The organism is Actinomycetota bacterium (assembly GCA_030682655.1).
Taxonomy (GTDB): Bacteria; Actinomycetota; Coriobacteriia; order Anaerosomatales; family JAUXNU01; genus JAUXNU01.
Genome location: JAUXNU010000126.1, coordinates 1 through 53,808, shown reverse-complemented (window position 1 = coordinate 53,808; position 53,808 = coordinate 1). Strand labels below are relative to the sequence as shown.

32 protein-coding genes and 1 rRNA gene are annotated in these 53,808 nt (G+C 64.8%); 6 read left to right on the top strand and 27 right to left on the bottom strand.

Going from position 1 to position 53,808, the window contains the following annotated elements:
- Both Q8K99_07605 and tyrS read right to left on the bottom strand, forming a co-directional pair.
- Positions 1 to 939 (bottom strand): 16S ribosomal RNA (locus Q8K99_07605); the annotation flags it as partial.
- Between the two features lie 674 nt (positions 940 to 1,613).
- Positions 1,614 to 2,819, bottom strand: a complete 1,206-nt coding sequence (gene tyrS / locus Q8K99_07600; protein MDP2182419.1) for a tyrosine--tRNA ligase — start codon at positions 2,817 to 2,819, stop codon at positions 1,614 to 1,616.
- 404 nt (positions 2,820 to 3,223) lie between these two features.
- On the opposite strand from tyrS, the gene Q8K99_07595 reads away from it, so the two are divergent.
- Positions 3,224 to 5,647, top strand: coding sequence for a PBP1A family penicillin-binding protein (locus Q8K99_07595; GenBank protein MDP2182418.1), 2,424 nt, complete (start codon positions 3,224 to 3,226; stop codon positions 5,645 to 5,647).
- 26 nt (positions 5,648 to 5,673) lie between these two features.
- Here the strand turns inward: Q8K99_07595 and Q8K99_07590 are convergent, their stop codons facing one another.
- Positions 5,674 to 8,082 (bottom strand): DUF3656 domain-containing protein, encoded by a 2,409-nt coding sequence (locus Q8K99_07590; protein MDP2182417.1) that lies wholly within the window; start codon positions 8,080 to 8,082, stop codon positions 5,674 to 5,676.
- A 94-nt stretch (positions 8,083 to 8,176) separates the two neighbouring features.
- Here Q8K99_07590 and Q8K99_07585 point away from each other — a divergent pair, with 94 nt between their 5' ends.
- Positions 8,177 to 10,390 (top strand): PBP1A family penicillin-binding protein, encoded by a 2,214-nt coding sequence (locus Q8K99_07585; GenBank protein MDP2182416.1) that lies wholly within the window; start codon positions 8,177 to 8,179, stop codon positions 10,388 to 10,390.
- 22 nt (positions 10,391 to 10,412) lie between these two features.
- On the opposite strand, the gene Q8K99_07580 is transcribed toward Q8K99_07585, so the two are convergent.
- Entirely contained in the window at positions 10,413 to 11,372 is a 960-nt protein-coding gene (locus tag Q8K99_07580; protein ID MDP2182415.1) for an NGG1p interacting factor NIF3, read from the bottom strand.
- Positions 11,373 to 11,385: 13 nt separating this feature from the next.
- The gene (locus Q8K99_07575) at positions 11,386 to 12,075 is read right to left on the bottom strand and encodes a DNA-3-methyladenine glycosylase (protein ID MDP2182414.1); all 690 of its coding nucleotides are present in this window, start codon (positions 12,073 to 12,075) and stop codon (positions 11,386 to 11,388) included.
- A 134-nt stretch (positions 12,076 to 12,209) separates the two neighbouring features.
- Here Q8K99_07575 and Q8K99_07570 point away from each other — a divergent pair, with 134 nt between their 5' ends.
- On the top strand, positions 12,210 to 13,124 hold the full coding sequence (locus tag Q8K99_07570; GenBank protein MDP2182413.1) for an endo alpha-1,4 polygalactosaminidase: 915 nt from the start codon (positions 12,210 to 12,212) through the stop codon (positions 13,122 to 13,124).
- A 4-nt stretch (positions 13,125 to 13,128) separates the two neighbouring features.
- On the opposite strand, the gene argH is transcribed toward Q8K99_07570, so the two are convergent.
- From argH to Q8K99_07515, 11 genes are all read right to left on the bottom strand, one after another.
- Positions 13,129 to 14,544 (bottom strand): argininosuccinate lyase, encoded by a 1,416-nt coding sequence (gene argH, locus Q8K99_07565; GenBank protein MDP2182412.1) that lies wholly within the window; start codon positions 14,542 to 14,544, stop codon positions 13,129 to 13,131.
- Between the two features lie 36 nt (positions 14,545 to 14,580).
- On the bottom strand, positions 14,581 to 15,807 hold the full coding sequence (locus tag Q8K99_07560; protein ID MDP2182411.1) for an argininosuccinate synthase: 1,227 nt from the start codon (positions 15,805 to 15,807) through the stop codon (positions 14,581 to 14,583).
- Between the two features lie 29 nt (positions 15,808 to 15,836).
- Positions 15,837 to 16,268, bottom strand: coding sequence for an ArgR family transcriptional regulator (locus Q8K99_07555; protein ID MDP2182410.1), 432 nt, complete (start codon positions 16,266 to 16,268; stop codon positions 15,837 to 15,839).
- Positions 16,269 to 16,317: 49 nt separating this feature from the next.
- On the bottom strand, positions 16,318 to 17,256 hold the full coding sequence (gene argF, locus Q8K99_07550) for an ornithine carbamoyltransferase (protein ID MDP2182409.1): 939 nt from the start codon (positions 17,254 to 17,256) through the stop codon (positions 16,318 to 16,320).
- Entirely contained in the window at positions 17,253 to 18,467 is a 1,215-nt protein-coding gene (locus Q8K99_07545) for an aspartate aminotransferase family protein (GenBank protein ID MDP2182408.1), read from the bottom strand. Before Q8K99_07545 ends, argF begins: the two co-directional genes overlap by 4 nt.
- A 2-nt stretch (positions 18,468 to 18,469) precedes the next feature.
- Entirely contained in the window at positions 18,470 to 19,366 is an 897-nt protein-coding gene (gene argB, locus Q8K99_07540; protein MDP2182407.1) for an acetylglutamate kinase, read from the bottom strand.
- Positions 19,367 to 19,438: 72 nt separating this feature from the next.
- Positions 19,439 to 20,659, bottom strand: a complete 1,221-nt coding sequence (gene argJ, locus Q8K99_07535; protein MDP2182406.1) for a bifunctional glutamate N-acetyltransferase/amino-acid acetyltransferase ArgJ — start codon at positions 20,657 to 20,659, stop codon at positions 19,439 to 19,441.
- A gap of 10 nt (positions 20,660 to 20,669) precedes the next feature.
- Entirely contained in the window at positions 20,670 to 21,710 is a 1,041-nt protein-coding gene (gene argC, locus Q8K99_07530) for an N-acetyl-gamma-glutamyl-phosphate reductase (protein ID MDP2182405.1), read from the bottom strand.
- A gap of 222 nt (positions 21,711 to 21,932) precedes the next feature.
- Positions 21,933 to 23,741: a DNA helicase RecQ gene (recQ, locus tag Q8K99_07525; protein ID MDP2182404.1), complete on the bottom strand. Its 1,809-nt coding sequence runs from the start codon at positions 23,739 to 23,741 to the stop codon at positions 21,933 to 21,935.
- Positions 23,741 to 29,680: a DEAD/DEAH box helicase gene (locus tag Q8K99_07520; GenBank protein MDP2182403.1), complete on the bottom strand. Its 5,940-nt coding sequence runs from the start codon at positions 29,678 to 29,680 to the stop codon at positions 23,741 to 23,743. Before Q8K99_07520 ends, recQ begins: the two co-directional genes overlap by 1 nt.
- Before the next feature lie 133 nt (positions 29,681 to 29,813).
- The gene (locus Q8K99_07515) at positions 29,814 to 30,623 is read right to left on the bottom strand and encodes a type IV toxin-antitoxin system AbiEi family antitoxin (GenBank protein ID MDP2182402.1); all 810 of its coding nucleotides are present in this window, start codon (positions 30,621 to 30,623) and stop codon (positions 29,814 to 29,816) included.
- Positions 30,624 to 30,793: 170 nt separating this feature from the next.
- Here Q8K99_07515 and Q8K99_07510 point away from each other — a divergent pair, with 170 nt between their 5' ends.
- The 3 genes from Q8K99_07510 to Q8K99_07500 all read left to right on the top strand — a co-directional run bounded on the left by Q8K99_07510 (position 30,794) and on the right by Q8K99_07500 (position 33,076).
- Positions 30,794 to 31,096, top strand: a complete 303-nt coding sequence (locus Q8K99_07510) for a hypothetical protein (GenBank protein MDP2182401.1) — start codon at positions 30,794 to 30,796, stop codon at positions 31,094 to 31,096.
- Entirely contained in the window at positions 31,068 to 31,589 is a 522-nt protein-coding gene (locus tag Q8K99_07505) for a GNAT family N-acetyltransferase (protein MDP2182400.1), read from the top strand. The genes Q8K99_07510 and Q8K99_07505 overlap by 29 nt, the downstream gene beginning before the upstream one ends.
- A gap of 95 nt (positions 31,590 to 31,684) precedes the next feature.
- A complete protein-coding gene (locus tag Q8K99_07500; protein ID MDP2182399.1) occupies positions 31,685 to 33,076 on the top strand; it encodes a plasmid pRiA4b ORF-3 family protein in 1,392 nt (463 codons plus the stop codon).
- 201 nt (positions 33,077 to 33,277) lie between these two features.
- On the opposite strand, the gene Q8K99_07495 is transcribed toward Q8K99_07500, so the two are convergent.
- From Q8K99_07495 to infC, 11 genes are all read right to left on the bottom strand, one after another.
- A complete protein-coding gene (locus tag Q8K99_07495; GenBank protein MDP2182398.1) occupies positions 33,278 to 34,048 on the bottom strand; it encodes a DUF3800 domain-containing protein in 771 nt (256 codons plus the stop codon).
- A gap of 3 nt (positions 34,049 to 34,051) precedes the next feature.
- Positions 34,052 to 38,158, bottom strand: a complete 4,107-nt coding sequence (locus Q8K99_07490) for a helix-turn-helix domain-containing protein (protein ID MDP2182397.1) — start codon at positions 38,156 to 38,158, stop codon at positions 34,052 to 34,054.
- 55 nt (positions 38,159 to 38,213) lie between these two features.
- A complete protein-coding gene (locus Q8K99_07485; GenBank protein MDP2182396.1) occupies positions 38,214 to 43,535 on the bottom strand; it encodes a hypothetical protein in 5,322 nt (1,773 codons plus the stop codon).
- Entirely contained in the window at positions 43,532 to 46,792 is a 3,261-nt protein-coding gene (gene drmD / locus Q8K99_07480) for a DISARM system SNF2-like helicase DrmD (GenBank protein ID MDP2182395.1), read from the bottom strand. Before drmD ends, Q8K99_07485 begins: the two co-directional genes overlap by 4 nt.
- A 257-nt stretch (positions 46,793 to 47,049) precedes the next feature.
- Positions 47,050 to 49,500, bottom strand: coding sequence for a phenylalanine--tRNA ligase subunit beta (gene pheT / locus Q8K99_07475; GenBank protein ID MDP2182394.1), 2,451 nt, complete (start codon positions 49,498 to 49,500; stop codon positions 47,050 to 47,052).
- 66 nt (positions 49,501 to 49,566) lie between these two features.
- Positions 49,567 to 50,628: a phenylalanine--tRNA ligase subunit alpha gene (gene pheS / locus Q8K99_07470; protein ID MDP2182393.1), complete on the bottom strand. Its 1,062-nt coding sequence runs from the start codon at positions 50,626 to 50,628 to the stop codon at positions 49,567 to 49,569.
- A gap of 401 nt (positions 50,629 to 51,029) precedes the next feature.
- Positions 51,030 to 51,416, bottom strand: a complete 387-nt coding sequence (locus Q8K99_07465; protein MDP2182392.1) for a signal peptidase I — start codon at positions 51,414 to 51,416, stop codon at positions 51,030 to 51,032.
- Positions 51,391 to 51,873 carry a TasA family protein gene (locus Q8K99_07460; GenBank protein MDP2182391.1) on the bottom strand — a complete coding sequence of 161 codons (483 nt, stop codon included), beginning with the start codon at positions 51,871 to 51,873 and terminating at the stop codon, positions 51,391 to 51,393. Before Q8K99_07460 ends, Q8K99_07465 begins: the two co-directional genes overlap by 26 nt.
- 246 nt (positions 51,874 to 52,119) lie before the next feature.
- Positions 52,120 to 52,479 (bottom strand): 50S ribosomal protein L20, encoded by a 360-nt coding sequence (gene rplT, locus Q8K99_07455; protein ID MDP2182390.1) that lies wholly within the window; start codon positions 52,477 to 52,479, stop codon positions 52,120 to 52,122.
- Positions 52,480 to 52,516: 37 nt separating this feature from the next.
- A complete protein-coding gene (gene rpmI / locus Q8K99_07450) occupies positions 52,517 to 52,714 on the bottom strand; it encodes a 50S ribosomal protein L35 (GenBank protein ID MDP2182389.1) in 198 nt (65 codons plus the stop codon).
- Between the two features lie 5 nt (positions 52,715 to 52,719).
- On the bottom strand, positions 52,720 to 53,337 hold the full coding sequence (infC, locus tag Q8K99_07445) for a translation initiation factor IF-3 (protein MDP2182388.1): 618 nt from the start codon (positions 53,335 to 53,337) through the stop codon (positions 52,720 to 52,722).
- Positions 53,338 to 53,808 lie beyond the last annotated feature (471 nt).

Here is a 53,808-nt window from a genome sequence, read left to right as displayed (position 1 = left end):
TCGAATTAAACCACATGCTCCACCGCTTGTGCGGGCCCCCGTCAATTCCTTTGAGTTTTAGTCTTGCGACCGTACTCCCCAGGCGGTTCACTTAATGCGTTAGCTGCGGCACTGAGGGGGTCAATACCCCCAACACCTAGTGAACATCGTTTACGGCGTGGACTACCAGGGTATCTAATCCTGTTTGCTACCCACGCTCTCGCGTCTCAGCGTCAGTATAGGGCCAGAAAGTCGCCTTCGCCACCGGTGTTCCTCCTGATATCTACGAATTTCACCTCTACACCAGGAATTCCACTTTCCTCTCCCCTACTCTAGCCAAACAGTTTCAAATGCACTTCCCAGGTTGAGCCCAGGGCTTTCACATCTGACTTGATAAACCGCCTACGCGCTCTTTACGCCCAATAAATCCGGATAACGCTTGCCCCCTACGTATTACCGCGGCTGCTGGCACGTAGTTAGCCGGGGCTTCTTCTGCAGGTACAGTCAGTTTCGTCCCTGCTGAAAGCGGTTTACAACCCGAAGGCCTTCATCCCGCACGCGGCGTTGCTGCGTCAGGCTTTCGCCCATTGCGCAAGATTCCCCACTGCTGCCTCCCGTAGGAGTCTGGGCCGTGTCTCAGTCCCAGTGTGGCCGATCAGCCTCTCAGCTCGGCTACCCATCGAAGCCTTGGTGAGCCGTTACCTCACCAACAAGCTAATGGGCCGCGGGCCCATCCCTCACCGCCGGAGCTTTCCCCACTAGGCCATGCGACCCAATGGAAGTATCCGGTATTAGCTCAAGTTTCCCTGAGTTATCCCAGTGTGAGGGGCAGGTTACCCACGTGTTACTCACCCGTTCGCCACTCTATACACTCTCCGAAGAGAGCTTTAATCGTTCGACTTGCATGTGTTAAGCACGCCGCCAGCGTTCATCCTGAGCCAGGATCAAACTCTCCGTTGAATTGTTCACAGGGCAAGCCCTGCGATTCACGAAAGTTTGGATCTGCTCGATCCGGGTGGATCCACCTGTATCGGTAAGGAGGCCGATACGGTTTGAATCCGGAGTTGTCATACCGGTTTGGTCTTTTGATGGACCCTCTCGGTTTGACGGGTTTGTGTGGTTCGCTATGCGAACCTAACTGGCTTGTCACAGTATCCGGTTTTCAAGGTTCAGGCGCGGCAGGCACCCCACTTGAGCGGGTCTTTTGCCCACCGTCACGCGCCGGGCTGTCGCTCGGCGGCAAGGGGATACTTTACGCATTCCCCACTGACGTGTCAACAACTACTTCTTGCGTCTTGTTCTCGGCGTTTCCAGGTCATTTGTCCCGCCAGGGGCAATGAAAACGCCCCCTGCTTCCAGGAGGCGCCCCGCCCGACGGTGAACCGCCGACTATATCGGCCTGCTCATCGCAGAATCATGAACCCCTCGGGCTGGACTGTTATCAACCTGCGCTCCGAATCACTACGGTCCGAAGAAGCGGCTCGATAAGACTACCACCGGCCAGGTCACCACGCAACACTCGCACGCACCTCAAGCTGGCTTTTCTATATACCCGCTCTGGATGGTGGAGTAACTGCCCGGACTACCGTTCCGCTGTTCAAGATCACGCAGAACGATCAGTCACTCAAGCGACCTCACAGGGGAAGCACTCGTGCGAAGCGTCGCTTTCCAACCTGCACGACCTTGCCGGAGAGGGTCTCCTCGGCCACGTCATAGGTTCCTGACACCACCGGCACACCGTCGATCTTCACGCCACCCTGATCGATCATGCGCCGGCCTTCGCCATTGGAGGCGACCAGTCCAAGTTCGTTCAGCAGCGCGGGAAGGTGCATCTCCTTGGCCAGTGAGACGCGGATCTCCGGCACATCGGCGGGTAGCTCCCGCTGCTTGAATACGCGATCGAAAGCCCCTTCGGCGGCCTCGGCGGCCTCGGCGGATCGGTAGAGAGATACTACTTCGCGCGCAAGACGCCGTTTTGTGGCATTCGGATGCAGGGCCCCGCTCTCGAGCCCGACTTCTATGGCGTCGACCTCATCGACCGCCACAGCAGTGCAGAGGCGATAGTACTTGAGCATCAGCTCGTCGGGAATCGACATGATCTTGCCAAACATCTCCTCTGCGGAGTCCGTGAGGGCGATGTAGTTGCCGTAGGACTTGCTCATCTTCTGCACGCCGTCGGTGCCCTCAAGAAGCGGCAGCGTGAGGCAGACCTGCGGCTCCATCCCGCTCTTCTCCATGAGCTCGCGTCCCGCGAGGAGATTGAAGAGCTGATCGGTGCCCCCGATCTCGACATCCGCCTGGATCGCCACTGAGTCATATGCCTGTGCCATCGGGTAGAGGAACTCATGGAGCGATATCGCCTGTTGGGAGGCATACCGCTTCGCGAAGTCATCACGCTCAAGAATCCTGGCGATGGTGAACTTGCTTGTCAGTCGCAGGAGTGCCTCGAAGTCCAGTTGACCGAGCCACTCGGAGTTGCGCCTCATGACGGTTCGCTCGGAATCGAGTATGTGGAACGCCTGCTCTATGTATGTCTGGGCATTGGCATCGATCTGCTCTCGGGTGAGAGGCGGGCGAGTCGAGTTGCGTCCCGATGGGTCGCCGATGAGCGCCGTGAAGTCGCCGATGATGAGCACGACGGTGTGTCCGAGATCCTGGAACTGCCGCAGCTTACGGAGGGGAACCGCGTGCCCCAGGTGGAGGTCCGGTGCGGTCGGATCAACGCCGAGCTTGATGGTCAGCGCCCGGCCCCGCGCGAGCTTCGAAACCAGGTCGCTCTCGGGCACAAGATCAGCGATGCCGCTCTTCATGACATGCAGTTGCTCGGTCTGGCTCACCATCAGGGCTTCGCCCTCCTACGGACACATCGGACGCCGCAGACCAGACTGTCGGTTCGGACGAGTTTGCCGAACCGAAACCTTGCGGTACCTGGTTGCCTAGCGGTTTGCACGTCATACTAGCACGATGAAACGCGGCGCCTACTGCCCGAAAGGGCGGACCCGTGCAGCGCCAACACGACCTCCGGGGACGCATGGACGAGTCTGGGTACAACAGGGATGACCGAACCGGAAGCCGCAATGACAAGCCGCGGCCTCGACCCCGGCCGCGCGCGCGGTCCGTATCGTCGTCAGACCCGGGCCGCTCCGCATCCTCGGCAGACCCAAGACGCCGGACCGGCGGGCAGCCTCCACGCGCCGCGGGCCGCAAGCCCCGCAAAGGACAGCCATCCGCGAACCGCAAGCCGATGTCGCGCCGCCGTACGATACTCAAGTACGTCGGCCTGGGTGCGCTGTTCGCCTTCATCGCGCTCCTCATAGTCGGCGCGGTCGCGTACGCGGCCGTTCTCAAGCAGATTCCCGACCCCGGCGTCAAGCCAAAGGGGCGCGACCAGACCTCGACGATCACCGACCGCAACGGCGAAGTCATCGCCAAGCTCTTCGCCGAACAGAACCGCACCGATCGACCCCTTGAGGAGATTCCGACCGCCCTGCGCCAGGCAGTCATCGCAACCGAGGATCAACGCTTCTACGAGCACAAGGGTGTCGATCCGCTCGGTATCCTGAGAGCCCTCTGGGTCGACATACGCAACCCCAAGGCCATGCACGGCGGATCCACCATCACCCAGCAGTACGTGAAGATCGCTTTCGTGACGCCGGAACGCTCCCTCAAGCGCAAGATCATGGAAGCAATACTCGCCTACCGTCTCGAGAAGCGCTACTCAAAGGACCAGATTCTGGAGCTGTACCTCAACACCATCTACTTCGGACATGGGGCCTACGGCGTGGAGTCTGCGGCGAAGACCTACTTTGGACAACCGGTCGACAAGCTCAAGACATCGCAGTGTGCCATGCTCGCGGGCGTCATCAAATCCCCCGGTCGGCACAGCCCCTACATCGATCCGGATGCCGCCCGTGATCGCCGCTCCACCGTCTTGGACCAGATGCTCGAACTCGGGTTCGCTGACCAGGAGACACACGACAAGGCGGATGTGGCCAAGTTCCACCTGACAGGCCTTGGCGACGACTCGACACTGGCTCCGTACTTCGTCGAGCACGTGAAGATGCAGCTGACGGAGGAGTACGGGTCCGAGACAGTGTACCGTGGCGGCATCACCATCAAGACGACTCTCGACCTGCGCATGCAGAAAGCGGCGGAGAAGGCGATCTCGGAGTCCTTGGACCGCGAAGACGACCCGTCTGCGGCCCTCGTAGCCGTGGATCCGAAGACCGGGGCGATTCTCGCCATGGTGGGCGGCCGCGATTTCAAGACCCAGCAGTTCAACGTGGCCACCCAGGGTCGACGTCAACCAGGCTCCTCGTTCAAGCCATTCGTTCTCGCAACCGGACTCGCTGAGGGCATCTCCCCTGAGAAGACCTTCCCGTCCGGACCGGCCTCCTTCAAGCTCCCGAACGGCCAGACATGGAAGGTAACGGGCGCCGGTGGCGGCCAGACGGGCCTCATGCGCCTTCGTCAGGCAACCGAGAAGTCGGTGAACTCCGTCTTTGCGAGACTCATCCTGGATGTAGGCGCGTCGGACGTTGTCGCAACGGCAGAGAAGATGGGGTTGCACGAGGGCATCTTCCCGGTTCCCGCGATCGCCCTTGGTGGTCTTGAGGAAGGTGTCTCCCCGCTGGAAATGGCGTCTGCATTCGGCACGCTGGCCAATGGCGGTATCCACGCGGAGCCCTTCGCGGTTTCTGAGGTGGCGAACGCGAAGGGCGATGTCATGTTCGAGGCCGAACCGTCTTCGACGGAGGCGATAGAGCCCGCGGTTGCATATCTTACGACCGATATCCTCACAGGAGTCATCAAGCGCGGAACCGGCACCAAAGCAGGCATCGGGCGTCCGGCCGCGGGCAAGACGGGTACCACACAGGAGTACCGCGATGCGTGGTTCGTCGGCTACACGCCGGACCTCGCGTGCGCAGTGTGGGTGGGCTACGCAGAATCCCAGAAGGAGATGAAGGACGTCCACGGGCGAGCCGTCACGGGCGGATCCTTCCCCGCGGAGATCTGGAAGGCCTTCATGGTGGACGCGCTTGTGGACACTGCTGAGAGCCAGTTCAAGAAGCCCTCGGGTATCTCCTCGGTCAAGATATGTACGGAGACTGGGCTCAAGGCCACGGAGTACTGTCCCAACACGCTCAACGGTCTCTTCCTGGCGAACCACCTGCCGGAGCCGTGTGAGGCTCACGCCGGACCCACCAAGATTGACATTCCCAACCTGATTGGCATGGCGAAAGCCGACGCGCTTGCCTTGCTCAAGAAGCTGAGCCTGCTGTTCAAGGTTGTTGAGAAGGATGTGAAGGGGGTTCCCGCTGGAATCGTGGCGCGCCAGTCGCCCAAGGCGGGTAGCGAGGGGACGACCCGGACGGTGGTGACGATCGTGGTCTCCAACGGCGGGGGTTCCGACATGCCACCGACCGCGAGATTCGAGTACGGTCCGGTGAACCCCTTTGTCGATCAGCCCGTGTCGTTCGATGCGAGTGCGTCGACCGACGACCGCAAGATTGTGAAGTACCTCTGGGAGTTCGGCGATGGCAACGAGGCCGAGGGGAAGCAGGTCACGTACCATTTTGGCAGCCCTGGAGCCGTCGAAGTCACGCTTTGGGTCACCGACGACACCGGGCAGACCGCCGCCACCACCAAGCTGGTCACGGTCAGGTAGGGCCGCCGGGGAACCTGACCCGCGCGCTATCGCACTCCTCGGAAGAAATGGCCCGTGGTCCCATGCCCGATGACGCGCACGTTCGGCGCAACGCCCGCCGACGCAGCGCGCACACCGCTTCGAACATGCTGGAGAATCCGCACGGCTTCCTCGGGGCTCTCCATCGTCATGTCCAGCCGCACGGCAGCGACTCCAGTTGCCACGACTTCGTCCAGGGCGTGCGAAAGATCGAGCGGCACCGAGTTGAAGATGTGTGATCTGCCAAGGCGGTCGGTGGTCACCGGAAAGGCGTATCCCTTCGCGTCGCGCAGCATGTGCCATTCGCGACGTCGAGGGCAAGAAGTGCAATCTAGCTCGCATGGTCCCTCGGCCATTAGCACGCAATGCTCGGTGACCATCATCTCTTGACGGCCGTAGACGGCCATTCCCACGGGAACCGCACAGTGGCGCGCTATCTCGGCGATCTGGCGTCCCGCAAGTTCCGGGGAGAGCCATAGGAAGTCGGCGCCGCGGTCAGCGAGCAACTGCGCGGCCCAGGGGTTGAACACATTCAGCCCCCAGTGCCCGGATGCGCTGACCCCGCGGGACGCAACCTCACGCACAAGCCCTAGATTGCCAACGACCACGACCTCCTGCTTCGCAGCGGCGTTCAGGAGCGTGGGAACCTGAGCATCGTGGGCGATCCGCGGCAGCTCGATAACCAGCCGCTCCCTCGATCGGACGCGCGAGAGTATCTCCACCGGCACGATAACGGTGTCGGCACCCTCGCCGACACATGCACGTGCGACTGCGGGGTCCGCTGTCCACACTACGACCGCCGGCTCGCCGGACAGCGGCTTTCGCGTCACGGCGAACGCGGGGACAGAAGGACCATGGGTCCGGCGCCTGTTCCAGGGCTCAAGGAATCGGGCTTCAAGCGCCTCGACAGCTTCACGCCGAACGGCGTGAAGCGTCGAGTAGCCGATGCCCACTCCCGGCTGCAGCTCAACATCCCACGAGCGAGCACTGAAGGGCGTGCCGCCGAAACGGCCGACATGCTCGATGATCTCCTCGGCAAGTATCGGCTTCGTGCGGGCTCGCTCGACGACCGGGCCCATCGCCGAGGCACTGCGGTCGCCGTCGGACAGCGTGACCTGAAGCGGCGATCCCTCGACGAGACGGACGGCAACGTCAACGGGAACACGAGCGGCGTCGGCTCCTTCGGCGAACGTTCGCCGCGCGGCCTGTGCCAGCGATGCATTCGCGACACGGAACACCCTGTCGCCGCGAGAAACCGCTCGCTCGACAGAGAGTTCCACCTTCTCGCCTGCTGGTGCGGCGCTCACCGCGCGTCCGGCAAACCCCATCGGCCCGACCTTCTGGGCGAACCGGCCACTGGACGTCCAGAACTCGACCGTGTCACCGGCATCAAGCTGGCGTTCCAGGGCGACGACCACGCGCTCGCCCTCGAGAGCCACGACGCGTCCAACAGGAACGCCACGGTTGTTCGGGCGCGTGTACGACATCATCTGATCGTCGCGAACGCCCTCAAGATACGCCCGTGAGAAACCCCTGCTGAACGCCTCCTCAAGTACGGAGCGCTCGGCGTCGGTAGCGCGAAAGCCCTCCGGGTCCGCGACGGCGCGGTCGATCGCCTTGCGGTAGACACCCGTGACGAGCGCAACATACTCGGGCGACTTGGCGCGGCCCTCTATCTTGAGAGCACTCACGCCCGCCGCTAGAAGTCCCGGGAGCGCATCGATGCCGCAAAGGTCGCGTGGACTTAGAAGGTAGCGTCCGGGAGCAGGCAGGGTCGCGCCCATTTCGTCGATGAGCTCGTACGGAAGCCTGCACGGCTGGGCGCACAGGCCACGGTTCCCAGATCGCCCGCCAATCATCGACGACATGAGGCACTGCCCCGAGTAGCAGAGGCACAGAGCGCCGTGCGTGAACGTTTCGATCTCCACACCCCCGGCTGCGCTCAGATGCGCTATCTCCGAGATCGACAGCTCACGAGCGAGCGTCACGCGCGACACGCCTGCGTCTGCGAGATCGCGCACAGTAGCGAGGTTGTGCGCCCCGAGCTGCGTGGAGGCATGCAGTCGTACCTCCGGCAACTCGCTCCGAACCATGCCAAGGAGTCCGAGATCCTGCACGATGACCGCATCGACCCCCGCCGCCCACGCTGTGTCGATCATCGTCAGTGCGCCGGGCATCTCCTCGGCAGTCACGAGGACGTTCGCGGCAAGGTAGACTTTCACGCCACGAATATGGGCGTAGCGGGTCGCCTCCGGCAATTTCTCGAGGGCGAAGTTCTCGACACCCCGTCGAGCGTTGAGGGCCGTCGTGCCGAGGTAGACCGCGTTCGCACCGTTCGCGACGGCCGCACGAAGCGCCTCCGGTCCACCCGCAGGCGCAAGCAACTCGGGCGCGCGAGTGTCGGGGGTGCGGGTCATGGGGGTATCCATCCGATCGGCAACGGTGCATCATCCACCTGGCACACAGTTCGCGCCATGGGGCACAATGAAAGCCTGGAGGTGAGGTCAAGACATGTCAAGTCGGCGCAGACGCATCCGGCGACGCGGTAGCAGCGGCGCGGGTAGATATGTGGTTCGCGGGAGCATTCTTGCTGTCGTTGCGCTGCTGATCCTCGTGCTTGCCGGGGCTCTCACGGCCTACGGCGTGATGCAGGATTGGCTTGATGAACTCCCCGACTACGAAGCACCAGATGCGTTCAATGTCGCCCAGGCAACGAAGATCTACTCGGCCGATGGAACGCTCCTTGCGCGCCTCTACCTCGAGGACCGAACCGTAGTACCCATGTCCAAGATAGCGACCGACCTGGTGAACGCCGTCGTCGCGGTCGAGGACGAGCGATTCTACCAGCACCAGGGAGTCGACCTCTACGGTATTGCCCGTGCTGCGGTGAAAGACATCATCTCGGGGAACCTCGATGAAGGTGCGTCCACGATCACACAACAGTACATCCGCAACACCGTTCTGCTGAACGAGCGTACGGACATCTCCGCACGCCGCAAGGTGCGCGAAGCCTTCCTGGCGATCGAGCTTGAGAAACGCAAGACGAAGTCAGAGATCCTCGAGTTGTACCTCAACGCCATCTACTTCGGCGAGGGTGCGCACGGTGCTCAGGCAGCGTCCCGGGTGTTCTTCTCCAAGAACGCGGACGATCTCACGCTGCCAGAAGCTGCACTTCTGGCGGGCCTCCCACAGCAGCCGAGCAGGCTGTCGCCATACGACAACCCCGAAGGTGCCCTCAAACGCAGGGACGAGGTCTTGAGGCACATGCTCGATCAGGGCCGTATCACGAGGGCGGCCTTCGACGAAGCCATCGCCACTCCGCTCGAGCTCAAGCGCGCCGAACAACCCAACGAAGGCATCTTCAAGACGCCCTATTTCGTTGCCCACGTCAAGAAGGTCCTCCAGCAGAAGTTCGACCAGGCGACCGTGTTCCAGGGCGGCCTGACCGTTCACACCACAATCGACCTCAAACGCCAGAAGATGGCCGAAGACGCGGTGAAATCCCAGCTCGGCAAGAAGAGCGATCCCGACGTCGCACTCGTGTCCATCGACCCACGAAACGGTCACATCGTCGCGCTGGTCGGCGGACGAGACTACGACAAGAACAAGTTCAACCTCGCCACCCAAGGAAAGAGACAACCCGGATCGTCCTTCAAGACGTTCGTGCTCGTAACGGCGCTCAAGGAGGGCATGCCGCCCTACCGGTACGTCGATTCGTCCTCTCCGGCCAAGATCCCCTCCAACCCCGTCTGGATCGTTGGGAACAGCGAAGGCTCCGGCAGGGGTCGCATCACGTTGGAGTCAGGAACGCGCTCCTCGGTCAACACGGTATTCGCCCGGCTGATATGGGAGCTGAACGACAAAGACTCGACCGGTGCCGAGAAGGTAGCGGAAACCGCGCACGACATGGGGATAACCTCGAAGATGCCCCCCTACCCATCGATTGCTCTCGGGGCCCAGAACGTCACGCCCCTCGAGATGGCATCGGCATACGGCACGCTTGCGACAAACGGGAAGCATGTCCCCGCCACCGCGATAACGAAAGTGGTCGATGCGCACGGCAAGACGATCTACAAAGCCGACGACGAAGGTGAACAGGTGCTCAAGCCGGAGATCGCCTATGCGGCGACGTCTATCCTCAAGGGAGTCATTACCGGCGGCACAGCCAGGCGGGCACAGATCGGACGTCCCGCCGCCGGCAAGACCGGCACGAGCCAGAACTACCGCGATGCCTGGTTCGTGGGCTACACCCCGCAACTCGTGACCTCAGTCTGGGTCGGCTACTACAAGACAGAGAGATCGATGCGCTACGTCAACGGTGTGCGAGGATTCGGAGGCACGCTCGCCGCGCCGATCTGGGCGAAGTACATGAGCGCTGCCCTCAAGAACGAGCCCAAACTCGACTTTCCAAAGCAGAAGAAACCCAGGTACACCTGGAAGAGCGACTGGGACCAGAACAAGGAGATCGAAGTCCCCGGGGTCGTAGGACTTACGCTCAAAGCGGCGCAGGCCCTGCTCGCAGAGGCCGACCTGAAGCTGTCCTCCAAGACTGACTACTCAAGCACCGTGCCCAAGGGCAGAATCATCTCACAGAGTCCGAAGGCCGGCGGCAAGGCCAAGCTAGGCAGCACGGTGGGGGTTGTTGTATCGGGCGGCAAGAAGCCCGCTGCGCCACAGCCGGGCAAGCCTCCGACGCAGACCGTCGAACCCACGGCGACCCCGTAGCGGTTCGCGTCGTTGCGCGCGTCTACCTCTTGACGCGAATCATGCCCGAGACTGTGATGATCTCGACGTCTCCGGCCTTCTCGATCTCGTCGAGCACAAGGTTCATGCCGAGCGTGTCCGAGGAGATGTGTCCCGCAATCACAAGGTTCAGTTTGAGCTCCTCGGCGCGCTTCCTGTGTTCTTCGGAGTAGTGCATGCCGACGAGCGTCCCGACCCCGGCCTGCGAGAGGCGATCGAGCGCCTCTTTCGGTCCCTCGGTCCCGCCGGTCATGTCGGCGACCATCCTCCCGGGACGGGCGGAGCCGCTTCCCTGAACGAGCGCGGGCCCGTAGCCCTTCCGTGCAGCATCGGCGTACTCCGGAATCGTGCGGAGTGCTTTGACGACTTTGTCGAGCGTGGCAGGCTTCTCGGCATCGAGGAAGCGCTGGACGAACGAGTTGACCGAGTTGTCGGCTGGGGTGTGGCAAGACATCACGGCGATGTCGAGCACGCACGCAGCATCGATTGCCCGGTAGTGGTTGACCGGCATGATCCGGCGGCGGATCTCCTCGGCACGCGGCGCCATCAGAGCATCACCTGCCGCTATGCTCACACCTTCCGCGGCCCATAGGTCGGCCTGCATTCCCATGACTTCGTGGAGGTTCGCATACCCGGGACCCTCCGGGTGGTGCGCGAGGATCAGGTCGATGCGGTCACCCCTCTCTCGAAGCCGGTCCGCGAGGAGAACCTCCCCGACCTCCATGTCGACCCCGGTGATGATGCCGCGGACCTCCAAGTCGGGGTCTCCGCAACAGATGCGCGTGTCCGAGTACGGGTTCGTGAGTCTCTCGGAGTCGAAGAACTCCTTCTCGTCATCGTCCAGCTTGTCGAACGTCTTCCGGGCTTCGGCGAGCAGCCTGTCGATCTCGGAGCGGTCGCGCGCGTCCTCGGCGACACCCTTCTCGACGGCGATGCGATAGATGTCTCCAAGTGTGACACTCATGTTCAGGCTCCTCTCAAGCAGGCTGGCCATCCGTCCGGCAATCCCTCGCGGAAGGATCGGTGCGACCCCTCGACACGAACTCGCTCGCTCGGACGTAGTAGCGCATATGCAGTTCATGCCCTGCGGACAGACCGATGCGACCGGACACCGCGATCTCCCCTGGCGGCACCGCGCCATCGTACACGATGAGTCTGCCATCTGCGAGAACGGTGCCGTTGTCCGTGAGGTCGACCCCGAGTGCAGCTGCGAGCTTGCCGGGACCATTGGTGATATCGCGTCCGTGCCGTCCATGGCGACGGTCGCGCATGGCCACAAGGCCGTAGACTGGCTCCAGCGCCCGCACGAGCACGGCGCCGGCAGTCCCGTTCCGACAGCACACGAGGTTCAACATGTGGTGGTTCCCGTATGTGAAGTACACGTACGCCGTGCCAGGGGGCCCGTACATCACAGCATTGCGCTTCGTGACACCCCTCGTCGCGGCGTGGCTGCCGGGGTCGTCTCTACCAAGGTACGCTTCCGTCTCGACGATCACGCCTCCCGTTTCGACTCCCCCCGCTCTGCTCGAGAGCAGGCAGCCAAGGAGATCCGGGGCGACCTCGCGCGGGTCGCGATCGAAGAACGCGGTTGGCAGCGGGACACGCCCGCGGTCCTGGTTCGCCCACGGTGCGAGGACTCCCCAGGAGGGGTCGAGCTCGATGCTCATGTGCGGATCCTCTCGGGAATCGTCTCGGCTGATTGTACCCGCCCTGGCGGCTCGCACCTCCACATCTGCGGCGGCAAGAGCGCACAGCGCGACTCCGTAGCGGTATCCTTGGCAGGAGCGAAACAGGAGGTGCGATGAGAGGCTTGCTCGTAGGCGTGCTGCTCGCAACGGTCTTGGCTGTGACGGTAGCATGCTCCCCCCCTCCGCCGACACCGGTGTCGGTCGACCCGGCCGAGGAGACAACCACCCCGCAGCCCATCGCCGCCCCGGAGCACACGTCGCGTCTCGCTCCCGTGCGCAATTGGGCCCTGGCGATCGGTGGCGACCTGAACGAGCGGTCGCTGGAGCGTCTTGGCCGGTTCGACCTCGTAGTCGTTGATGGCGAGAAGGTCACACCCGAACAGGTCGCCCTGCTACACCGCAAGGGCACGCTCGTCCTTGGCTACCTGAGCGTCGGCACTATCGAGAAGGACCGCTCATGGTTCCCCGCAGTCGAACGCCACCGTCTGGGGAAGCTCGAGGACTGGGACGAATGGTACGCAGACGTCTCCAAACCCGGCTTCCGCAACGAGCTGACAGGGGTGGCCGAAACGATGCTCGCCAAGGACCTCGACGGGCTGTTCCTCGACAACGTCGACATCATTGAGACGCACCCCGAGCAGGACGCCGGAATGCGACTGCTCGTGGAACGAATCGCCAACCGCACGCACGCTGTTGGCGGCTACGTGCTCGCGCAGAACGGCGAGGACGTTCTCGGCGGGATGGTCGATATGCTCGACGGCTGGAATCGCGAAGACGTCACCTGGACCTACGACTTCGACTCCGAGTCCTACGTGCGCGTGAGCGAGCGCGACCATCAGTCCGCCATCCGTGCACTCAGAGACATGCGCGTGCGAGGGCTGCTTACGCTGGCCACCGACTACGTCGCGCAGCCTCGCTCCACTGCCGAGGAGGAGTCCGTCGCAGCCGCACGCTCGGCCGGGGCCTTGCCGTATGTCAGCGACATCTGGCTCGAACGTGTACCTACCAGGCCTTTCCCCGCGCCGTAGCAGGCTACTCCGACAACGCTTCGACCCAGGCCGTGTCGACCGCCAGTGCGTCGCGCGCCGTCACGAGCTGGTCTGTGACGGCATCATTGCCGGTACCACCGACACTGTTGCGCCGCGCTACGACCGAGTAGATGTCGACTACCTCAAGCGCGTCGTCGCCGAAGGCGGCGTTGAATGTGGCGAACTCCTCGGCGGTGAGGTCTTGGAGCGTGCGTCCCTCGCCTTCGAGTCCGAGCACCAGCCGCCCGACGACCTCGTGCGCCTGGCGGAAGGGCATGCCGGTCCCGACCAGGTAGTCCGCCAGATCGGTCGCCGCCATGTATCCGCCTTGAGCGGCGGCGAGCATCCGGTCGGTGTCGATGTGCATCGACGCAAGCATGCCGTCGACCGCACGCAGCGCGTCGGCGAACGTGTCGATCGCGTCGAAGGCGGCTTCCTTGTCCTCCTGCATGTCCTTGTTGTAGGCGAGCGGCAGTCCCTTGAGCACTACCAGTAGCGCCGTCAGATCGCCTACCACGCGCCCCGTCTTGCCGCGCGTGAGCTCGGCGAAGTCAGGGTTCTTCTTCTGTGGCATGATGCTCGACCCCGTGGAATGCGAGTCGTCCATCTTGATGAAGCCGAACTCCTCGGTCGACCAGAGAATCAGCTCCTCACACAGGCGGGAGAGGTGAACCATCCCAAGCGTGCAGGCGTACGTCAGGTCGACGAGAAAGTCCCGGTCCGAGACCGCGTCCATCGAGTTCGGGCTGACCGAGGAGAACCCGAGCCGATCCGCAACGAACTCGCGATCGATATCGAACGTCGTGCCGGCGAGCGCTGCGCTGCCCAGCGGCATGACATCGGCCGCCTCGTGAGCGTGGCGCAGGCGCGTCACGTCGCGCGTGAGCATCCAGAAGTACGCGAGCAGGTGATGCGATAGCAGCACGGGTTGCGCCTTCTGCAGGTGAGTGTAGCCAGGCATGACCTGGCCGAAGAACTCCTGCGCGAGGTGCAGGATCGTCGCGCGGAGCTTGTTGCCGCGGCGAACGAGGTCGGCTGAGGTCTCCTTGGCGTAGATGCGCGTGTCGAGTGCGACCTGATCGTTGCGCGACCGCGCGGTATGGAGTCGGCCTCCTGCCGGCCCGATCCGCTCGGTGAGCGCACGTTCGATGGCCATGTGGATGTCCTCGTCGGCGATCCTGAACTCGAAGGAACCGTCACGGATCTCCCGGAAGATCTCGGAGAGCCCCGCTTCGATAGCGTCGGCGTCGCCGGAGCTGATCACGCCCTGTGTCGCGAGCATGCGGGCGTGCGCGATGGACCCTTTGATGTCGGCGGCCCACATGCGCTTGTCAACGGGGAGAGAAGCGCCGTACTCGTCGAGAAACGCGCTCGGGGTCTTCTCGAACCGCCCGCCCCATGGCTTCTTGGCATCGCTCACGCGAGAATCCTCCTTGGCAAATCGCTATGCCCGGGCCTAGACTTCGCCTTCCTTGCCGACCTTGCGGCGCTGGCGCGCCCAGACCTTCACGGGCAGACCGTGCAAATCGATGAAGCCCTTTGCCGCCTTGTGGTCGAAACTGTCGGCCTCGTCGTAGGTCGCAAGATTGTAGTCGTAGAGAGAGTACGGGCTACGCCGACCGACGGTCACGCACGAACCCTTGTAGAAGCGCAAACGCACGTCACCGGTAACGAGCTGCTGCGTGGTCTCCACGAAGCCGTCGAGGGCTTCCTTCAACGGCGAGAACCACATGCCGTTGTAGACGAGCTCCGCCCACTTCTGCTCGATATGCAGCTTATAGTGCAGGAGTTCGCGCTCCAGACAGAGGTCTTCGAGCGCCTTGTGTGCGGTGATCAGCGTGAGCGCACCCGGCACCTCGTAGATCTCGCGGCTCTTCACACCGATGAGCCGGTTCTCGATCATGTCGATGCGGCCGAATCCGTGCTTGCCGGCAAGCTCGTTCATCTGGTTGATGATCTCGTGGAAACTGCAGAGTTCGCCGTTAAGCGCGACAGGGATGCCCTGCTCGAAGCTGATCTCGACGTACTCGGGCTCGTCGCACTGGTGGCCGAGAGTGTCGGATGTGAGCGTGTATATGTCCGCAGGCGGCTCTACCCAGGGATCCTCGAGCACGCCGCACTCGATGGCACGGCCCCACAGATTGTCGTCGATGGAATATGGGTTCGCCTTCGTGGTCGGCACAGGGATGCCATGCTCCCGTGCGTATTCCATCTCCTGCTCGCGGGTCTTGAGTTCCCAGACCCGAACAGGTGCCAGTACCTCCAGGTCGGGGTCGAGGGCAGCGATGCCGACCTCGAAACGCACCTGATCGTTACCCTTCCCGGTGCACCCGTGCGCGATGTAGCGCGCCCGGCAGCGGTGCGCCTCCTCGACAAGGTGTTTCACGATGATCGGCCGCGACATCGCGCTGACCAGAGGGTACTTGTTCTCGTACAGTGCATTCGTCATCAGCGCCTTGCTCAGGAATTCCTCGACATACTCCTCGCGAACATCTTTGACGATCGACTCGACTGCACCGATGTCGAGAGCCTTCGTGCGAACGAACTCGAGGTCCTGGCGCTCCTGACCCACATCGATGGCAAGCGCAATGACGTCGAGGTCGTGGTTCTCCCTGAGCCACTGGATCGCTACGGAGGTATCGAGTCCTCCGGAGTACGCAAGAACCACCTTGTCCTTGGCCATTTGGTACGCGTCCTCTTCTCTAGGCGGCGCTAGTCGCGTCCGCGGAACTTGTTGAGGTGGTCGACGAGCCGTCCAGCGTGCTTCTCGTCGGTCGTGATGACCAGAATCGTATCGTCACCGGCGACAGAGCCGAGGATCCCCTCAAGCTCGGCACCGTCGAGAGCGGCGGCCACGCCCGGCGCGGTGCCCGGGGATGCCTTCACGAGCACCTGGTTGTGGGTGGACAGCACGTTCGTGACAAGCTCGGTGATCATCCGCTGCAAGTGGAGGTCCTCGGCAAGCACATACACGCCTTCGGGCAGCTTGCGAAGTCCCATCTCGGTGATGTCGCGTGAGACGGTCGCCTGCGTGCAGACGTAGCCCTCCTCCTTCAGGCGGTCCACGAGATCCCGTTGCGTGCGAATCCGCTCGTGCCGGACGATGCGTCTGATCTCATCTTGTCTGCGCTGTCGCTTTCTCATGCTCATCCCGTCGTCCGCAATACCGTCACAGTACCTCACCCTCACCCGCCTACTCGCCAAGGAGAAGCGACAGCAACGCCTGCTGGGCGTGCAGCCTATTCTCCGCCTCGTCGAACACGATCGAGCAGGGCGCGTCGATGACCTCGTCGAGCACTTCCTCGCCACGGTGCGCGGGAAGACAATGCATGAACAGCGCGCCCGAATCCGCGAGTGACAGGAGTGTCGAATCCACGGTGAAACACTCAAACGCCTTCTTCCGCTGAGCGTGCTCGTCCTCCTGGCCCATCGAGGCCCAGGTATCGGTAGCGATGACGTTCGCCCCGGCCACCGCCTCGCGCGGGTCGTTCACGACGGCCAGCTCGGCGCCGGAAGTCACTGCAATCTCCCGGGCACGCTCGACAACCGCGGGCCTTGGCATGAAGCCGTCCGGACAAGCGCACGTGACGTGCATGCCGGTGAGCGCGCCCGCAAGCAGATACGTGTGAGCCATGTTGTTGCCGTCGCCAACGTAGGCAAAGCGCACGCCTTCGAGGTGGCCGAGGTGCTCCCGTATGGTCAGCAGATCGGCAAGCCCCTGGCAGGGGTGGTGGTCGTCAGTGAGCGCGTTGACGATCGGCACGCTGGCGACCTCCGCCATCTCCTCCAGAAGCGCTTGGTCGAAGGTGCGGATCACGATCACGTCGACATAGCGCTCGAGGACCTTCGTCGTGTCATGCACGGTCTCGTTGCGAGAGAACGCCGAGTCAGTACCGGCCAGCACGATGGGCTGTATGCCGAGGCGGCCGCACGCGACTTCGAAGGACACCCGCGTGCGCATCGAGGGCTTCTGGAAGATGAGTGCTGCGGCCTTGCACTCGAATTCCCGTGCGCAGTTGCCGACCGCCCTGCGACCCTTCATGCGTATCGCAGTATCGAGAACGAGCATCACCTCGTCCGGCGTAAGGTCGCCGAGGGTGAGCAGATCCCGGCCTGAAATACTCGTCTTCATGACGCCTCACTGATGTTGTCAAGAATGTCGGACAGAACGCCAAGAAGTGTATCAACTTCTGCGTTCGTGCACACGAGCGGCGGGAGAAACCGTATGATATCCGCCCCGATGTTGTTCAGGACGATTCCGCGCGCGAGCGCCTCCGTTGCGACATCCGCAGCGACGGGCCGTGCGAGCTGCGCGGCCAGCATGAGTCCTCGGCCGCGGACTTCCGTGATGGCTCCGGTGTCGTGAGCGAGCCCATTGAGACCGGAACGCAGGTGCGCGCCCACGGAAATGGCGTTGTCGCCCGCGTTCTCCGCCGCCAGTGCCGCGATGGTGGCGCGTGCCGCAGCACACACGACTGGTCCCCCGCCGAAGGTGGAACCGTGGTCACCAGGCTGGAATGCGGCGGCAACACCGTCCCGTGCCACGACGGCACCGATCGGTAGTCCGTTCGCGAGCGACTTGGCGAGCGTCATGATGTCGGGCTTGACACCATACGCGCAATGGGCGAAGACGGGGCCCGTACGGTAGAAGCCGGTCTGGACCTCGTCGAACACGAGAAGACTGTCTCGTTCGTCGCACAGAGCACGCACGGCGGCGAGATACTCCTCGGTGCAGGGGTAGACACCACCCTCGCCCTGCACGGGCTCGAGCATGACTGCGCACGTGGTTTCGTCCATCTCGGCCTCGAGTGCCGCGACGTCGTTGAGCGGCACGTGTACGAAGCCAGGCGGCAACGGCGCGAACGCCTCCTGTTTGGAGGCCTGACCCGTCGCAGCGAGAGCAGCCATCGTCCGGCCGTGGAAGCTGCGCTCGGCCGTGATGATCTTTACGCAGTCTTCCCCGCGCTGCGCCTTGCCCCAGCGCCGGGAGAGCTTGATCGCGCCCTCGCTCGCCTCGGTTCCCGAGTTGCAGAAGAAGACTTTCATGCCTCCACCGGCGAGCCCGACGATCTCCTCGGCGAGTTCGGCACGATGCTCGACATGGAAGAGGTTGCTGACGTGAACGAGCGTCGCCTGCTGGACCGCGACGGCGGAGACGACCGCCGGATGAGCATGGCCGAGGTTGACGGCGCCGATTCCCGCCACGAAGTCGAGGTACTCGCGGCCGTCATCGTCGTAGAGACGCATACCGGCTCCCCGCACGAAGAGCACGGGTTTGCGCGCGTACGTGCCCATGTGGAAGGCGGCGTCCTTGGCGGCGAGCATCTCGTAGAGGGCGCCCATCGCTAGAACGCCTCCCCTGAGCCGACGACTTCGGCGTTGGAGTCACCATTGCGCGTGATCATGGTACCGACGCCCTCGTCGGTGTAGACCTCGAGGAGCAGCGCATGGGGCAACGTGCCGTTGAGAATGTGAGCCCGCGAGACGCCGCCCTCTAGCGCATGCGTGCACGCGGCGACCTTGGGAATCATGCCGTGTGCGAGCTCGTCGGCCGCGATCATGCCGAGCGCGTTCGCGAGCGAGAGCGCGCTGATGAGCGAGGACTTGTCTTCGAAGTCGGCGTAGAGGCCGTCGACGTCAGTGAGGAAGATGACCTTCTCGGCGCAGAGTGCTGCCGCAAGCTCCCCGGCGACGAAGTCCGCGTTGATGTTGAAGGAGCCGCCGTCATCGCCAGCTGCAACAGTCGCTATGACCGGGATGAAGCCGTCGTCGATCAGATTGTTGACCACCGTCGTGTCGATCTCGGTGATGTCGCCGACACGCCCGAGGCGGGGGTCGCGCTGCGTGGCGCGAATCAGGTTCGCGTCATCGCCCGCGATACCGACGGCGAGCCTTCCATGCGAGTTGATCTCGGCGACAAGTTCCTTGTTCACCTTGCCAACGAGAACCATCTTGACGACCTCCATGGCCTCGTCCGAGGTCACGCGAAGCCCGTCGTAGAACTCGACGGGCATGCCGAGGCGCTCCATGTAGCTCGTGATCTCCGGACCTCCCCCGTGCACGATGACCGGATTGATGCCCACAAGCTTCATCAGCACGATGTCGCTTGCAACCATCTCGCGCAGCGCCGGGTCGGTCATTGCGGCGCCGCCGTACTTGATGACCACGGTCTTGCCCCACGTGCGCTTGATATACGGCAGCGCCTCGGTGAGTATCTCTGCCTTCTGCAACGGGTGTTCCACGTCTGCTCCTGCTCGACTAGCGGCGCGTGCACGCCGCGGTTGTGTTCAGGTCCGGTCGGCGGCTCTCGGCCGCTACGTTCGGTAGTCCCCATTGATGCGGACGTACTCGTAGGACAGGTCGCATGTCCAAACGGTGCATGCGCCCTCCCCGAGCCCCAGGTCCACTACAACCTCTATCTCGTCACGAGCAAGCGCTTCCGCGGCTGCGTCCTCGTCGAAGTCGAATCCGGTGCCATCCTTGCACGTCGTGATACCTGCGAACGTCACGTCCACCTTGCTCTGCTCGACCGTGGCCGAGGACTTCCCCACCGCCATCACCACGCGGCCCCAGTTCGCGTCCCCGCCGAAGATCGCGGTCTTGAAGAGAGGTGAGTTGGCGATGGACATGGCCGCGTCGCGTGCCTCGGCATCGGTCTCGGCACCACGTACGGTGACCTCAATGAACTTGGTCGCACCTTCACCGTCACGCACGACCATGCGCGCAAGCTCGCTGCACACGTGATGGATGGCGGCTGCGACCTGAGGGTAGGTCGGGCTCGAAGTGGCTATCTCCATGCCGCCCCCGGCGCCTGATGCCATGAGCAGGCACATATCGTTGGTGGAGGTGTCGCTGTCGACGGTTATCCTGTTGAATGTCACATCGACCGCGGAGCGCAGCGCCGCGTCGCAGGCGTTGGGGTCGAGCGGCGCATCGGTCGTGACATACGCGAGCATGGTGGCCATGTTCGGCATGATCATGCCGCTGCCTTTGGCCATCCCGCCGACCCTGTAGGTCTGGCCGTCGCACTCGAACTGCACTGCAATCTGCTTGGGAAAGGTGTCGGTGGTCATGATCGCCTGCGCGGCATTGTCGCCGCCCTTGCTGTCGAGCGCGGCCGCAACGTCGGAGATTCCGCCAAGGACCGCCTCCATCGGCAGCCGCACGCCGATGACCCCGGTCGAGGCGACGACAACCTCGTCCGGGCTACACCCGAGCGCGTCGGCCGTGGCTGCTGCCATTGACACGGCGTCGGCGAGACCCTGCTCGCCGGTGCACGCGTTCGCATTGCCGGAGTTTGTGATGACGGCGCGCGCGTGACCGTTGGCGAGATGAGCCCGGCTCACGACAACTGGAGGGGCAGCCATCGAACTCAGCGTGAAGACGCCCGCTGCCGGGACGCTCTCCTTGGCCGCAAGCAGACAGACGTCGCGCTTTCCGGACTTCTTGATGCCGGCACTCACGCCTGCCGCGAGGAATCCCTGCGGTGCGATGATGCCGCCATCGACATACGTGTATGTGAGCTCGAACGACACTTGTCCCCCTCTAGATGACCGGGGCCGGATGGGCAAGCCCCGCCGTCTCTTCGTATCCCAAAGCGAGGTTCGCACACTGGATTGCCTGGCCCGAGGTGCCCTTGACCAGGTTATCGATGGCGCACACCGCCACCAGCGTTCCGGTGTGCTCGTCGACAGCGAGGCCGATGTGAGCCCGGTTCGTGCCCCGCACCTCGGCGGTCGACGGCATCCGGCCCGACTCGTGAACGGTCACGAACGGCTCGCCGGAGAAGCGCTCGCGGTACAGCGCGACAGCATCCTCGGTAGTGAGCTCCTTGGCAAGCGGCAGATAGACAGTTGAGAGCAGACCGCGCGTCATCGGTACGAGGTGCGGCGTGAAGGTGATACACACGTCGCGACCCGCAGCCAGGGAAAGTCCCTGCTCGATCTCGGGCGTATGCCGATGAGCGGTGACCTTGTAGGGCTGTATGGCCTCGTTGACCGTCGGGAAGTGCGTGACCGCATTCGGCGTCCGGCCCGCGCCCGAGACCCCGGACTTGGCGTCGACGACGATGTGCTCGCCAAGGGACACCCCCGCTTCGAGCGCGGGAAACGCGGCAAGCAGCGTGGCTGTGGGGTAGCAGCCCGCGCAGGCGATCAGCTTGGCGCCCGGGAGCTTCGAGCGATCGTACTCGGGCAGCCCGTAGACTGCGTCGTCGAGCAGCTCTGGCGATGTGTGCGCGACGCCGTACCACCGCTCGTAGAGTCCGGCGTCCTTGAGACGGTAGTCAGCGGAAGCGTCCACGACGGTGAGTCCGGCCGCCAGCAGCGCGGGCGCAAGTCCCAGAGCCGCCGTGTGCGGAACTGCTAGGAACGCGAGCTGTGCGCTGGACACTATCTGCTCGACATCGGGAGCAACATACGCCAAGTCGGTAAGCGCACCCAGAGCAGGGTAGACGTCGCCGACGCGAGTCCCGGCTTCGGCCTGCGATGTCACCAAAGTCAGGTTCAACCCAGCATGGCCGAGGACGAGCCTCGTGAGCTCCACTCCGGCATACCCGGGGGCACCGATGATCGCAACGTCGGTCATGAACCCTTCCCCTCGAAGAATACAAGTAGGAGGATTCTACGATAAGAGCGCATACGGGTCAATGTGTATTCGGTGCTAGTGCATAAGTCCTGATGCTGATTCGCTCACAGGCCCCTCAGTCGGCGTTCTATGCGTTTCGGGGCAGAATCGCCGGGCAGGAGCTGATCAAGCGATACGGAGCCCGGGTCTGAATCGGCCGCCCGTCTTTCCTCAGCGCAACTTCTACGCGTCGGCGGAAATCGCAGCTAGAAACACCTCGCCGTACCGCTCCATCTTGGCCTGGCCGACACCATTCACCTCAAGGAACTCCCCTGGCGTGGCCGGCTTGCGCGCGGCCATGTCCGCCAGGGTGCGGTCTGGGAAGACCACATACGCCGGCACGCCTGCCTCAAACGCGAGAGTGCGACGAAGCTCGCGCAGTCTCTCGAAGAGCTCCTCGTCGACATCGAGGCCTTCAATCGCACGCGAGCGCTTGTCTTGTTTCGACTGCTTTGGCGACTTTGCGCGCGGACGGGCCAGCCGCAGCTCCACCGCACCGCGGAACACAGAGCGCGCGGCCGGGGTGAGCTTGAGTGCTGAGTAGGCCGCGATGTCCTGCATGAGGTAGCCGTGGTGGATGAGCTGCCGTATCACGCTCGTCCATTCATCGCGCGAGAGCTTCGCGCCGACACCGAAGACAACAAGCCCGTCATGCCCCCACTGCACAGTTTTGTCCGTCGCGTGTCCGCGCAGCACATCGACAACATGTCCGATGCCGAACCGCTCCCCTGTCCGATACACGGCTGAAAGCGCCTTCTGCGCGTCGATGGTCGCGTCATAGAGCTCCGGCGGATCAAGGCACACGTCGCAGTTGCCGCAGTCCTGGGCCACGCGCTCACCGAAGTAGCCGAGGAGGACGCGGCGGCGGCACGTGGTGGCCTCGGCGAAGGCGATCATCGTTTGCAGCTTGTGAAGCTCGATGCGCACCTGGTCTGGGTTCGTGCCGCTCTCGATGAGCATACGTGCGATCACCGCATCCTGGAGGCCGAACAGCAGCAGCGCCTCCGCGGGCAATCCGTCGCGACCGGCACGGCCAGTCTCCTGATAGTAGCTTTCGATCGACTTAGGCAAGTCGTAGTGGACCACAAATCGAACGTCGGGCTTGTCGATGCCCATGCCGAAGGCGACGGTGGCCACGACCACGCGGATGTCGTCGGCAAGGAATGCATCCTGCACACGAGTGCGCTCGGTTGCTGGTAGTCCCGCATGATACGCAGCCGCGCGTGTACCCGAGGCAAGGAGCCGCGCCGTAACCTCCTCGACGCGCTTGCGCGACAGGCAGTAGACGATGCCCGAGTCGTCGGGGAACTCGGAAACGAAGCGCGCGAGCTGCTGCGGTGCCTGATGCTTGTTCGCTACGGTGTAGCGGATGTTGGGGCGGTCGAAGCCGGCTGCGAATACCGGCGCGTTCTCGATGTGCAGCCGCTTGCGGACGTCCTCGCGGGTCTGGTCATCAGCGGTGGCAGTGAGCGCGATGAGCGGTACGCCGGGAAAGTGCGCGCGGAGCTCGCCGAGGGCCACGTACTCCGGGCGGAAGTCGTGACCCCACTGCGAAACGCAGTGGGCTTCGTCAATCGCGAAGAGCGCGAGTGGCACGGTGCGGAGCAAATCGAGAAAACCGCCCAGCATGAGGCGCTCAGGCGCTACATAGAGAAGATCGAGAGCGCCCGTGCGGAGATCGCCGAGTGTGGTCGAGGCGTCTTCAGCCGACAGTGAAGAGTTGAGGCACGCCACCGCCACACCATTTGCCCGCAGCGTGTCGACCTGGTCCTTCATGAGCGAAATCAGCGGAGAGACAACAATGGCCGTCCCCGCACGATGTAGTGCCGGCACCTGGTAGCACAACGACTTGCCCCCGCCCGTAGGCATGAGCACGAAAGCGTCGCCACCCGCGATGACGTGCTTGATGATCTCGTCCTGGTATGGGCGAAACTCGGAGTAGCCGAAGACCTCAGCGAGCGTAGTGTCGATGATGGTGGCGTGGACTGGCACTACTCGCCAGCCACTGACTCGGCGACCACCGCAATGAACTCGGCAACGACGGCTACCTCAGACTCATCGCTGGCTGCGAGCACGATGGGTTCGAATCCAGGATTCTCCGGCTTGAGCGTCACACGTAAATGCCGCCAACCACCTCCCGAATCGACCTTCTCGCTCCCATACCGCTTCACCGTGTAACGCTCACCACTCTCTGGATCAACACCATCACGCAGCTCGGCCAGGACTACGCGGCCCTGCCGAGACCCGATCACCGGCGTCGAGAAGAGGCAGTACGAGCCATCTGGAATCAGCGGTTCCATCGACTTGCCGATCACCTGAGTCACGAACATGCCGGGGCGCAGCGAGCGCCCGGCATCGAGTTCCACCCACTCCCACTCGTCCTCAGCGCCAACTTGCTGCGCATCGCTGAATGATCCGGCGGCCGCAGCCAGCGGCACGAACGGCACCGCGCTCACCCAGCGCCGCACCGGCGTGGGCTTCACGATTCGGAGTGTCGACTGAACGGCGGTTACCGCACCATGAGCCGCACCCTCGAACCAACTATGATCGGCCCGCACCGCATCCCGCCGTTCCGTATCGCCCAAGTACCCGGCCAGTCGTCGAAAGTGGCGTGTCATCGCGTCTGCGTCGCCGAGTTGGTTGGCCGCGATCTCGATGACTTCCCATCCGTGGCCCCGCAGCCAGTCGCGGATTTCGCGGTCCTTCTCCGCGGTGGCCGGACTCCCGTGGATGTGTGCGCTCAGCCCGTCGAGGTAGATCGCAATGCCCTCATCGTCGTCGTGATGAGGGGCACGGCAGATGACATCCGGAGTGGTGGTACCGATTGTCCGGTCGAGCCTGACCTGCTCGCCGCGCACACCCTCTTCAAAGCCCGCCGCCAACAGCAGCGCACGCAGGCGTTGCTCCGCAGCGTTCACTGGATACGAGCCCTCTGACGGCTCCTGCGAGGGCTGCTTGGGCGGAATCGGATGAGCCGCCGTGAGCAAATCACCCCACGCCTCAAAGCACTCGAGCGCCACGGTGCGGTCGAGGTGCTTGTGGTAGTACCCGTTCCGGAACGTCTGCAGACAGTCGATGCACGAGGAGGCGCAGGCCGCAGGACAGCTCTCGACGACGGCACGGGCCACAGCCAGCACCTCATGAAAACGTCCGACAATCTGATCGATCAGCCCCGAACCGCCCGGCATCGGGTCCCAGAGCAGAGCGTCGACTTCATCGCGGTCAACATGCCCGACGACGAGGAGCTGCAGGTCATCGCGGTGCATGTCCAGCAGCTGGGATGCGGCAATCCTCAGCGTCTCAAGGACGCTGTACGCTACAGTCTGGTCCGCCACCGCCCGCAGCACCAAGGCGTCGGAGGTCACGTCAGCATAGAAGCCGACCGGCGTCACCTGGCGACCGCATCGCTCCAGATGATCCGCAGTGAACTGCTCCAGCTGTCGCTCGGATGACAGCGGGGAGACGCTCTGCCCGCACACGGTGCAAACCGGGTAGCCGAGGAGCGGCTCCTTGCGAGCAATCGCGTTTGCGGCCCCGATGTTCACGAGGCGCAACCGATCACCACGCAGGTGCTGCACGTCCTGTGCGCCCCAGCGGTAGGCCTGACCTCCGTTGTGCTGATCTCGCTCCACCCCATGAACGGCGACGCCCATCTGGAACCGGAGCACCTCGTCATCGGAGATGTGGGACTGATGCACGAGGTCGACGTCGCACACCGCGATAGCCTGGAGGGAACTCGAACCGAACGAGGACGACGTCGCAGAGACATTCGTCTGCTTGATCGCCTGTCGCTCTACCGACACCTCGAACGTGGGCATCTCCGCGCGCTGTTCATCGATGTCGCGATGGAACCGCCTCGCCACGAACCGGTTCCCATTGGCGTAGATCAGGTTGCCAGGCACGTACTCCCGCAGGGCGACGCTCGGAGGCCGGGGCAGCACGAAGTCGGCCGCGCCGACACGCCAGAATGGGATCTCAGCGGTGCCGAGAATCGAACCGACTTCAAGCCCATAGCCGGGCAGGAAGCCCTCACCGGCGAGCATGCCGAAGGTGTTCACGTCGTCATAGCCCTCAGCCTCGCGCCGGCTGCGGCGCGTCGTACCTTTGAGCCGCTTCACAAGACGATCGCATCGCTTGAACAGCGAGTCATCCTCGGGACCAAGATCACCTTCTCGCTCGCGTACGGCGTTGAGCCGATGGATCTGCTCCATAGCCCATGCGAGCCGCCGGCGCAGTCGAACGAGCACCGCCTCAAGCTCCGAGCCCATACCGAGGACATAGGCATGCAACCGCTCGGGGCTCACGACCTTCGCGTCCGCTTCGGGCCACCCCTGGCGGAACGCCTTCTCGACATACGCGACGAGGTCATCCGCATTGCGCTCAATCAGGCGGCTGAGAGGTGCCATGTCGAAGGGTTCCGAACGTACGCGTCCTCCATCGAACAGATATGTGGAGACCTGATTGGGCAAGCAGGTCTTCAGCACCTCGGCGATGTCTGCCCGCTCCGGTTCGGAGCGGGCCGTGTCCCGCGCGTACTGATGCAGCCGCGTGATGACTGTCGCGTGCACGTGCTTGGAGACCATCACCTCGTTGGCCAGGTTGAATGCCGGCGGATCCACCCTGCCAGCCAGAAGCTTCACGGGATCCGCGAAGTACGCGCGATCGTGCGAGACCGGCCGGCAGTACGTCAGATCGACCGCCATGCGATGGCGCCGACCAGCGCGACCCGCTCGCTGCCAGTAATTGGCTGGCAGCGGCGGCACGTTCCTCATGAGGACTGCGTCGAGCTGACCGATGTCGACGCCGAGCTCGAGCGTGGGAGTGCACACCAGAGCATTCACCGCGTCACACTGGCCCTTGAATAGGTTCTCCAAGCGCTCGCGCTCATCAGAGGGCACCATCGCCGTGTGCTCCTCGGGCCGCAACATCGAGTAGCCCGAGTCGAGGATCTGCAGGTCATAGCTGTCCGCGTCTTCGGCGACCCATTCGAGTTCGCCGTTGCAGCGCCACGCAGGGCACAACATCTTCGGCGTGCGGTGCGGATAGCGGCGGCGACAGCTCTTGCATCGCCACACGCCGTGGCCTCCGCTCAACCTCACTCGATCGGCGTCGACCTGGAATACCTCGGTCACATTCGGAAGCGGATTGCCGCGCGAGCCCTTCAGCCGCACGCCAACGAGCAGACCTCGCTGCGCGAGCGTCTCGAAGAACCCCCGGAGGAACGGCTCCATGTCGTCCGCCGCCACTCCCCACTTCTTGGCGATCTGACGCATGGTCGTGTCGCCGCTGTCGCTCCACCACTGGGTGACGAGTTCCTTCTTCTCGTCCGGGGCACGCCTGAGCTTGGTGCCGACCGGCGCGCCGATCTGCGGCAGGTAGCCGTGCTGAACCTCGGTATCGCCGTCCATCCAGTACTGGCCGAAGATCTCATGCTCCGGGTCGTGGAACACGCGCTTGCGGCGGAGGTAGTCGAGCACCGTGGCGACGCCGTCCCGAAGGTCCTCGGCAGGCATGCTGAGCGCATTGGCGTTGGTCTGGATCCACGGAAGCGAGGCGTCGAGTCCCTCATAGTCGACCTTGAGGCGGCCCCAAGGCTCGAGTCCGATCGACTGGCGCGACGACAAGGTGATCTCGCGCAGAACCTGGATGCGCAGGAACTTGCGCCGCTCCTGCTCGTGGCGCGTGCCGCCGCCCTCCTTGCGAACGACCTGCCAGACCTCGGGGACCAGGGCGCGAGAGAGCGACTCGTCCTCCTCGAGCTTGTCATCGAGGAACAGGGTGAGGTCGCCGACTGAGATCGACCCGGCCTGCAACCCCTCAGCCATGAGCGCTCGCAGGCGGAACCGACGGGCGTGGTCCTTCATCCACCCCGCCTGGAATGCGGCATCCTGCCGGTTGTCGCAGAAAACGAGCAGCCGAGGGCGTTCCGAGTGATGCACCATGTCCTGCGCGAGCACGTGCACGTCGGCGACATTGACGGCGCGCACGGGCTTCGCCGGCTCGCGATAGAGCCCGCCGAGTCGCCGTCCCGTGGCGCCGCATGACAGACAACTCGTGAGCTTGCCCGGGTTGTCCTTGTTCTGGCGCACGGCGAAAAGACGCACCGCCTCCCCGGCCATACCGCAGTGCAGACAGCGCCATACCGGTTCGGGGTGTGCGGCGCCGCAGTACCTGCAGAGATGGACCGCCGAGGTCCGGTCGCCTTCGTCGAGGTCCTCATCATCAGCACCGCCGACCACGCGGTCCACCAGGGGCACGCGAACTCCGCCCTGCGCCTCCTCGAGCGGCTCCCAGAAGCTCCCGTCACCACTGGCATCTCCGCCGTCGGGCCGCCGCCCTGTGAACTCGAAGTCCTTCAGCGCACTGATGAAGTAGTGCTGCCCGCAGGTGGTGCACGTCAGTACCGGAAGGTGCGCGAATCGCTCGCCGCCCCCCGCTTCGATCTCATCCTCAGCGGCAAGCCAGAGCGCCGGGGTGTCGTCCTGGGGGAAGGAAACGACCGCCCCGCTCACGCCGCGCACGAAGCCGTGAACCACCGGTCGGAGCAGCGGCCTCCCCTCGTGGCGCGCAGCGGCGCCGAGGGTGAGCCACGCGAGAATCTCTGCCTCGGTGATTGCGCGGCCGATAAGCGGCTCGAGTTCTACCGGGAGTTCGTCGAGCGCGCGTGGCTGGGCGAGCAGTTCGCTCAACTGGAAGGCGATCTCGTTGTGTGCGAGCTCCGTGTTGAGCGCATCAGCCCAGTCGCCGGTCGGCAATGAGCGGCCGGAGAGACGGCGATACGCATCCGCAACCACGGTGGCAATCTCATCAGCCGGCGCCTCGACCGACTGGACACACACGTCGAGCAGTGCGGCCGCGTCCTCCGCAGGCATAGGCGGCACGAATCGCTCACTCGCCCACACCGCGCGCTCATACGCCTCACCCACCGTCGCAACCGCCGCGGCCGCTACGCCGAAGAACCGCGAAGCGAAGACGCGCGCTGCGTCTGGATCGCTCTCATCGACGATCGTGGCCGAAGTCGCGACGCAGACCGTGTCCTGCTCCCCGCGCCCACAGAACGCGCGCAGGCGCCGGATGAGGCAGGCGGTCTCCGCGCCCTGCGCCCCGGTGAACGTGTGCGCCTCGTCGAACACGAGGAAGTCCAGACGTGCGTCGGCGAACAGTTCGACGTCCTTCTGGCGCGTGAGCAGCAGCTCGAGCTGCTTGACGTTGGTGAGCAGGATGCGCGGCTGCCCGCCGGGAGTCCGCATCGCTTCGCGCGAGCACGCCTCCTCGTACGGGAAGACCGTCTCGCCCGAGCCGCGCTCCCGCACCTGAGCGAGCTTGGCCTCGTAGTCCGCACGCGAGGCACCTTGGGGCAGCCTGATACCCACCACCTCGTTCTCGTGCTCGGGGGTCTTGCCCACGTACATGCCGCAAGTGATGCCGGTACCGGCGAGCAGCGAGCGCAACCGCATGAGTTGGTCTTCGGCCAGTGCGTTCATGGGGTAGACGATCACCGCGCTGATACCGGGCGTCACGTGGTCGTCGCGAAGCTGCAGGCACTTGCTCACGATGGGATACAGGAAGCACTCGGTCTTACCCGAGCCGGTCCCGGTAGAGACCAGCGTCGTCTTGCCTGTGGAGACCGCGCGGATCGCCTCTTCTTGGTGGCCGTACAGATGCGTGATCTCCGCCGGGATGCGCTGGCGCATATGCGGATGGAGCAGACCCTCGGCGATGAGCGCATCCACCGCCGCGCCCTCGCGGAACGGCCGAGACAGGCTCACGTACGGTCCCCTGAGCAGCGGGGAGCGTCGGGTGGCGTCGAGAGAGAGCAATTCGCGCATCTGGACGCGGAGGCGCTCGTCGGCGAACGCGTACGTGGTGAGTTGGTAGCGCAGGAAGCTCTTGACCACGTTCTCGGTGAAGACGATGGGGTTGAGTGCCATCAGCTATAACCCTTCCACGGTTCGCCGGGGAAATGGGCGATAAACGGTCGTGCACGAGTGCAGCGTGCCACGGAGCTCTGACACCCGGGCCTTCGCGCCTGGGCTTGCCGTGCCGTGATATCTGCTCGTGGAATCACTGGTCGACCTCCACTTCCACGTTCGGAATCACGCGCCAGGGACTCGCGGCAGCCTTCTCAATCGGTGGTGCGTCGGGCGCCAGCGCCACGGGTCGATATCGCCGAGAGCCGAGCACTCGCAGCAGTGGGTCGGCGAGACGCGGCTGACCTACGCGGTCCAGAAGATAGCCGAGGCGCTGGATCTCGGGGGTCTTGCGCAGCCGTGCGACGGCGCGGAGGGCATCAGGTTGGATGCGTTCGGCAAGTTCCTGCAAGACACTGGCGACGTTGCTCCATCCGCCACTCGACGCCGAGAAGCGAACGAGATCGAGAGCGGTCGACTCGGGCGTGGACACAAGCATGGTGCCAGTCTCCGTCTGCACCCAGGCTGCGGGAGTCTCCGCCACGGAACCGCTCATATGGAAGTCGATGCGGGCGCCCCCCGCTACGCCTTGGCGCGTGGGACGGTCAGTGACCACCTGGAACGTCATCGGCTGCTGGTGCGAGGCACCGTGAATCGTAGCGGCGGACAGCAACCCCACGTAGTAGGGCTGGCCAAGGAAACGCATCAAGTCGTCGATGAACCACGAGGGCGGCGGTGATCCGACAACCCGGTACTCCGTGGGTACGATCACGTGGAAGCCTCGCCGAGGAGTGACAATACGGCCCCGATCTCTGAGCCGCCCGAGAGCTTTGTCAGTGGCCATCTTGGACTTGGTCGGAGTCTGCTGAAGATCCGACTCCGTGAATGAGTAGCGACCGCCCGCCTGCATATCATCCAGGCGGGCTGACAGCGGTTCACGGTTGTGATCAGCTTGAACGTCCATTTCACTTCCGTAATATACCCTCTATCGTCCGATTACACAAGTGGCATGCTCACCACAGCTCGTTGGGCACCGGGTCAAGACGGCCGGGGTGGTCGGTGCGAGAAGTGCTTCGGCTTGGCCATTCCCCCGTGTCTATAACTTGCTAGATTTCTCTACAGGAGGCGATTCACGTGAGCGATGACCAGACCCAGATCTCGGCATACATCTCGGCCACGACGAAGCAACGGCTCGACGAGTTCGCGCGGGAGAGCGGCCTGAAGAAGGGCTACATCCTGGAGCAGGCGCTCGACGGCTACCTGTCCTCGGTAGACACAATCCCTGCCGAGTACCTGGTGCCTTCGACCTTGGTGCTCACGAACGAGTCCTATGACTGGGTCGTCGAGCAGATGTTCAACCCAGACGAGCCGACGCCTGCGCTCAGAGCGCTGCTGCGAGGTGAGCTCGATGCAGGTCAGGCACCTGAGGGCTTCTGACGCCACCGCTTCCTTCGCCTGTGGCGATGCCGGGCTCGACCGATTCCTACAGCGGCACGCATGGCAGAACCAAGATGCCTTGGGCATAGGAGTGACCTACGTCGCGACCCCAGGCAGTGAAATCGCTGGGTACGTCACCCTCGCCGCGGGTGCGCTGGAGAGGGACGTTGTCCCCACGGATCCTGTTGCGGCGTACCCGCGCTATCCGCTGCCGTTTCTACGACTCGCGCGCTTGGCCGTCGACGCTCGGGTGCAAGGCGTCGGTGTCGGAAGCGCTCTCGTGGATTTCGCGCTACGCGTCGCATGGACGATGCGCGGGCAAGTAGGATACGCGGGCGTAGCCGTGGATGCCCTCCCTGGGGCAGTCGACTACTACGAGACCCTCGGATTCGGACAGCTCGCCGTGCTCAGAGGCTCCTCAACCGCGCGTCCTCGGCAGATTCCCATGTACCTGTCCCTGAACAAGGCGAGGCCACTCCTCGAGATTGACTGACCCGGCAGGCACTCAACAGCCGGTCGCGCAGCTTATCCCGTCAGAGGTAGAATGCTAACGACCAGATTCCGCACGTCCCCTCCCGGGAGGACCACATGTCGCAGTCCATTCCCCACACAATGGAGCAGCGCTTCTTCGCTGCAGATCCGCTCGACGCCGAAGGAGTCCTCCGCACCGATACCGCCCTTGGGCTGGAGCCCTTGGCAGGGTCGCGCACGCTCGTCAACGCGCGGACGCTGCTAGCCGCGCTCGTCGAGCAGCCCGCGAAGGTGACGACCGAACTCAAGAACCTCACCCGAGCGTTCGTGAAGCGCATGACGGAGGAGATGTCGTGGCCTCCCGGGTACGTCGAGCAGGTCTGGCGCCACAACCGTGTGCTCGACGAGACGGATGTGCCGCGCCTGTTCATCCTGCGCCACCTCATGGAGGTCGCGGGACTCGTGAACCGCCGCAAGGGCGCATTTCACGCGACCCGGCTCGGCAAGCGCCTGCTCGCCCCGGAGCGCGCCGGTGAGCTGTTCGACCTGCTGCTGCGAACCTATCTCGGCCGCCTGAACTGGGCGTTCGTCGACGTGGGCCCTGAAGACCGCGCGATGCAGAGCTACTGCGTGCATGCGCTGTGGACGATCCGCCGGCTCGCCGCGAAGGGCGCCACTGCCGACGAGATCACGTCGAGCGTGGCCGTGAGCAACACAGTCTGGCTCGAGGGTCGGCCATGGCCCGGAGGACCCGGCAACCTGCGGATCGCGGTGCAGCGCCGCCTGCTGGAACCACTCTGGGACTTCGGGCTGCTCGCACGCGAGCACGAGGATCAGGGCGAAGGGCCGCCGCTGTGGCGAGTCACCCCATTGTTCGATGCCGCGATACGCTTCGAACTCGGCATGGGGAGCGCTGCGGCAGCGTCCTCGGGCGACCCGGTGGTCACGCTCAAGGTGACGCTGCGCGGCACCGAGCCACCTGTCTGGCGAAGGCTCGAAGTACCGGCGTCGCTCACGCTCGATCGGCTCCACGAGCTGCTCGTCACCGCGATGGGGTGGTTCGACTACCACCTGCACGCGTTCGAGATCGATGGACGCCGCTACGGTGTGCCTGATGACTCGTTCGGCCTCGACGACACCTTGCCGGAGGAGGAGATCGTGCTGACCGACCTGGTCGGCGTCGGTGTCGAGCGGTTCGAATACGAGTACGACTTCGGCGACGGCTGGCAACACGAGATCGTGGTCGAGTCTCTCGCCAAGCCCGAATCCGGCGTCAGCTATCCACGATGCACCGCCGGAGAGCGTGCCTGCCCACCGGAGGACTGCGGAGGCATCCCCGGCTTCGCCGAGTTCGTCGAGGCGATGGCCGATACCAGGCACCCGGAGCACAGGGCGCTGAAGACATGGTACGGGGGCGAGTTCGATCCGGCCGCGTTCAGCGCCGAGCAGACATCATCGCTGCTTCGCGTGCTTTGGACCGGCGAGATCCCTGACGACCGGGAGGTGTGAGCTGTCAACACCGGCCGCAAACTGAACACGAGATCTGCGATCACTGACGATTGAAGACTGCCCCCCGTGGACCCCGTCCGCCCGTCGCGTCGTTTGCATGTCAGACCCATCTGGGTATACTAATAGCAGGTTCGGGAACAACGTCAGTCGCTGGTGACAGTGACACCGCGAAAGCGGACGACGTCCCGGGCCTCTGTTTTTCTACCGCCTTGCACAGAACTCCGTCAGCCAACCATGCCGCGGATGAGGGCATGGATTCACTTTCAGCCCGTAGCTGCTCAGATTCCCGTTGCGAATCCACAGCCGAGGACGTAGCGCCTCCAGGTAGCGCGTCTCGACGTTCCCGAAATTGTCCCACTCGAACGCCGAGCTCAAGGTTCCGCATACCGTGTCGGCCACCTGAAGCATCCGACGATTCGCTGGCGTGTCGATGCGAGGCGGCAGATGCAAAGCCTCCCACGCGATGGTCGTGTCGAGTCCTCGGAGCCGCGTGAGATAGTCATGGAGCTTCCGTGGGTCAAGACCTCTCACCTGCCCGAAAGTCAGCTTGATCGTGTCGCCCCGGTCCCTGGCGAACCATGAGAGCCGCTCGACTATCATGCGGAGCAGCCAGTTGTACAAATATTCAGGCTGCTGAACTCCGTTGGCATTCACGTTCGGAGTGTCCCATTTGCTGAAGACCACCGCCGCCACAAAGGCCTGATCGAAGCCGGCGACGGTCTGAGCCAAGTACAGGCGCTGGGCATGTGACCTGATATTGATCCAATGGATGACATCACCCGGGTTGCGGCCGATTTCAAGGGCTACTTCGTCCCACCGATCCAAGACGGCCGTCTGGTAGCCGTCGGGGACGATGATCGCGCCCATGGAGAAGTGTTCGGAGGATCCGGCGCGGGTGCCGATAGGGGTTTCCGGCGCACGACGCGTCCACCCGCGATCACCGGTCTCATCCACGTATGCGTGCCACAGCACGGGCTAACTCCACTCCTCGTCGTCTTCGCCCTTGCGCTTGATGTCCGCCTCCGCGGAGCGCTGCAGCCCACGATAGAAGCGCTCCGCCGCCGAACCTAACGGCAGCTTGTCGGCGATCTTGCGCGCGCGGTCGCGCTGTTCAAGGTCCTGAGGATAGGGCTGGCCAGGCGTTCCTGAGCGAACGCCCGAGGTGATCGCGGAGTGCAGCGCGGATGCAACCCCCTTGTACAGATCAGCGTTGCGCCGCAGCGCGTTCTCGAGAATCCGGCTCACCCACGGCACGTCCTGCCAGATGATCGACCTAGGAATCTCGGACAGCAGATGCGCGACCCTCTTCGCCTCGGGAAGCGGACCGCTCAGTCCCGCCTCCAAGACGCCGAGTGCTTCATCATCGAAGTCGCCGACCACTGCTGCGAACAGCCGCGGCCCGTCGAAGTGCCTGCGCCAGCCGGGCACGTCAGCCGCCGCCCACTCACGGAGCTCCTCGAGAAGCTTCCGTCGCGAAGCGTGCCCTTTGGACGACAGGGGCGTCTTGTCCTCCCAGCCGAAAGGCAGGGGCCTGTAGTCGTCATAACCGAAATCGTGAACCTCAGCCAGCTCCACGCGGCGCTTGAGCAGGTCGATGACTCGTTCGAGCGCTCGCGCGCAGAGCTGTCCGAGGAACCGCTCGACCCAGTATTCGTCGATGCTTGTGCACTGCTTGAGCTCTTCGAAAATGCGATCGAGCGCGTCCTCGTCGAGAAGCTCGATCGACAGCGGCTCACCCTTGGAGAACAAGACCAAGGCATCGTCAGCGAGATCCGATGATCGCCCGATCCGCATGTCGAGCAGAATCTCGACAGCCAGCGCAGGTTCACTTGCGGCGAGCTGGCGAAGGCCCCCGGCGACATTGCGCGCCACAAAGACGTCGTCATCCGCAGCAAGCTCCCGCATGAGTTGAATCTCATGACTGTTGACACCCGGGGCAGATGCGAGGCCCCATCCGTATGCGTACGCAACCTGACGCCTAGCATCGACATGGTTGGTAGCGATCAGAGCGCGAGCCAACTCGAGAGCTCTGCTTGGGTCATCGCGTCGAAGGATCGACAGGGCGTAGCCCGCCACCCCGAGAAGAGCCGAGTCGGACTTCTCCAGCACTCGCGCAACAATGCTCGGAGCCACAGCCGGCTCCTGCCCGACCAACGCTGCGATCAGCGGCCCGGGGACGAGGGAGATCTGACCGGCCGAACCTGCAGCGACGTTCAAGCGCTCTTCGACGACACGGACAGTGGACTCCGGGCCCTTCTCCCTGGCAAGCAGACGCTGGGCAACGTCTCGCAGCCGCTCTTGCTCGTCCTCGGATGTCGCGCTCTCGCTTCTCCGCCGGAACCGGCGTCGCCACGGCCCGTGCATGAGCGCCTCGGCGAGTTCCAGATCGAGATCCTCATCCAGGAGCGCTTCGACTCGCTGGGCCTCCGTAACGACCTGTCCTTCTTGGCTGTCAGCGAGCCGCTCCACGGCCTCCAGCAGCTCAGCCCGGACCGAGGCATCGAGTTTCGCGAGTTCAGCATGCTCGCGGAGGAGCGCCAATAAGTGAGCCGCCTCTGCCGCCCAAACGGCGCTCTCATGCTCGCTCGGCTCGTGCCCGAACAGGCGACCCGGTCGTCGCCACGCATTCCCCAGACTGTGCGCCGCCCGCACTGACAGAGGAGGATCCGGCGCGCCAAGCGCCGCCAACACCCCTTCGTAGACGCGATGGCGCAGCCCCAGCACAACCTCTTTGCCAATCACGAGGGGGACGGAGTACGACCGCATGTGGATCGTGTAGCCCTCGGCCACGTGGTCCTCTGCGTCCCACTTCAGCGCCTCGTCAAGAACCTCCAGCGCTTCAGGGCGACCGTCCGCCTCAAGCCAACCAAGAGCCCGCTCGATGACCCGCCTCGAATACTCGAAGGGCTTGAGCAACGAGTAGCTCGCTAGGTCGGTGAGTACCCTGAGGGGATGTTCAGGATGAGGGCCTGTCGGCCGGCGATCGTTCTTCGCCAGTTCCCACAGCAGGTCACACGCTTCATCAAGACAATCAACGTGGTAGGCGCATCCGCGGAGCACGTCAGGTATGGCGGCGCGAATGTCAGCATACGTTGACACGTGGCCCAGGAAACCGGGCTCTTCGCCTGGCACCTCGTTCTCCATCGCCCAACGTGCGAGTTCAAGTGACCGACGGGGCTGGAAATGCGCAGCATCCTTGAGCAGCGAGAGCAGGGCCAGCCTCTCCTGGATTCCACCTGCCTGGAATTCCCGCTCAAGCGTAGCCCACGCCAGCCCGAGCAGGGTGTCGCCAGTGACCCCGCCGACCGAAAGCCGCCAGTCGATGCGCGCCAAGTTGACCAGAAGGTTCCGCTTGAGTCCGGGTGCCACGCGCTCCCAGATCCGGTCGGCATAGCCCGTGGGCCGAGCAAGCGCGGTGCTGTAGCATGCGTCCGCAAGTATGTGATCCGCGAGCATGTCGGGTTGAATCCGAAGCCGGGTGGAGCGCTTCGAGACGATTCCTGCCCGGACCAGCCGATCAAGGATCTGCATCAGTTCATCACGGCTATCCCTGCCCAAGACGGTACTGCAGGCATCGATCGCCTCCGTGTCGGTCAAATCGAGCGGCTGTACAGCAGACAACACGCGGAGCACATCGCGTACTTCGAGGGCTCCCGGAAGCCCGTCAATCGCGCGCGTGTACTCGTCATACCAGGCATCAAGTACAAGCGACCGAAAGGAGTCTTCATTCGCCATCAAGGACGGGTCAATGCGCTCGGTCTTGAGTAGATGGGCGGCGGCAACCGTGAGGAGCGTGCAGTCTCCCGTGACCGCCACCACCCGCTCCACCAGCGGCGAATGCTCGGCTGCGCCAAGAACAGCGGCCGCCAGCTGGCGTGCGTCCGAGCGCGCAAGCGGCGCGAGCTCCACCGTGGGCCGCTCACGCCCCGGGGCGATGGCGGCCAACGAACGCTCGAGTCCCGTCTTGCCGTACGGGCGGGTGACGAACAGCACCCTCGTCTCGGACCCTGCGCCGCGCCTCAGCGCCCCTCGCACGAGCACGTCGATGTCTTGGCGTTCGTGGGCGTCGTCCACGATGACGACCGTCGGCCCGCCATCGAGGGTGTCGAAGTCATCCGGGCGCACATCGACGTTCGGCTCCACCAAGTAGACCGCACGGGAGCGTGCGACCTGTCGCACCAACTCAAGCACCAGCCGGGTCTTCCCGATGCCGGCGGCACCGACCAAGAGGCCGAACTGTGACTCCCCTGACGATGCCCATTCTCTGAGCGCAGTCATTTCGTCCTGTCTGCCCACGAGTTGCCACCCATGAGAGAAGAAGTCGCCTGTCTCGAGAAGCCCGGCGAAGTACTCGTCGCACGTCAGCCAAGGGGCGGGGCTCCCCAGACCGAGGAAATGCTCAGCGTAGCCGGGGAAGAAGGTGCGCACAACCCGACGCGACGCCTCCGAGGGAAGGTCCTGCTGAAGCAGCCGAACGATGTCGGCGTGATCCCAGATATCCCACCCGAGTTCCCGTGCTCGTTCGCGGGCATGAGGAGACGCCACTCGGGAGAGAACAAGAACGCGCCGATCGGCCCGGAGCCCGTCTGCCGCTCTTGCAGCCTGCTCAACCTTCAGGGGACCGAAGGTGGCAGTGCCGCTGACACGCTTGCATTGGAAGACAACGCGGCCGTCCCGCGAGGTCTCCACTATCACGTCGGCCCCTTGCTGGGTGTGACCCGGACCACCCACCCGATGCACCTCCGCTGACACACCGTAGAGCGCTGCGGCCAGCGAGTGAGTAAGGCGCTCGAAATCATCAGGGGTCAGCTGATCGAGGGGCAGCCGCCCAACGAGCGGCCGAGCTGGGACGCTTCGCATCGTGCTCTCCCGGACTTCGAATCCCGCTCGTGATAGCCACTCGTCAGGTGAACCGCCGATGGCAGCCGCGAGTTTCAACACGGCACCCTCGCTCGGCAGCGAACCCTTCTCCCAGCGAGCCACGGATTGCTGACTGACGCCAGCTCGACGGGCAACCTCGGCCTGTGTCAGGTTGAGGTCCGTGCGTCGTTGCCGAAGACATGCGTCGAATGCATCACTCATGGCGCGTATCGTACTCATCGCATGTGTACGCTGTCAAGGACACCGCTGAATGCGCTCACCACAACCTCCCCTGCGACGCATCATCCAGCAGCGTCGCCTGCGGCTCCTCCGCCCGTGAGGGCCCCTCTCCGCGCTCGCACCCGGCAATCTCGTCGAGCAGCTCGCGGTAGCCCTGCTCGCCGAGCAGGTTGCGCGCATGCAGGTGGCACTCGCGCCACGACTCCTCCGCGCTCTGCGCGAGCTGCCAATCGTAGAACCGCGGGCCGAGCCGGCTCGCGACCGGCTGCGGGTGCTTCGCACGCTCATCGTGGCCGAGGCCGTAGTCGGCGAGCCGAAGCGTCTCCGGTAGCATCCAGCCCTCGCCCTCGTTCTGGCCGAGGAATGCCTCGATGCCGACGTCGCGGTCACCGCCGCACGCGCGGATCTTCTCCTCGAGGTCGTGGAAGGCAACGAGCGTGAGCACCGTGTGGCGGAGCTCGGGGTCCTTGTCCTTGTCGACGCGCCAGAAACCAGTTGCGCGAAGAGCGTTGGCTCGAGAGGAAACGGCTTCACCAGGCAGATCGCAGTCCTCGAGGATCGAGCTTGCCGAGGACGAGTCGAGACCGAACAGCACCGCTGCGACAGCATCCAGAGCGGCGCGAGCAGCGAGCCTCGCCGAGGGTTGGATGCGCCAATGCCCACGATGCGGTAGGTCCCGCGTGCCGATGGTGGACCACGCCACCGAATCGCGAGTCGAATTCAGTGTCAGTCCTGCGGTAGTCCCAAGCAGCAATCCGGTCGCCCTGGGCTCCGGCAGAGCCGTCTCCGCCATGATGAAGTCGCTGAGGTTCGTTCCGCCAAGGCGCATGCGAACCTGGTGGTCGTACCAGAACGAGCTCATCGCTGCAGAGAGGAGCAGGGCTCTCACCGGATCCTCGTGATCGGGGACGTAGAAGAAGAGGCTGTCGCCCGCCGGGAGCCCGGTCTGTGCAGATGCAATCACGGTGCGAACATCCGTTGTCCTCGCGATTCTTCGGTACGCGAGGCGCGCGCGCGGATTCCACTTGCCCGACGCTCGTGCTGCTGAAGCGTCGACGAGAAACTGGGGCTGGATTGCGCCAGCAGGGTTGGCCCCCTTGTCCCAAACCGCGTTCGCACCTGAACCCGACACGTGGCGTGCGGCGTATGGGTTGAGAAGGTTCATCATCACGCCCTGATACAGCGGCAGCGCCACGTCCTGGATCTCGTCCTCCCGCACCCACGCGTCCGCCTCGCGCGAGAGCACTACGCCCGCCGGGACCTCCGCGCGCGACACCGGCAGCGCATCGTACGGCGGTTGAGCGCAGCGCAGTCGCCACTCCGTACGCGCGACGTCGCCCGGCTTGAGCAGGTGCCCGTGCACGACGCGCGCCTCGGCCTCGCGGCGCTCGGGGCCGGCGCTCGTGTCGAACAGCCACTCCTCGAGCACGACCTCGGCCGGCACCACGCGCGCGGGGTCGACGCCGAACTCGGGCCAGAGCTCCTCGATCGGCCGCCAGTTGCCCAGCAGCCAGCGGCTGTACTCGTCGGGCCGATAGCCCTTCGCCTCCCATACCGGGCGCGGCGGGAAGAGCTTCGAATCGTTCGTCATGTCGAACTCTCTCGCGTACTTCACACCCCACCCGTCGGGACCGTCGTCGCGGAGGAACACCGAGTTCGCGTAGATCTTTTCAAGAATCTCGAGGTCGCGCGCGGACTGGATCTCGAGAATCGCGCGGCTCTTGGGGCTGAAGCGCTCGACCTGCTCGCGCGTGTACGGAACGGCGATCTCCTCCGCGCGCTCCCAGTCCTCGAGCGAGCGGCGCATGAACGCCGTGCGGATGGCCTCGGTGCGCCCGCCCTTCTCGATGATGACGGGGTTGAACTTGAAGGAGCGGTGGATGTCGAAGATTCCGTCCTTGTTCTCGAAGCCGAAGAGCCACTCCCAGCTGCACCCATCGAGGAAGAGCTCGCGCAGACCGCCGGTGCCGTGGTCGGAATAGAGTCCCGAGGGCACTATGAAGCCGAGCCGCCCTCCGCGCCGCAGCAATGCGTGGGCCGCCTCCAGGAAGAGCTTGTAGAGGTTGATGTCCGCCGAGCCCTGGTGGCGGAAGGGGTGCGCCGCGTCCGCGTATCCGCCGCTCTTCGCTCGCATGTCGCGCCAGCGCGCGTGCAGGCTGTCGTTCTCGCGTCCGCGTGAGATTGAGAAGCGATCGCCGCTCGCTTCGCCCTCGGACGGATCGCCGAAGGCACCGGCCGCGTACTTCATGAAGTTGGACTGCGCGCGGAAGTCCGCGTTGTAGTCGAGCCACGCGCGCTCGTCCGTCTCGTCGGCGAAGTACCCGGTCTGGTGGCGCAGCGCCTCCTGCTTGCCGTAGCCGCGGTAGAGTGGGTCGATGTTGCTGAAGAACTCCTTGGAGTTGGGCTTGGCGATGTCCCACGGCGGGTTGCCCAGGATCGCGTCGAAACCCGAGGCCGCCTCCAGGAACACGTCAGGGAACTCGAGCTCCCAGTGGAAGAACCGCAGCCGCGCGGCGAGACGGGCGGCGACCTGGCGGGTCTCCTCGGCGGGCGAAGCGAGTGTGGTTGGCAGCGGCGCGCGGTCGAGCTCGTCGGCGGGCCAGAACCAGCACGCGCACCACAGGTCCATCGCGTCCCTGAGCTGGCGGTACGCGGGCGAGCCCACGAGCTCCTCGCGGTAGATGCGGGCCCGCTCGGCGGTGTCGTGCACGGGCAGCTCGTGAAGGCGCGCGAGAGTGGCGAGCGCCTCGTCGTGCACGCCGGCGGCGTCGCGCGCGAGGTCACGCGGGTCGAAGAGCGACGGTCCTGAGAGGAACCGCGCGAGGTCGGACTTGAGCGGCCCATGCGCGAACTCCTTGATGGCCTTCGTGCGGGCGTCCTTCTCGAAGTGCACGCCGTTGCCGTGTCCCTTGTCGCCGCCCTCGCGGTTCTTGAACGCCATCGCCGGGAAGTGGCGGAAGGTGTCGAACCATGCGCCCACGAGCGCGTTGCCGCACTTGATCTTGTGGTCGAGGAAGGAGAACGGCAGCGAGCGGTCCATCGTCTCGATCCACAGCGAGAGGCGGGCGAGCTCCACGGCGAGCGGGTCGAGGTCCACGCCGTAGATGCAGCGCTCCACCACGTGACGGCGGAGCAGGGCTTTCAGGCGCGGCTCGAACTCGGGCTCCTCGGCACGGCACGGCACGAGCTCCTGGCCCAAGCGCTCCTCGGGCGTGTCGCCGGGCGGCTGCGGCGGCTCGATGAGCCGCACCACCGCGCGCTCGCAGCCTGGGTCATCGGAGATGCGGTCGTGGAAGAGCAGCGACTCATAGAGCGCCTCGGTCAGGAACCGCAGCGCGGCGACCGGGAACGTCCCGGAGCCGCACGCCGGATCGCAGACCTTGAGTGCGAGGATCTCCTCGGGTGGCTTGGGTTTCCATGCAGCTGGCGGCGCGTCGGTGTTAGGCGTGCCGCCCGCGTGCGTGGGCGGATCGTAGGCGAGCGGACGCAGGGTGCGCTGCACGGTCGGCACGGCAAGCCCGGGACGCGTGTAGAAGGTGCCCGAGCCCTTGCGCGTGCCGCCCCAGCGCACGAGGTACCACTCGCCGGGGAGCACCACGCGGCTGACAAGCTGGCGGGCCTTCCGCGAGACGGCCTCCTCATGGGCGAGACGCCTCTCGGGCGTCATCGCCCCGCGCAGCTCGCGCACGAGCTTGCCGGCCTCGACAGCGCGGCGCGCCCACTCCTCCGCGCGAGTGCGGGTGGTATGGCGAGTGTCGGCGGCGTAGGCGACGGCATCCTCGGCAGCAAGCGCGTCGAGGGACTCCTCGGCGGGCTCGATGTCATCGGGGGCGTCGGGGGTGACGTCCTCGTCGTCATCCTCAACGGGCTCTTCGGCGGCGTCCTCCTTGGCGGACTCGTCCTCGCTCCCGCCCTCCTCGGCGGACTCCTTCATGCTTTCCAGCAGCGCAGCGATCGCGCGGTCGTCCATCGCCTCGAGGCGAGAGAGTGAGAGCGCCGGGGCCTTGCCCACCGCGAGGAAGATCACCGGGTCCTGTGCGGGCGCGGTCTTGAGCTCGAAGTCGAGCAGGCCCTCGTACAGGATGCCGATGTACTCGCTCGACAGGTCTGAGAAGTCGACCGGTGCGGGCACCCACGTGCTCCCGCGGCCTTGGCGGATCCTGACCTTCGTGCGCGTGATGAGCTCGAGGATACGGTGCACGTCACGGTCCGAGACGCATTCCCGCTCGTAGCAGCCGCGCTCGAACAGCGACAGCGCGCGCGAGACGCCGTCCGCACCCTCCGCGTCGCCGGGCGCGAAGAGCTCGCCGCCGTAGGACGGCACGAGCAGCGCCGGGTGCGACGAGCCCTCGAACACGAGGCTGGAGAGCGCGAGCACGCGCGGCCACGCGGCGTGGCTGCGCGTCAGACGGCCGCCGGAGCGATGAGCGACCTTCTCGAGCGCCTCGATCAGACCCGAGAGGCCGTAGCTCGCGTGGTAGAGCGCGTTCTCGCGCGGGAGCAGGTCGCGTGACTCGGCGAAGAGCACCACGACCATGCGCATGATCATGCGCACCGCGGCGCGGTAGATGGCGGCGGGCGCGATGTCGGTGCCATGCTCGGTGAGCACGGCACCGTGAGCGTCCACGAGCACCTCGACAGCCTCGCGCACCCGCTCGCCGAGAACGGCGGACAGCTCCGCTTGGCCCTTGCGTGCGTCGAGGATCGCCTGCTCGAGCGGAGCGGCGAGACCCGGCTCGGACGGCGTCCAGAGCACGGGCTGGATGAGCGTGCGCAGCGCATCGAGTTGCGGGGCGATCGCGCCCTCGGCGAAGAAGAGCTCGGCGTCGGCCTCGCAGTACGCGTCGAAGTCGAGGCCCGCGAAGACGAGGCGCCACTGACGGCCGTTCGTGAGCAGCGCCAAGCGGTTGCCGCTCGCACGCAGCCACTGCAACACATGGCCCGTGGCGCGACGACCGCGACCGAGGCCGATGCGCTTCTCGGCGTCGAGGAAGACCGGGAGCACCGCGCCTTGCGGACCCAGCCACAAGTGGCGCGGCTTGATCACCTCTCCGGTGATCGCGCGACGACCGTGCTCGGAGCCGACGGCCGAGCCGCGCAGCCACGAGCCGCCGACGTGTGCGTCGAAGCCGCAGACGCGCTCGAGCACGAACGCGGCAAACTCGGATGCGTCGGCGGAGGAGTCGAGGAGCAACGCGCGGCGCTTGCGCAGCTCGCGCTCCGTGTAGGCGTCAAGCGGGGCCGGGACGTGGTCGGCGATCCGGCGCAGCCGTGGCGGGTCGAGAAGAAGGCCACCGTGACGCAGTGCCTCCCAGCCGGGGATGCTGGGGGGTGCGACGACCCCGGCACGCGCGCTCACCGCGCACCATCCACGGCCGCGAGGCGGATCTCGACGCATACCGGGAAGACCTGGGCCGCGCCTGCCATCGCGTGCCGCTTGGGCAGCAGGTGCTTGGTGATGCGCTCGCGCTCGCGTTCGAGCTGCTCGCGGACCTCTTCGTAGTGGCGGCGGCGGCGCTCGATCTCGGCGCTCTTCTCCTCGATGGAGCGCGCGAGGTCCTCCAAGCGCGCCTCCTCGTCGAAGAGCGCGCCCTGGGCGCGCTGCGCCTCGAGCTTGGCGATCTCGCGCTCGAGCTTGGAGAGCGTGTTCTCCGCGATGAGCGAGGAGACCTCGCCCGCACGGCTCGCGTATCGCTTGTCCTCATCGGCTTTCGCCTGCTCGCCGACGGTAGCGAGTTCGTCGCGCAGCGTGGCGGTCAGCGCCTCGGCGTGGCGGGTGAGATACGCCCTGAGGTCGGCCGACGTGTCGTCGAAGACGTCGGTCGCGCACTCGACGAGCCCGGAGTCCGCGTCGAACTCGGCGCAGCGGAGCTTCAGGGCGGCGGCGTGCGGCAGGGGCTCGCCGAGAGCGCCCCCGCGCACCGGGAACACGATGGTGCGCACCCAATGGTGGAACGTCTCGCGCAGCTCGTTGACGCCGATCTCCTCGACCGACAGCAGCACGAGAGCGTCAGCGCCGTCGGGCACGTCGCCTACGCGCGCCGTCCAGCGCGAGACCTCCTCGCCGGTGCCGGGAAAGCGGCGGCGCGAGAGAGCCGAGAACGCGCGATCGAGCATCGGATGTGAGAGGTGCATCATCGCCACATCAGGGCGCGGGTTGAAGACCGTGCGTTCGCCCACACGCTCGATGAATGGCTCTCTGTCGAAGGCGAGCCGCCTCAGCGCGCCCCGGCCGCCGCGGCCGGCGTCCGTCCGCAGACTCTCGTCGACGACCTCGACCCAACCGGGCAGGTCGGGGTGGGTGAGACGCCAGGTCCCCGGCTCGCTCGACGCCTCGAGCTGAGGGCGCCCCGCGCGGATCGCGAGCGCGGCTTCGAGCGTGGCGCGCATCGCGTCGGGATCGAGGTCGAGCTCGCATGCGAGCGCGGACAGCTGCTCGGCGGCGGCCGTGTCCTCGGTGCCGGTCTCCACCGTGTCGTCGGCGTCCACCTGCGCGCGACCTCGGGTGAGCATGAGGCGCTTGTCGAGGTCGTCCGCCACCGCCGTCGCGCTCTCGCCATCGACGAGTCGGCGGTGCGCCGCCTCGTCGAAGAGCTCGTTGGCGGAGCCTAGGTCCTCGCGGATGTCGTTGGCCTTGCGCATGATGTGCGCGAGGAACTTCAGGTCCTCGTCGGTGTCGCTCGCGAAGTAGAGGATCTGCACGTCACGCGCTTGCCCGTGGCGGTCGAGACGGCCGTTGCGCTGCTCGATCCTGCTCGGGTTCCACGGCAGATCGAAGTGGAGCAGGTGGCGCGCGGTGCGCTGGAGGTTGAGACCCTCGGCCGCCGCATCGGTGCCGAGCAGGAGGCGCACGGGCTCCGACGGATCGTTGAACGCGCGCTTGACAGCATCGCGCTCGAACTCGTCCATCCCGCCGAAGAGAGTGAGGATGCGATCGGGCTCGTAGCGCTCACGCAGGCGTCGCGCGAGGTAGTCGAGCGTGGTCTTGTACTCGGTGAACACCACGAGCCTTTCATCGTCGCGCCACGCGCCGTCGACGCGCAGCGAACGGTCGATGGTGGCCAGCAGTGCGTCGAGGCGCGCGTCGGCCATCGGGTCCAAGTCGGCACACGACCCAGCGGACGCGTCGGCAAGCCCGAGCCGAGCGAGCGCCGTGTCGATCGTCTCGATCTGCAAAGTGATGTGAGGCGCGGCCTTCTTGAGCCATGCGCCCACAACCCCCGCGGCCACCGACTCGCGCGACTGCGCCTCGCGATCGTCACCGGTCTCCCCCTCGACGCTCCTACGCACCGAGTCGACCTCGGCCTCCGAGGCCTCGTCCGCCTCGGCGAGCCCCTCTTTGCACCGCCGCCAGGACTCCGCGAACGCCACCGGGCATGAGAGCAGCCTCTTGCCGAGTATCTCGACAGCGAAGCTGCCCGCCCGCCGCCGCTTGCGGTCTCCTGCGGCGATCCACGAGCGCATGGCTGTGCGGAACTCACCGAACGCCTCGGTCAGAGCCGTCTCCTCGGCGGATGGCGCGAGCACGAGCGCTGCCGGATCGAGGCGAGTGCAGAACTTCGGCGGGCTGGTCCGAGCGTTGATCTCGCGCTTGAGGCGGCGAATGACGATCTGCTGCACGCGGGAGCGCTCCGCGGGCTTGAGCTCGTCGGTGGCGCTGAATCGCACCGGGTCGAGCAGTTCGAGCAGCCCGGTGAAGCTGCGGGTGTGGCCGTTGTGCGGCGTGGCGGACAGGAACAGCCGGTGCTCGAAGTGCGGCGCGATGGACCGAAGCATCTTGGTGAGGTCGCTGTCCTCCCCGAATGGCGAGGGCATGAGGTTGTGGCACTCATCCACGATGAGCAGGTCCCACGGCAGGTGCGGCGAGCCATCGGGCATCCGGCACGCGGAGTCTAACTGCTCGAGCACATCGGGCTGACGCAGGTAGTGGTACGAGGCTATGACGCGCGGGAACGCGCGCCACGGGTTGGCATCCATGCCCAGGCGACGTCTGAGGGCTTGCGTCTCACCGCGATCGACCAGGTCGAACGGCAGCGAGAACTTGTCCCACATCTCGTCGCGCCACTGCAGGCGCAGTGAAGCCGGCGTGAGGATGAGCACCCGCTGGATGCGGCGGCGGATGAGGAGCTCCGAGAGGATGAGGCCCGCTTCGACCGTCTTGCCGATACCGACGTCATCGGCGATGAGCAGGTTGACCCGAGGCATCCGGAGGGCCTTGAGCAACGGCACGAGCTGATAATCGTCGACCTCGACCGCGCCGTGGAAGGGGCTTCGGAACGGGAGCCGGTCTAGCGGACCCGAGCCGTCCGGGTCGAGAAACGGCATCGCGGAAGTCCAGCGCGCGGAGCGCAGGAGCGCATCGAAATCCTCGGCAGGCATGGCGTCGGAGCGACCGGGGTCGGGCAGCGCGTTCGGCTCATGCAGGCGTGCGTGCGGCTGTTCGAGCTCCCAGATGAGCTGCTCCTCGACGGGAAGCTGGTCGTCCTTGTAGTCAAGATGGACGAGATGGAGGCGGCCGTTGTCGCCATCGAACGGTTCGACGGCGGAAATCACCCCGCGGCGATTGCGGACCGTCGCGAACATGCCAGGACGTGGGAGTTGGGGAGATGGGCTCATGAGGCGTTTCCAGAAGGGTTGTGTGTTCGAATCAGACTACCAATCGGGTCTGACACAAGCCTCACACGATGCATCCTCCCCAGGCAGACGGTGTTGAACCGATTCTATACCAACAGTCATCCGCCGTCGGCTCACCAGACGCCGGTGAGCAGGCCGCCAAGCAGGTCTACTGGAGTTTGCAGAGGTGTCTCCTGAACCGTAGTGGCACCAGAGAGTAGCGTCGTTGTTCTCGCCGGACCGCAGCCGGACCGCAGCGCCTATCCCCTCATCTCGGCTCCGACCGCCCCCCTCACCTTCCGGAGCAGCCGCTCGTGCTGCGGGCGCACCTCGTCATCGGTAAGCGTTCTGTCCGGAGCGCGGTAGCTGAGTGCGAAGGCGAGACTCCTCTTGCCCTCGGGAACCCCCGGGCCACGGTAGACATCGAAGAGGCGGACGCCATCAAGGAGCTTCCCTCCGGCAGACACGATCGCCTGCTCGACCCGCTCGGCCGTGACACCCTCGTCGACCACCAGGGCGACATCGAACTCGACAGCCGGGAAGCGCGGGATATCCTCGTACGCCTTGACCGTCACGGCAGCGTGAATGAGCGCATCCAGCGAGAGCTCGAACGCGACGACCGGCCCATCGGCCTCGAACGCTGCGAGCACGCTTGGGTGCACCTCCCCGAGCCAGCCCACAACCTCGCCGCCCAAGAGTACCTCGGCGCTTCGCCCAGGCTGAAGCCAGGCGATATCGGCGGCGCGAGCAGACCAACCGCAGACACCGAGATCGACCATGAGCGCCTCGATGACTCCCTTGCCGTCGAAGAACTGCATCGTCGGGCCGTGCAGCGATGAGTCGGGACCCTTCTCGGAGGCCTTGGGGTCGTGCCACGAGGGCTCGTACCACCGGCCCGTGAGCACGCCCGCGAGCATCGGCCACTCCTTTGGCAGTTTGCGACCACCGGAGGTGACGAAGGTGGCGCCGATCTCGTAGAGGTGCACATCGGCAACATCGCGGCGCTGGTTGTACGAAACGGACCGCAGCAGCCCCGGCGCGAGCGAACGGCGCAGAACCGTCTGCTCCTCGGACATGGGGTTGAGAAGCTCGACGAGCATCTCACCCTCGGGTAGCTCGTCGGACATGCGTGTGATGTCGGTCGGATCGACGAACGCGTACGTCATCGTCTCGTTCAGGCCGGCGCCTCGCATCGTGGTCCCTATTCGCTCGCGCCAGCGTTGCGCCTCCGTGAGGCGACCCGTCCGCTCGCGTCCCCCGGGCAACGTAGGCTCAACGCACTCCATGCCCCACACGCGCAGAACCTCCTCGACGAGGTCGATCTCGCGCTCAAGATCGGGACGAAACGTCGGCACGGTCACGTCGAGCACGTCGGGGCCGCCCTCGACAGCGAGCCCCATGGACGTGAGGATGCCTACCATCTCCTCGGCAGGAAGAGCTGTGCCTAGGATCGCGTTCGCCCGAGATACGCGCAGCTTCACGGTCCATGGCTCGGCAGGGCGCGGGTACGCATCGACGATTCCCGGAGCGACCTCGCCGCCGCAAAGGTCCGCCATGAGCTGCGCGGCCCGGTCGGCAGCGGCTGCACAGCCATTTGGGTCCACGCCGCGCTCGAAGCGCGAAGATGCCTCCGAGATGAGCCCGAGAGACCGGCTCGTGCGGCTCACGGACACTGTGTCGAAGCAGGCCGCCTCGAGCAGGATGTCCACCGTCTCCTTGCCGACCTCGGTGCTCTCGCCTCCCATTACGCCAGCGAGCGCCACTGGGCCACCTGGGTCGCAGATGAGTAGCATGTCCTCGGAGAGCTTTCGTTCCTGACCGTCGAGCGTGGTAAGCGTCTCCCCCGCCCGGGCGCGTCTCACGACGATGTGCGCTTGCCCGTCGGTCTCCCCGAGCGTGGACGCGTCAAACGCATGCAGCGGCTGACCAAGCTCGAACATAACGTAGTTGGTGATGTCGACCACGTTGCTGATGGGTCGGGCACCTGCAGCAGACACGCGCTCGGCGAGCCAGTCAGGCGATGGACCGATCTTGACGTTGCGAATCAGACGCGCGGTGTAGCGCGGACACAGCTCTGGGTCATCGATCTCGACACGCACTGACTCCGCGACCGGCTCGCCGGTCTCATCAGGCGTCCCGCCGGGATGACGGTAGGTCCTGTCGGTGATCGCCGCGACTTCACGCGCAACACCCGCCATAGAGAGGCAGTCGGGGCGATTTGGCGTGACCTCGAGTTCGACCACGGTGTCCGACATACCCCGGTACTCGGCATACGGCACACCCACCGGAGCGTCAGGTGCCAAGATGAGCAGTCCGGACTGGTCGGAGCCGATCTCGAGCTCCGCAGCCGAGCAGTTCATGCCATGACTCGTGATCCCGCGCAGCTTGGCTTTCTTGATCGTCATCCCGTTCGGCAACGTCGAGCCGACGAGTGCCACCGGCACCTTGTCGCCAGCCTCGAAGTTCTGCGCGCCGCACACGATCGTCAGCGGCTCGTCCGCGGCGACATCCACCGTCGTGACCCACAGCGTGTCAGCCTCCGGGTGTTTCTCCTTGACCAGGATCTGACCGACGACCACACCTTCGAGCGCGGCGCCGATTGTCTCGACACCCTCAACGGCCGTGCCGGTCATGTCGAGACGGTCAACGAGGTCTGCAACCGGCAGGTCCACATCGACGAGTTCCTTGAGCCACTTCAGCGAGACTCGCATTTTTCGCTGGTCCTTTCGCTTCACGTCGCGGCATGGCCGCGGGGCTGTCCTTGGCAGGTCGGCATGTCAGAACTGGCGCAGGAAGCGCATGTCACCCTCGACGAGCATCCGAAGGTCAGGTAGATCGTACTTGAGTGCGGCGATGCGCTCGACTCCCATGCCGAAGGCGAATCCCGTGTAGCGCTCCGGGTCGATGTCGACGTAGCCATAGACATTGGGGTCGACCATGCCGCACCCGAGAATCTCGAGCCAGCCGGTGCCCTTGCAGAACCGGCACCCCGCGCCGGCGCAGATGCCGCATGAGACATCGACCTCGGCGCTGGGCTCCGTGAACGGGAAGAAGTGCGGACGGAAGCGTGTCCGGCGGTCGGTGCCGAACATCTCTTTGCAGAAGTAGTCGAGTGTGCCCTTGAGGTCGGCAAACGTGATGCCCTCGTCGACAACGAGCCCCTCGATCTGCGTGAACTGCGGGAGATGGCTTGGGTCGGCGATATCGCGCCGGTAGACCTTGCCGGGTGCCAGAACGTAGATCGGAGGCTTCTCGTTCTCCATGACGTGTACCTGTACCGGGCTCGTATGAGTCCGGAGCAGCACGTCCGACTCGCCGGTCGCGGTCACTGCGCCAGACTCGAGGTCGCGCACGTAGAACGTGTCGGTCGCGGCGCGCGCCGGATGCGCGGGCGGATGGTTCAGCGCCGTGAAGTTGTAGTAGTCAAGCTCGACCTGCGGCCCCTCGACGATGCGATATCCGAGGCCGAGGAAGATGTCCTCGACCTCGCGCCGGATCTGCTCGATGAGGTGCTCGCGACCCGGGAGCCGGGCGCGACCGGGGAGTGTGACGTCGACGGCGTCCGCTGCCACCTTCGCCTCAAGAGCCGCTGAACCGAGTGCGAGTTTGCGCTCTTCGAGCGCGGCCTCGAGCGAGATGCGCACTTCATTGGAGGTCTTGCCGACCGCAGGACGTTCCTCGGCGGAAAGCTGGCCCAGACCACGAAGCACTGCGGTGAGCGACCCCTTCTTGCCCAGATACGCAACACGCACTTCGTCGAGAACTGCAAGGTCCCCTGCAGCGGCTATCTCGACGAGCGCACGTTTGCGCAGGGCTTCGAGGTCCTGGATGACGCTCATGTACCGACCAACTCCCGTCGCTTGTCTGTACCCGTACACAGAACGGAGCCGACCCCGTCCCGGATTCCTCCAAGGACGGGAGCCGGCTCCCGCGGTACCACCTTGGTTGGCCCGCGCGAGCGGACCCACTCATTCGCGTTCGCCCTTTCGGGCGGTTTCGCTGCACGAACCCTCTTTCGCGCTGGCCCGATATCGGGGGCTCCGGCTTCCCTACCAGCTCGCCGCGATGGAGCGGTCGAAGCGTTCAGGTCGCGGCTGATAGAGTGAACCGTCTGCGCCGTCTCCGGGAGCCTTTGCAGTCAACGAGGCTCCTCCCTGAGCGGCGACGCTAGGCGCAAACGCCTCTCCGTCATCGCCGTATGTGAGATTGGTTCAGCAGTTTAGCACTGTGCTCCGGTGAATCAAAAGCCGAGCCGGTGACCGAGCCTGAACACGGCGATCACAGTCCCGCTCACCTCCGTCGGCGATACGCCGCTGCGGTCGGGGGTCTTGTTCGCATCGCCCTGCGTGTGCAGGAACCCGTCTTTGCCGACTGCTATCACCCGGTGTAGGACTGGGCGCCTGGATGTGCCGCTTCGGAACAGAACCATGTCGCCGACGGTCGCCTCTCGCGAACGAGCAACCACGCACAGATCCCCTCGCGAAAGCGCAGGCTCCATCGACGCGCCCGTGCACACGGCCAGACACCCCCACTGCGACAGAACGATCCCCATGGCGAGAAGCACCAGACCCGGCGCGTACCGCCAGCGGCTCCCTTCGCTCTCAGCGGAGCTGTTCTGCGTCGACATACAGCGTCATCTTGACGTAGTCGCCCTCGAGGTCGTTGCCGGCCGTTGCGGGCAATCCCACCGACACGCGCAGGTTCGCTCGCGCCCCCGGCTGTATCGCCACCGGCGCGGTCCGCAATCCCGACATGGGGCCTGCGTAGATCACCGAGCCTTCGTGAGTGACAGTGCACACAAGTGCCTCGTAGAAGTCCGTGATGCCGAGCTTCTTCGCGCCGGTGACCACGATGGTCTCGGCGATGGACCCGCTGTTGCGCACGGTCAGCGTCTTCTCCACGGTGCCACCTGGTGCAAGCCCCTCAATACTCAGGGCAGCAGAGGTCGGTTCGGTCGAGACGTCCACGCTGCCCGCCCTGATCATGTTCTCCGGCACCTGCGCTTGACCAGAGAAGTAAGCGCCCGCTGCCACCAGGCAGAGAGCACACACCGCGAATGCGGCCGCTATCGTCGTACGTTTCATATCGTTCCCCTCTCTCGGTGCCAGCGGAGGAGTCGCCGGCCAGTGTCCTTGCGGGTGGTGGCGCGCCAGCCCGTCACCCACGCTGCACGAAGACCCCAACCGAGAGCGAAACGATGTCTTCCTCATCCCTATCGCAGGCCGCGCAATTCGCCTCTTTCGGCGGCTCGTTCACGTGCGAGCAACCCGAAAGTCCGAGGGCCCCGCATCGGCGGGGCCCTCGGAAGCTACGGTTGTCGTCGGTGAAGCCTACACGGAGACCTTCTCCTTGGCCATCTCGACGAGCTTGGCGAAGGCGGCGGAATCGTTGATAGCCATGTCCGACAGGATCTTGCGGTCCAGCGTCACACCGGCCTCCTTGAGACCGTGCATGAACGCCGAGTAGGACATCCCGTTGATGCGGGCGCCGGCGTTGATTCGGGCGATCCAAAGGCGGCGAATCTCGCGCTTCTTGTTGCGGCGATCGCGATAGGCATACTGCAGCGAGTGCTGCACCTGCTCCTTGGCGGCACGGTACGAACGGCTCTTGTTTCCGTAGTAGCCCTTCGCCTTCGTGAGCATGGTGCGGCGCTTCTTCTTGGCTGCGACGGCGCGTTTGACTCTAGGCATTGGTGATCACTCCTCCGGGGTTATGTAAGCGCCGGCACTAGCCGATGCCGAGGTTCTTCTTTATGACCTTCACGTCGCTCGTGTGCACGAGCGAATCAGCGCGGAATGCACGCTTGCGCTTGGGGCTCTTCTTCTCAAGGATGTGGCTCTTGAAAGCGTTCGCCCGCTTGATCTTGCCGGTACCGGTGAGCTTGAAGCGCTTCGCGGTTCCCTTGTGCGTCCTCATCTTCGGCATGTGCGTCACTCCTTCTCGACTGCGTCGTCCGCGACTGCAACCACGCCAGCGTCTTCAACCTCGTCGCCCTCGGGGGACTCGGACTTCTCGAGTTCCTTCGGGTCCTTCTTGATCGGAGCCATCAGCGTGAACATGTTGCGCCCCTCGAGCTTGGGCGGGCTCTCGATGATGGCAAGATGCTCGAGCTCTCCTGCAAGCCGTTCCAGAATGGCTAGCCCGCGCTCGGCATGCACCATCTCGCGACCGCGGAACATGATGGTGACCTTCACCTTCGCGCCTGCTTCAAGGAAGCGCACGACATGGCGCTTCTTGGTTTCGTAGTCATGCTTGTCGATCTTGGGGCGGAACTTGATCTCTTTGATCTGGATCGTGGTCTGATGCTTGCGCGCCTGCTTGGCCTTCATCGCCTGTTCGTACTTGTACTTGCCAAAGTCCATGATGCGACAGACAGGCGGGTCCGAGTTCGGCGCTACCTCGACCAGATCGAGGTTCTGATCGTCTGCGATCCTAAGTGCATCGGCCGTGGCAAATAGCCCAAGTTGAGAGCCGTCCACGCCGATGAGCCTCACGCGAGGCACACGGATCCGCTCGTTCACCCTCGGTTCGACTGCGCTAATGGGCAGTTCACCTCCATACGTTGCGGCCTCTTTGCGTCCGACCGCTCCCGACAAACAAAACGTCCCGCAGCGTAGCCGACGGGACGATAAGCGCCGAGGACTCGTGTCCTCGCGCTCTTCTCGACCAGACAGCTGCCGAATCCGGCGCCGCAAGGTGGGGACCTGTCTCGACCCCGGAGGGATCGGGGTCCCGCTTCTTCTCTATGCGATTGGCTACCGGAGTATACAAGGGGTGCGCCGCCGGTGTCTACCCGCCGAGTTGCCTCACCAGAAATGTCGTCCAAACCGATTCGTTGCCTCACGTAAAGATGTCGTCGAAAAGTGTAGCGTCGCAGCCGTCAGGCCGATCGACGACGAGGAGGCGCAAGCAAGGTGCCTTTGACGATGGCGGAGAAGCATGCGGTGACACGGAAGCTCGCCGAGGAGTACCGGCGGGCGATGAAGAAGGAGAAGGGCAAGATATTGGACACGCTGTGC

Bases quoted from the DNA above. Each gene is read 5' to 3' on its own strand.
- tyrS (MDP2182419.1), bottom strand. From the start codon at position 2,819: ATGGTGAGCCAGACCGAGCAACTGCATGTCATGAAGAGCGGCATCGCT.
- Q8K99_07595 (MDP2182418.1), top strand. From the start codon at position 3,224: ATGTCGCGCCGCCGTACGATACTCAAGTACGTCGGCCTGGGTGCGCTG.
- Q8K99_07590 (MDP2182417.1), bottom strand. From the start codon at position 8,082: ATGACCCGCACCCCCGACACTCGCGCGCCCGAGTTGCTTGCGCCTGCG.
- Q8K99_07585 (MDP2182416.1), top strand. From the start codon at position 8,177: ATGTCAAGTCGGCGCAGACGCATCCGGCGACGCGGTAGCAGCGGCGCG.
- Q8K99_07580 (MDP2182415.1), bottom strand. From the start codon at position 11,372: ATGAGTGTCACACTTGGAGACATCTATCGCATCGCCGTCGAGAAGGGT.
- Q8K99_07575 (MDP2182414.1), bottom strand. From the start codon at position 12,075: ATGAGCATCGAGCTCGACCCCTCCTGGGGAGTCCTCGCACCGTGGGCG.
- Q8K99_07570 (MDP2182413.1), top strand. From the start codon at position 12,210: ATGAGAGGCTTGCTCGTAGGCGTGCTGCTCGCAACGGTCTTGGCTGTG.
- Q8K99_07560 (MDP2182411.1), bottom strand. From the start codon at position 15,807: ATGGCCAAGGACAAGGTGGTTCTTGCGTACTCCGGAGGACTCGATACC.
- Q8K99_07555 (MDP2182410.1), bottom strand. From the start codon at position 16,268: ATGAGAAAGCGACAGCGCAGACAAGATGAGATCAGACGCATCGTCCGG.
- argF (MDP2182409.1), bottom strand. From the start codon at position 17,256: ATGAAGACGAGTATTTCAGGCCGGGATCTGCTCACCCTCGGCGACCTT.
- Q8K99_07545 (MDP2182408.1), bottom strand. From the start codon at position 18,467: ATGGGCGCCCTCTACGAGATGCTCGCCGCCAAGGACGCCGCCTTCCAC.
- argC (MDP2182405.1), bottom strand. From the start codon at position 21,710: ATGACCGACGTTGCGATCATCGGTGCCCCCGGGTATGCCGGAGTGGAG.
- Q8K99_07520 (MDP2182403.1), bottom strand. From the start codon at position 29,680: ATGGCACTCAACCCCATCGTCTTCACCGAGAACGTGGTCAAGAGCTTC.
- Q8K99_07515 (MDP2182402.1), bottom strand. From the start codon at position 30,623: ATGGACGTTCAAGCTGATCACAACCGTGAACCGCTGTCAGCCCGCCTG.
- Q8K99_07505 (MDP2182400.1), top strand. From the start codon at position 31,068: ATGCAGGTCAGGCACCTGAGGGCTTCTGACGCCACCGCTTCCTTCGCC.
- Q8K99_07500 (MDP2182399.1), top strand. From the start codon at position 31,685: ATGTCGCAGTCCATTCCCCACACAATGGAGCAGCGCTTCTTCGCTGCA.
- Q8K99_07490 (MDP2182397.1), bottom strand. From the start codon at position 38,158: ATGAGTGATGCATTCGACGCATGTCTTCGGCAACGACGCACGGACCTC.
- drmD (MDP2182395.1), bottom strand. From the start codon at position 46,792: ATGAGCCCATCTCCCCAACTCCCACGTCCTGGCATGTTCGCGACGGTC.
- pheT (MDP2182394.1), bottom strand. From the start codon at position 49,500: ATGCGAGTCTCGCTGAAGTGGCTCAAGGAACTCGTCGATGTGGACCTG.
- pheS (MDP2182393.1), bottom strand. From the start codon at position 50,628: ATGAGCGTCATCCAGGACCTCGAAGCCCTGCGCAAACGTGCGCTCGTC.
- Q8K99_07465 (MDP2182392.1), bottom strand. From the start codon at position 51,416: ATGTCGACGCAGAACAGCTCCGCTGAGAGCGAAGGGAGCCGCTGGCGG.
- Q8K99_07460 (MDP2182391.1), bottom strand. From the start codon at position 51,873: ATGAAACGTACGACGATAGCGGCCGCATTCGCGGTGTGTGCTCTCTGC.
- rplT (MDP2182390.1), bottom strand. From the start codon at position 52,479: ATGCCTAGAGTCAAACGCGCCGTCGCAGCCAAGAAGAAGCGCCGCACC.
- rpmI (MDP2182389.1), bottom strand. From the start codon at position 52,714: ATGCCGAAGATGAGGACGCACAAGGGAACCGCGAAGCGCTTCAAGCTC.